The following is a 55,818-nucleotide window of genomic DNA, read 5'->3' on the forward strand; positions in this document are numbered from 1 at the left end:
CCCCGGAGGCGGGTGGCTCCTCGGCCGATCCCGCATCGACAACGCTAGCGAGCCCCAGGCGACGCGACCCAGCCCCTCTTCGGGGGCCTGCCAGGCTGCTCGTCATCTCTCCCGGACTTCCGACCCTCGCATCGCCCGTCCCCCGTGCCCCGCTGCGGGACCGCGCTCGCGTCCCGAGGGCGATGCCGGTCCTGGGGCGGATCCCGACCGACGACGATGCCACCGTGCGAGGCTGGTCGGGTCAGGACCACCGAGAGGACCCCCATGACCAACGACCCGCTGCACCGCCTGCCGGATGCCGCCCCCTTCCACCTCACCAGCCCCGGCTTCGCCGACGGGGCGCCTCTGCCGCTCGCCGCGCGCGGCGCCTCGCAGGGCGGCGCGGACCGCTCCCCCGCCCTCGCCTGGACGGGCGCGGCGTCCGAGACGCGGAGCTACGTCGTCACGTGCTACGACCCCGACGCCCCCACCGGCAGCGGCTACTGGCACTGGGCCGTCAAGGACATCCCCGCGTCGACGACGTCGCTCCCCGAGGGCGCGGGCGACCCGGACGCGGGCCTCCTGCCCGAGGGGGCGATCACCATCCACAACGAGTCGCGCGAGAAGCGGTTCGCGGGGGCGACTCCTCCCGAGGGCCACGGCACGCACCGCTACTTCTTCACCGTGACGGCCCTGGACGTGGAGTCGCTGGACGTGCCCGAGGGCGCGACCCCCGCGGTCCTCGGCTTCCTGATGCTCCCGCACGTCGTCGGCCGGGCCCAGCTCGTGGGCACCGCCATCACCGTCGCGGACTGAGCGGACGAGGCGGACGTGACCGGGGACGCCGAGGGCGCGGGTTCGGGCGACGACGCCCGTCCCGTCCGGCCCCGCACGCGCGTGCTGATCGCGCTCGCGGCGGTGCTCGTCGTGGTCGCCGCGATCGTCGCCGCCGTCGCGATCGCGTGGAGCGGTGGAGGACCGGGCTCGCCCGTCCCCGCCACGGTCGCGCCGAGCACGTCACCGGGCGAGGGCACGGATCCGGGCGGGGGCACGACCGTGCCGACCGCGGATCCCCCGGGCGCCCCGACCCCGGATCCGGCGCTGGCCCCCAGCCCGCCCGGGAGCACGAGCCCGGAACCGGAGCCATCCTTCTCGGTCGGCCCGGCGCCCTCCGTGCCCTACCCGGGCGACCCGAACGACGGCAAGTGAGCATCTCGGCCGCCACCGCCCGATCGGCGGCGACCGGAGACGACGGATGCCCGCCCCACCGAGGTGGGACGGGCATCCGCTTCGTTCAGCGTGCGTCGGGGACTAGCCCTCCGCCGGCTCGTCGGTGCCGTGGCTGGCGGCGTCGCGGCCCTCCTGATCGGCGGCCTCCTCCAGCACGGGAGCGAGCGACAGCTTGCCGCGGTCGTCGATCTTGGTGATCTCCACCAGGATCTTCTGGCCGACGCCGAGCACGTCCTCGACGTTCTCGACGCGCTTGCCGCCGGCGAGCTTGCGGACCTCGCTGATGTGCAGCAGGCCGTCCTTGCCGGGGAGCAGCGAGACGAACGCGCCGAACGTCGCGATCTTGACGACGGTGCCGAGGAAGGACTCGCCGACCTCGGGGTTCGTCGGGTTCGCGATGGCGTTGACCTGCGCACGCGCGGCCTCCGCCGACGGGCCGTCGACGGCGCCGATGTAGACGGTGCCGTCCTCCTCGATGGAGATGTCGGCGCCGGTCTCGTCCTGGATGGCGTTGATCGTCTTGCCCTTCGGGCCGATCAGCTCGCCGATCTTGTCGACGGGGATGTTGACCGAGATCACGCGGGGCGCGGTCGGGGCCATCTCGTCGGGGGCGTCGATGGCCTGGTTCAGCACGCCGAGGATGGCCGTGCGGGCCTCCTTCGCCTGCTTGAGTGCGCCGTCGAGGACCGACGTGGGGATGCCGTCGAGCTTCGTGTCCAGCTGGATGGCCGTGACGAACTCCGACGTGCCCGCGACCTTGAAGTCCATGTCGCCGAGCGCGTCCTCGGCACCGAGGATGTCGGTGAGGGCCGCGTAGCGGACCTGGCCGTCGACGGTGTCGGAGACGAGGCCCATGGCGATGCCGGCGACGGGGGCGCGCAGCGGCACTCCCGCGTTCAGCAGCGACAGGGTCGAGGCGCAGACGGAGCCCATCGACGTGGAGCCGTTGGACCCGAGGGCCTCGGACACCTGGCGGATCGCGTAGGGGAAGTCCTCGCGGCTCGGCAGGACGGGGACGAGGGCGCGCTCGGCGAGGAAGCCGTGCCCGATCTCGCGGCGCTTCGGCGACCCGACGCGACCGGTCTCACCGGTGGAGTAGGGCGGGAAGTTGTAGTGGTGCAGGTAGCGCTTCTTCGTGATGGGCGACAGCGAGTCGATCTGCTGCTCCATCTTCAGCATGTTCAGCGTGGTGACGCCCAGGATCTGGGTCTCGCCGCGCTGGAAGATGGCCGAGCCGTGGACGCGCGGGATGACCTGCACCTCGGCGTCGAGCGGACGGATGTCGGCGAGGCCGCGGCCGTCCATGCGGATGCCGTCGCGGAGGATCCGGCCGCGGACGACCGTCTTCGTGACGGACTTGTACGCCGCGGAGAACTCGGTGAGCGCCGACTGGGGCAGCTCGCCGGCCTCGACCTTGGCGGCCACGGCCTCCTTGGTGCGGGTCTTGAGGGCGTCGTCGGCGTCCTGGCGCTCGATCTTGTCGGCGATCTGGTACACGCCGCCGAGGTCGGAGAGCGCGAGCTCGCTGACCGCGTCGTAGGTCTCCTGCGCGTACGGCAGGAAGACGGGGTAGTCGACCGTGGGCTTCGCGGCCTGCTGCGCGAGCGAGGCCTGCGCGGCGACGAGCTGCTGGATGAACGGCTTCGCGGCCTCGAGGCCCTGCGCGACGACGGCCTCGTCGGGCTTCGTGGCGCCTGCCTGGATGAGGTCCCAGGAGCCCTCGGTGGCCTCGGCCTCGACCATCATGATCGCGACGTCCTCGTTGCCCTCGGAGTCGGTGACGACGCGGCCGGCGACGGTGATGTCGAAGACGGCCTCCTTGAGCTGCGAGTGCTTCGGGAAGGCGACCCACTGGTCGCCGATGAGCGCGAGGCGCACACCCGCGATGGGGCCGGAGAACGGGATGCCCGAGAGCATGCTCGAGGCGCTCGCCGCGTTGATGGCGAGGCTGTCGTAGAACTCGTCCGGCGCGATGCTGAGGACGGTGATGACGACCTGGACCTCGTTGCGGAGGCCCGTGATGAACGACGGGCGCAGCGGCCGGTCGATGAGGCGGCAGACGAGGATCGCCTCGGTGGAGGGGCGGCCCTCGCGGCGGAAGAACGAGCCGGGGATCTTGCCCGCGGCGTAGCTGCGCTCCTCGACGTCGATGGTCAGGGGGAAGAAGTCGAAGTTGTCCTTCGGGTGCTTGCCCACCGAGGTGGCGGACAGCAGCATGGTGTCCTCGTCGAGGTACGCGGCGACCGCGCCCTGCGCCTGCTGCGCGAGGCGGCCGGCCTCGAACCGGACCGTGCGCGTTCCGTACTTGCCGTTGTCGAGGACTGCCTCGGCGAACTTGATCTCTGGACCTTCCATTGAGGTCTCTCTCCTTCGTGTTGCGCCTCTCGGCGACGCCCGTCGGGCGCTCGTCCTGCATCCCGTGTGGATGCGGACCTCCTACGACAGAGGAGGAGCGGGCGAGGCGACACGTCGGAGTCCGCCTGATGCGGGTCCCGGGTGCACGTGCGCGGCTGGTTCCGCTCGTCGGCCGGTGGCCGACGGCGGCGGGCGCATGTCTGGCCATCAGTGGGAATGCTCCGAGCGACTCGGAATACCACCACCAACGACCAGCTCCTGCCGGCCAGCTCCATCTGTCGTGATCGCATCGTGACGCTGGGCGCCCGCTGGATCACTGCGGCCATGGTAGCACCCGGCCCCTCGCCGGCCCCGGAGGACGGGGGCGCCCGGGTGTCGGGGGGATGACGCACCTCTTAACGGGAACGAGCCGCCACCCCGGAGGGTGACGGCTCGGCCGGTTCGCACGTGTGCGATCAGCGACGCGTGGTGCGTGTCAGCGGCGGATGCCCAGGCGCGCGATCAGGGCGCGGTAGCGCTCGATGTCGACGTTGGACAGGTAGCCGAGGAGACGACGACGCTGGCCGACCAGGAGGAGCAGGCCACGACGCGTGTGGTGGTCGTGCTTGTGCTCCTTGAGGTGCTCGGTGAGGCCCGTGATCCGCTTGGTGAGGAGCGCGATCTGCACCTCGGGGGATCCGGTGTCACCGGGGTGGGTCGCGTACTCGTCGATGATCGCCTTCTTGACGTCTGCTTCCAGAGCCATGTGATGATCCCCTCTCGTGTTCGTTGCGCGGCGCCCGTCACAGGATGTGCGAGCTCTCTTGATCCGCGGCCGTTCAGACGGCAACCGCACGAGCATACCAGAGGGCGGGGAGCCGATCCGCGGCCGGGCGGCCCGCGACGGGGCGGCGTCGGCGATCTCGGCTAGCGTGGAAATCCACCCTACAGAGACGACGCAGCGACACGTGAGCATCCCGCCCGAGACCTCCCCCATCCCGATCCCCGACGAACGGCAGGTCCGCGGCAGCCACTTCGTCGACCTGACGCCGCTGAGGGAGAGCCCCGCCTTCGCACGGCTCTGGGCGGGCAACGCGATCGCCGGCATCGGCAGCCAGATGACCATCGTCGCGATCGGGCTGCACGTGTACGAGCTCACGGGATCCACGGGCGCCGTCGCGCTCGTGGGCGTGCTGTCGCTCGTGCCGATGATCCTCGCGGGCCTCTACGGCGGCATGCTCGCCGACGCGTTCGACCGACGGAAGGTCGCGCTCATCGCGTCGTGCGCCGCGTGGGGCTCGACCATCGCGCTGGCGGCGCTCGCGTGGACGCACGCGGAGACGGTGTGGTCGCTGTACGCGCTGAGCATCCTCAACGCGGTCGCGGCGACGGTGATCGGCACGAGCCGGCAGGCGATCCTCCCCCGCATCCTCCCGCCGCACCTCCTGCCCGCGGCCAGCGCGCTGGGCGGGATCAGCCTCGGCGTGATGGTGACGGTGGGCCCGGCGCTCGCGGGCGTGCTCGTCGCGTCGGTCGGGTTCCAGTGGACCTACACGGTCGACGCCGTGCTCTTCCTGGCGGCGTTCACGGGCGTGCTCGCGCTGCCGCGGATCGCGCCGGAGGGCGAGGTGCAGCGGCCGGGGCTGGCGTCCATCAGGTACGGGCTCGGGTTCCTCAAGACCGCGCCGAACATCCGGATGTCGTTCATCGTCGACATCATCGCGATGACCCTCGGCCAGCCCCGGGTGCTCTTCCCCGCGGTGGGGGCCGTGGTGCTCGGCGGCGGGCCGGTGACCGTCGGGATCCTCACGGCGGCCGGCGCCGTCGGCAGCCTCGTGAGCAGCGTGCTGAGCGGATCCGTCGGGCGCGTCACGCGGCACGGGCGGGCGATCCGCCTGGCGATCGTCGCGTACGGGCTCTCGACGGCCGGGTTCGGGCTGGTGCTGCTGTTCGCGTCGCGGCCGGGGGTGCTGCACGGCATCGGATCGCGGATCGAGGACGCGAGCGTGCCGGGCATCGTCGCCGCCTCGGTGCTGCTCGCCTGCACGGGCGCGGCCGACAACATCTCCTCGATCTTCCGCAACACCATGCTGCAGACCGCCGTGCCGGACAACATGCGCGGGCGGCTGCAGGGCATCTTCATCGTCGTCGTCACGGGCGGGCCGCGGCTCGGCGACGCGTACGTCGGCATCGTCACCGCGTTCGCGGCGCTGTGGGTGCCGTCGCTGGTGGGCGGGCTGCTGATCGCGGTGGTGGTGTGGATCCTCATCCGCGCGCTGCCGTCCTTCGAGCTCTACGACTCCCGGAACCCCACCCCGTGACGCGGCGGAGGAGGCGGCGGACGCCGGTGCTCGTGACCCTGGCGGCGCTCGTGATCGTGATCGTCGCGGGTCTCGTGCAGTGGCACGGGGATCCGGGGACGGGCGCCGGGAACGCGGAGGACGCCGGGAGAGCCGAGGACGCCGGGCGTGGATCCGGGACCGGGCCCGGCGCGGAGCCGGCCGCGCCCGGATCCGCGCGGCTCGCCCTCGAGGGGCTCGAGGTGCGGACGGAGGAGCGGGTCGCCGGCTACGACCGCGAGTCGTTCGCCTGGCGCACGGACGTGGACCGCAACGGCTGCGACACCCGCAACGACGTTCTGCGACGCGACCTCGCCGAGACCATGATCCGCGGCGGGACACGCGGGTGCGTCGTGCAGTCCGGCGTGCTGACCGACCCGTACTCGGGCGAGCGCATCCCCTTCGACCGGTCGCGGGACCCCGAGGCGGTGCAGATCGACCACGTCGTGTCGCTGTCCGACGCGTGGTCCTCCGGCGCGTGGCGCTGGGACCCCGCCTACCGGGCGGCGTTCGCGAACGACCCGCTGGAGCTCGTCGCCGCGTCCGCCGCGGAGAACTCGGCGAAGTCGGACGCGACCGTCGACGAGTGGCTGCCCGAGCATCCGGACGACGCGTGCGCCCTCGTGGTGCGGCAGGTGTCGATCAAGGTGCGCACGGAGCTCAGCGTGACGCGCGCGGAGCACGACGCGATGGCGCGCGTGCTCGACGGCTGCGGGGACCTGCCGCTGCTGTCGTCCGACGACGTGCCGTGGCCGCCGCCCGTGCGATGACGCCGGGTGGTGCGGCCGGGTGGTGACACCGGGCGGTGACGCCGGATCTGCATCGTGGGCGAACCGATCGTCCGCTCGCTCCGAAGAGACCGCAATGCGCCGGACCCCAGAGACGCGATGCACCACGGGTCCGGATGTCATGGGGAGAGCGGTCGCACGGACGGCGCATGGAGAGGGGTCTCGGCGCCGGGACCACGACCGCAGGGCCGGCCCGTCATCGGGTCGGCCCATCTCCATGCCGGGGTGCTGTGCGCCGAGGCGACGAGCGACGGTCAGCCGGTGTCAGGATCCCCGTCATGGCCGTCTTCCCGCCCCGGACGCCGGAACGCGACAGGGTCGGGCCCGTCGTCTTCTCGCAGCTCCGGACCTCCTTCCTCCTCGCCGACAGGGGGACCGTGCAGATCACCGGCGAGATCGCGGACATCAGCACGAGCCGTACGCGCTTCGACCTCGTGGACACCTCGGGGGCCCTCGACGCCAGGACCCGTTCCATCCCCGTGATCTGCCGGCCGGAGACCGTCCGGGGGCTGCTCGTCGGCGATGTCGTCGAGCTCCGAGGCGCGTTCGACCTCCTCGAGCAGGACTGCCTGCTGGTGCTGCGACCGATGCGGGTGACCAAGAAGGAGCGCAGGGGCCGGCTGCCTGCCGCCGAGCAGCGGGCCGGCATCGCCCGTGATCCGCGGACGTGCGCCGCAGCGCGGGACCGGCTGCGACGCCGCACCGCCCCGCCGCCCCGGCTGCCGGTCCGCGCGGGGGCGCCGGGTTCCCTTCGAGTGACGTTCATCGGTCCGCTCGGCGATGTCGCGCAGGCGGACATCACGGCGGGCCTCCGGCTCGACAGGCTGGAGCCCCGATGGCGTGGCATCCCGTTCCACGACAGCCAGGCGATCGCGGACGTGATCAGGTCGGTGTCCCCGGAGGACACCGACCTGATCGTCGTGTACCGAGGCGGCGGCAGATGGCGGGACGGGGTCGCCCTCAACGACGTGCGGGTCGTCAATGCCGTCGCCGAGGCGGCCGTCCCCGTCGTCACGGCCATCGGCCCCACCGCGACGGAGGCAGCGGTCGCGTGGGTGGCCGACGGCGCCTTCCGGACGCCGACCGACGTGCGGAAGGCCCTCAACGCGCATCAGCACGTGGGCAACCCCGATCCCGACCACGTGCGCCGACCGCGACACGGCGCGCGAGGCAGGGGCTCCTCGACGACGGTGGCGTCCGCGTGCGCCGCGGAGGGTCCGTCCGACCCGGAGTCGTCGTCCGCGCATCCGGACGCGCACGTGGTGGCCGCCCGGGCGGAGGCGGCCTCCGCTCGACGGGCGCTGGTCGAGGCCGAGCGGACCTTCGCCCTCCACCGCATCCGGGTCCGGGCCGTGGTCCTCGGCTCCACCGCCGCGATGGCGACGATCCTCGCGACGGTCAGCCTCCGCGCGTGGATGGCCGGCGCGCCCTGGTACGCGGTCGTCGGCAGCGGCCTCGGCCTCCTGATCGCCGGGTCGGCAGGGTCGGTGTTCCTCTTCCGCGGACGCTCACGTGCGCTGCGTCCTCCTCGACGCGTCCGCGTGGGCACGCCCCAGGTGGGCGAGGACGCCTGGTTGTCCGCGATGCGCCACGCCTCCGCTCCCCGGCGGTACCGCCGCCTCCACGGAACCGCGGACGGAGGATGACGGTCAGGAGAGAAGGCCGAGCACGCCCATCCACGCCGTGCCGACGACGCCCCAGATGACGATGAGCACCACGGCCATCACGAAGCCGACGCGGAACCACTCCCTGGTCGTGACGTAGCCGGATCCGAACACCACGCCCGACGGCCCCGACGCGTAGTGCGAGATGCCGCCGAACAGGTTGCCGATGAAGCCGAGCACGAGGGCCGCGAACAGCGGCGGCGTGCCGGTCGCGACCGCGGCGCCGAGGAACACCGCGTACATCGCGACGATGTGGGCCGTGTTCGACGCGAACAGGTAGTGCGAGAAGAAGTAGACGAGCGCGAGCACCGCGAACGCCCACGGCCAGGGCAGGCCGCCGACGGATCCGGAGACGGCGCCGCCCACGAGGTCGATGACGCCGAGCGCGTCGAGCTGGTCGGCCATGCCGACGAGCACCGCGAAGAAGATGAGCGTCGACCACGCGGACGCGTTGGCCGCGAGGTGCGACCACTTGAGCACGCCCGTGACGAGCAGCACGGCGATGCCGCCGAAGGCCGCGGCGGTCGCGGGGATGCCGAGGAGGGATCCGCCGCACCACAGCACGAGCAGCAGCACGAAGGTCGCGGCCATGATGCGCTCGTGGCCCGACAGCGGCCCGAGCCCGCGCAGCTCCTCGCGGGCGTGCGCCGGCGCCTCGGGCGTGCGGGTGAGGGTCGGCGGGTACACGCGCGACATGGCCCACGGCACGACGATGAGGCTGAGGAGACCGGGCACGAGCGCCGCGAGCGCCCAGCCGCCCCAGGTGACCTCGATGCCGAGGTCGGCGGCGGCCTTCTGCGCGACCGGGTTGCCCGCCATGGCCGTGACGAACATGGCCGACGTGACCGTGTTGACCTGCACGCTCGTGAGGGCGAGGTAGGAGCCGAGGCGCCGGCGCGACGCGTCGGAGTCGGGGGTGGATCCCTGCACGCGGCTGAGCGACGCGACGATCGGGTACACGACCCCGCCCGCCCGCGCGGTGTTCGACGGGGTCGCGGGCGCGAGCACGAGGTCGGTGAGCGCCATGCCGTACGCGAGCCCGAGGCTGGATCCGCCGAGCCGCGATACGAAGGCCAGCGCGATGCGGCGCCCGAGGCCCGTGACGAGGAAGCCGTCGGCGATGAAGAACGACGCGACGATGAGCCAGATGGTGGGGTTCGCGAAGCCGACGAGCGCCTCGCCGTCGGTGGTCATGGTGCCCGTGAGCATCGCGACCGCGAGGCCGACCAGCGCGACGGGCGCGGTGGGCAGCGGCTGGAGGATGAGCGCGAGGACCGTGCCGACGAAGATCCCGGCCATGTGCATGCCGCGCGGGTCGACGCCCGCGGGCGGCGGCACGAGCGCGATGCCGACCGTGACCGCGACGATGACGAGGACCTGGATCAGCCGGGTGCGGCGCGCGGCGCGGGCGGCGGCGTGCGCCTCGGCGGCCGGGTCCGCGTCCTCCGCGACCGAGGCCACGCCGTCGGGCGCGGGATCCGCGTCGTCGCGCCCCGCTCCCCCGGGCGCCGGATCCGTCCCGGTTCCGGGGGCGGACGAGGGGCCGGGGGCTGCGGGAGGAGGGGTCATGACCGGCCCATCTTCCGCGCGTGCGGGGCCCGATGCCACTTGTCTTCATAGTGTTCACGCGCGCGCCGCCCGCCGGCCGGAGAGGCGACGGGCGGCGTCCGCGGGTCAGGCGGGTCAGGCGGGTCAGGCGGCGAAGCCCGTGGAGGTGACGACGTGCAGGCGCTGCGTGGGCCGGGTCATCGCGACGTACAGGCCGGCCGCGCCGCGCGACGTGTGCGCGAGGATCTCGTCCGGCTCGGCGATGACGACCACGTCGAACTCGAGGCCCTTCGCCTCCTGCGATCCGAGCACCGCGATGGGCCGGCCGAGGCCGCCCACGCCGATGCCGACCGCGGATCCGAAGCGCTCGGCGAGCGCGCGGTGCAGCTCCTCGACGCGGTCGTCGCGCGCGATGACCGCGAGCGTGCCCGCCTCGTCGCCCTCGCGCTCCTCGTCGACCACGTCGACGACCGCGGCCACGACCTCGTCGGCCTGGACCTCCACCGTGTCGATGGGGTGCTCGCCCTCGCGCACGGCGCGCGAGCGGGTGACCGGGAGGCCGTGCGCGAGGGCCATGCGCTCGGCGGCCTCGGCGATCCGCGCGGGCGTGCGGTAGTTGACGGTGAGCTCCTCGAGGCGCCACTCGCGGCCGAGCACCGGGCCGAGCGCGTCCTGCCAGCTGGTGACGCCCACGGCGGAGCTCGCCTGCGCGACGTCGCCGACGATCGTGAACGAGCGCAGCGGGCAGCGGCGGAGGAGCACGCGCCACTGCATGGGGCTGAGCTCCTGCGCCTCGTCGACCACGATGTGCCCGTAGGTCCAGGTGCGGTCGGACGCGGCGCGCTCGGCGGTGGTGCGGCGCGCGGCCTGCTCGGCGAAGCCCTCCGCGAGGCGCTCGGCCGTGACCATGCCGCCGACCCCCATGTTCTCGATGGCCTGCTCGGCGTTCTCGATGTCGCGGAGCCGCTGCTGCTCCCGCTCGCGGGCGCTCGCGTCGGCCTGCGCGCTGAACTCGCCGAGGAGCTCGGCGGCCTCGTCGAGCAGCGGCACGTCGGCCACGGTGAAGGGCGCGTCGCGGTCGCGGCGGAGGAGCGCGCGCTTCTCGGCGCTCCATCGGGGGGTGAGCGAGGCGAGCCAGTTCGGGCGCGCGTAGAGGTCCTGGACCAGCTTCTCGGGGGTGAGCGGCATCCACGCGGTGTTGAGCGCGACCTTCACGTCGTACGAGGTGCGGAGGTCCTCGCGGAGCATGGCGAGGTCGCTGTCGTCGAGGGCGCTGCCGTTGCGGCGCATCTGCGACGCGAGGACCTGCGCGAGGGAGCCGAGGGCCGCCTTGTTGAAGACGACGCGGGCCTCGTTGTGCGGCTTCCGGCTGTCCTGCGCGCGGCGCAGCGCGTTCGCCACGAGCGACGGCTCGAGCACGATGCGCTCGCCGTTCACGTCCAGCGTGACGGCCTCGGTGGGGACGACCTGGCGCGAGCGCACGGCGCGCTGCAGCAGGCCGGCCATCTCGGATCCGCCCTTCACGGCCGCGACCTCGGGCGCGTCCTCCGCGGCGGCGTCGATACCCGGGTAGAGCTGCCCGACGCTCGCGAGCACGACGCCCGTCTCCCCGAGGGACGGCAGGACCGCCTCTATGTACTGGAGGAACGAGCGGCTCGGCCCCACGACCAGCACGCCCGAGGACGCGAGGCGGTCGCGGTGCGAGTAGAGGAGGTACGCCGCGCGGTGCAGGGCGACGGCGGTCTTCCCCGTCCCCGGCCCGCCCTGCACGACGAGCACGCCGCGGAGGTCGGAGCGGATGATGCGGTCCTGCTCGGCCTGGATGGTGGCGACGATGTCGTTCATCCGGCCGGTGCGTCCCGCGGCGAGCGCGGCGAGCAGCGCGCCCTCGCCCTGGAGGCTGGTGCGGCCCTCGTCGAGCAACGTCGGGTCGAACACCTCGTCCTCGACGTGCACCACCTCGCGGCCGTGCGTCGTGAGGTGGCGGCGGGCCCGGGCGCCGAGCGGGGTGGCGGCGGTGGCCTGGTAGAAGGCGCTCGCCTGGGGCACGCGCCAGTCGAGGAGGAGCGGCTGCAGGTCGTCGTCGCGGAGGCCGATGCGGCCGATGTACCGGTAGACCGGATCGCCGGCCCCCGTCGTGGGCGCCGGCGCGCCGTCGCGCGGCTCGTCCTCCGGCAGGTGCCCCGCCTCGAACTCGAGCCGGCCGAACACGAGGCGCTCGTCGACCTCACGGAGCGCCTGCAGGCGGTCCTCGTAGATGCGCGCGAACGCGTCGCGCTCGGAGCGGTTCTGGTGCGTGCCGCCGGTGGGGCTGTCGCGCACCATGACCAGCTGATCCCGGGTCTCCGCGCGCACCGCGTCGAGTCGTCCGTAGAGGCGGCCGACGTACGCCCGCTCGCGATCCAGCTCCGTACCGGTCACCTGCACACACCCCTCGGGAATCCGGCGTCAATCCTACCGAGACGAGGGGGTCGTCCCGGACCGCGGGTGCCCCCGACGGGAGCGGCGGACGACGGCCGGCGGAGGGGTCAGCGGCGCGTGCCGACCAGGCTCTGCGGGCCCGTCGGGCTCGGCCGCGCGCGCCGCCGGAGGGCGCGACGGCGGGCGTTCTCGGAGCGAGCCGTGAGGATCAGGGCCACCACCACGCCGATGAGGGCGCCGAGCCCGTTGTGCACGACGTCGCGGACGTCGGAGACCCGCGTCGGGAGGAACGCCTGCGCGGTCTCGATGAGCGCCGAGAGGCCCACCCCGAGCGCGATCGCGAGCCACCAGCGCGGACGGCCGAGCAGCAGCACGAGGAACATGCCCACCGGCACGAACATCACGACGTTCGCGGCGCCCTCCACGACGGAGTAGGTGATCCACGAGGTGCCGTCGTGCCGGTGCAGGGCCCGCAGCCCCCGGAAGAGGAAGCCGTCGATGCGGCGGTCGTAGGGCTCCGGCGACAGCGTGATCCACGCGACGAGCCCGAGGTACAGGCCCGTGGCGGTGCCGAGGAGGGGGTGGCGGAGGAGCATCCGTCCATCATCCGGGCATTCCCCTGGGTGCCGGATCCGCCGCAGGTGCCGGTTCCATGACGTCGTGTGGCGATCTCCCCCTCCTCGGGGATGAGGCCGTGGCACCCTGTGCGTGCAGCGCACCCGCGAAGCCTCGCGTCCCGTCCGCATCCGCGACCGGGACACGCCTGCGATCCTCACCCGCTCGCCGCGGACGGTCGTGCAGGCCGTCCGACGGCACGAGAGACCCGCGGAGGTCCCCATGCTCGACAGCACCGATCGGATCCTGACGTCGCACGCCGGCAGCCTGCCGCGCACGGACGCGCTCATCGCCGCCAACGCCGCCCGCGCCGCGGCGCGGAAGGCCGCCGTGCCGCCATCGGACGCGGACGGCGCCGGGCCGGACGCCGGGCCGGACGCCCCGCCCGCCGACGGCCTCGACGAGGTCCTCGCCGACGCGGTCGACGGCCTCGTCTCCCGCCAGCGCGAGGTCGGGATCGCCCTCCCCGGCGACGGCGAGTACGGCAAGGCCATGTCGAGCGCGATCGACTACGGCGCCTGGTGGTCGTACTCGTTCCAGCGGCTCAGCGGCCTGGAGCTCGTGCCCGGCGGCCCGTTCTCCTCCGAGCCCGTGCGCAGCTCACCCGGCGACGTGCGGTTGACGACGTTCCCCGACCGCCGCGACTGGACGATCTTCGCGGACGCCTACGGGGACCCGTCGAGCGGCATCACGGTGGGCGACGCGCCCCTCGACTTCCCGAGCGCCACCGGCCCGGTCGCCTACACGGGCCACGCGGCGATCCAGGCGGACATCGCGCACCTGCGCCACGCGCTCGACGAGAACGGGTACGAGCAGGGGTTCATCACGTCCCTCTCCCCCGGCAGCGCGTCGCGCATCGGGAACCAGCACTACGCGACCGAGGAGGAGTTCATCTGGGCGTGCGCGGACGCGATGCGCGAGGAGTACGTCGCGATCATCGACGCGGGGCTCGTGCTGCAGATCGACGACCCGTCCATCGCGGAGAACTGGGACCAGATCAACCCGGAGCCGAGCGTGGAGGACTACCTGGCGTTCACGCGCATCCGCGTGGAGGCGCTCAACCACGCGCTGCGGGGGCTTCCGCAGGAGCGGATCCGCTTCCACCTGTGTTGGGGCTCGTGGCACGGGCCGCACACGACGGACATCGAGTTCCGGCACATCGTGCGGACGATGCTCGACATCGACGCGGGCGCGTACTCGTTCGAGGGCGCGAACGCGCGGCACGAGCACGAGTGGCGCGTGTGGGAGGACGTGGAGCTGCCGGACGGCAAGGTCATCGTGCCGGGCGTGGTGGGGCACGCGACCAACGTGGTCGAGCACCCGGAGCTCGTGGCCGACCGGATCGAGCGCTACGCGCGGCTCGTGGGGCGGGAGCGCGTGATCGCGTCGACCGACTGCGGGCTCGGCGGGCGGATCCACCCGCAGATCGCGTGGGCGAAGCTGGAGAGCCTGGCGCAGGGGGCGGAGATCGCGACCCGGCGGCTCTGGCGCTGAGCGCCGCGGGACGACGGGAGGCCGGACGCGTGGTGCGCCCGACCCTCCGTCGTCGCGTGTCGCGTGTCACGTGGCGCGCGACTCGTGGGGCGCGACTCGTGGCGTCGCGTCAGAGCGTGAGGATGGCGTGCACGTCGTGGCCGACCAACCGCTCCCTGCCGCCGAGGCCGTCGAGCTCGAGCACCACGCCGATGCCGGCGACCTCGTAGCCGGCGCGCTCCAGCAGGCGGGCGGCGGCCTGGAGCGTGCCGCCCGTCGCGAGGACGTCGTCGAGGAGCAGCACGCGGGATCCCGGCATGAGCTGGCCCGGGTGCAGCTCGATGGCCGCCTCGCCGTACTCCAGGTCGTAGGACTCGCGCAGCACCTCGCCGGGGAGCTTGCCGGCCTTGCGCACCGCCAGGGTGCCGACGCCGGAGGCGTAGGCGGCGGCCGCGGCGAGCAGGAAGCCGCGCGCCTCGACGCCCGCGACCGCATCGACGGGGCCGCCGACGGCCACGAGGTCGTCGACCACGGCGCGGAGGGCGGTGCCGTCGGCGAGCACGGGAGTGAGGTCGCGGAAGAGGATCCCCGACTGGGGGAAGTCCGGGACGGTGAGCAGCAGGGACGCGACGAGGTCGGAGACGGGGGTGTCAGGCACCCGACAACGGTAGTCGGTGGCGGGGCAGCGGCCGTCCGCCAGGTGGATGTGGTGGGCTGGGCGCGCCCCGACCGCCCGCACCCGCATCGACCCGAGGAGCCCATGGACCCCGTCGAGATCCTGCGCGACCTCGTCGCGCGCGCGACCGCCGTCGAGGCGCCGCTCGAGGCGGGACCGGCGCTCGTCGCCGTCGCGCTCGCCGCGGCGCTCGTCCTCGTGCCGCCGGCCTGGCGGATCACGCGGCACGCCGTGACGATCGTGCACGAGGGCGGCCACGGGCTCGCGGCGACGCTGAGCGGGAGGCGGCTCGCCGGGATCCGGCTGCACTCCGACACCTCTGGCCTCACCGTGAGCGTCGGCCGACCGCGCGGGCCGGGCATGGTCGTGACGCTGCTCGCGGGGTACCCGGCGCCCGCGCTCGCGGGCCTCGGCGCCGCCTGGCTCGCCGGCCAGGGGCGCTCCGCCGCCGTGCTCTGGCTGTGGCTCGTGCTGCTGGCGCTCGTCGTGATCCAGGTGCGCAACTGGTTCGGCCTGTGGTCGTGCCTGGTGGCGGGCGTGGTGGTCGGGGTGATCGCCGGGGTCGCGCCGGTCGTCGTGCAGGGCGTCGCGGCGCACGCGCTCGCGTCGTTCCTGCTGCTCGGCGCGCTCCGGGCGACCCTCGAGCTGCAGCGCGCCCGCTCCCGGCGGGGTGGCGACGCGTCCGACGCCGACCAGCTCGGGCGGCTGACGCACCTGCCCGGGATCCTGTGGGTCGGCGTGCTCCTCGTCGTCGCGGCCGCCTGCCTCGTCGGCGGGGTGCTGCTGCTCGGGATCCCGGCGCTCCTCGGCGCCTGACGCGATCCGCCCGCCCCGCACGCGACGCGGCCGCCGCGCCCCGGGGACGCGGCGGCCGCGGGAGGACGGGACCTACATCTCCTCGTGCGTGTCCGGGTCGCCGTCCCAGAGGCGCGACTGCGGGCCGGATCCGATGAGACGCACCTCCTCCTCGCTCAGCTCGAAGCCGAAGACGTCGAGGTTGGTGCGCTGGCGCTCGGGGTCCGTGGACCGCGGGATGGGCAGGGCGCCGGACTGGATGTGCCAGCGGAGCACCGCCTGCGCGGGCGTCACGCCGTGCGCTTCGGCGGCGGCGACCACGTGCGGGTCCCGCATGAGCTGCTCGCGCGTGCCGAACGGCGACCAGCTCTCGGTCACGATGCCGCGGCGCGCGTGCTCGGCGCGGAGGTCGGCCTGGGTGAAGGTCGGGTGCAGCTCGACCTGGTTGACGACCGGCAGCACGCCCGTCTCGTCCTCGAGGCGCTGCAGGTGCGCGGGCGTGAAGTTCGAGACGCCGATGGAGCGGACGAGGCCGCGCTCCTTCAGCTCGACGAACGCGCGCCAGCTGTCGACGTACCTGTCCACGCTGGGGTTCGGCCAGTGGATGAGGTACAGGTCCACGTGGTCGACGCCGAGCGTCGCGCGCGACTGTTCGAAGGACGCGAGCGTCTCCTCGTAGCCGTGGTGGCGGCCGGGCAGCTTGGTGGTGAGGAAGAGCTCCTCCCGCGGGACGCCCGAGCGGCGCATCCCCTCGCCTACCGCGGCCTCGTTGCCGTAGTTGAGGGCCGTGTCGAGCAGGCGGTAGCCGGCGCCGATCGCGCCGGAGACGAGGTCGGCACCCGCGTCGTCGTTGAGCCCGTACGTGCCGAGGCCGATGGCGGGGATGCGGTTCCCGTCGGACAGTTCCAGTGTGGGGATCGTGGTCATCCCCTCACGCTACGCCCGGGTCAGGCGCGGTCGACGGGGGCGGATCCGGCACCGGCCGCGGCGTCGTCGGCGGACGCGTCGTCCGCCTCGTCCTGTTCCCCGGCCTCACGGGCATCGGCCTCGGGATCGCGCCCGAAGACGGTGCCGAGGGCCCACGCGATCATGCCGCAGACGGTGAGGATGTCGGCCACGTTGAAGACGGCGAACCACTCGACGGCGATGAAGTCGACGACGTGCCCCGACAGCGGCCCGTCCTCGGCGCGCGTGATCCGGTCGAACAGGTTGCCGAGCGCGCCGGCGAGCACCGCGGAGAGCAGCAGCACCTGGAGCGTCGAGGCGCGGTGGCGGATCTGCCAGCCGACCCAGACGGCGAGGCCGAGCGCGAGCCCGATGATGCCGACGGTGAGCAGCGGCCCCACCTCGGCGCCCATGCCGAAGGAGACGCCGGGGTTGTAGACGAGGGCGAACCGCACCGTCGGGACGAGCTCGATCTGCCGGCCGCCGCCGAGGGAGTCCACGGCCCAGCGCTTGCTGATCTGGTCGAGCACGAAGCCCACGACCACGACGACCGCCGCGAGCGCCACGACGACGGGGCGGGAGATGCGCGGACGGCGTGCGGCGGGGGGTGCGGTGGTCACGCGACGAGCCTAGGCGGTGGTCGCGGCCGGATCCTCCGGGCTGCCGTCCGCGTCGGCGACGGGCGCGGCGGCGGCGCGGTCGCGGATCCGCGTGGCCGCCTCCCGCGGGAACGTGCTGCGGACGAGGTGGCGCGTGCCGTCGGCCGACTCGATCGACACGGCGGGGCCGGCGTCCAGCAGGACCGCGGCTCCCCCGCCCGGGAGGGCGCGGACGCCGATGCCGCGGACGGACCGCGGCCGGAGGTGGTCGACGACCGTGCAGTCCGCGATGGCCGCGTACGGGATCCGGATGCGCTTCACCGGCACCAGCGCGACCTCGACCTCGTCGGGATCCAGCGTGATGCGGATGCGGAACGACCCGACCACCGCGCCCGCCGCCAGCAGCACGAGACCCGCGACGATCCCGAGGACGCCTCCGCCGGTGGCGACGACGACCACGAGACCCAGCGCCGCGACCGCGAGCCCGACGACGCGGATCGCGCGCGGGGCGGGTGTGGTCTGGCGGAAGCGCGCGTCGGGCGAGGGCGTGGTCACGCCCTCACCCTAGGTGCGCGGCGGTTCGCCCGGGTCGGGCAGACCGGTCCGGCCGACGGGTCAGGCGTGCTGCTCGTCGTGCTCGCCCTCGGCGATCTCCTCGATCAGCTTCGCGTTGAAGGCGGGCAGGTCGTCGGGGTTGCGGCTCGTGACGAAGCCGCTGTCGACCACGACCTCCTCGTCGACCCACTCGGCGCCCGCGTTGCGCATGTCGGTGGCGAGGGTCGGGTACGAGGTCATGCGGCGGCCGTCGACCACGCCGGCCTCGATGAGGATCCACGGCGCGTGGCAGATGGACGCGACGGGCTTGCCCGCCGTGAAGAAGGCCTTGGCGAACGCGACCGAGTCGGCGTCGACGCGGAGGTCGTCCGCGTTCACGACGCCGCCGGGCAGCACGAGGCCGTCGTACTCGGACGCGTCGGCGTCCTTCACCTGGACGTCCACGTCGAACGTGTCCGCCTTGTCGATGTGGTTCAGGCCCTGCACGGTGTCCGACTTCGGGGACACCAGCACGGGCGTGCCGCCGGCCTCCTGCACGGCCTTCCACGGCTCCGTCAACTCGACCTGCTCGAAGCCGTCCGTCAGCAGGAAGGCCACCTTGCGGCCCTGGATGCTCTCTCCGGTCATGTGCGTTCCTCCTCGTGAGAGTGGTGCCGCCCGGTCGGACGGCGCGTTCGACGCTACGCTCGCGCGCCGCCGGCGACCGCGGTGCGGAAGACGTTCACAGGGCGTCCAGAGACGGCGGTGTCGATCGCGAAGACGCCGCCCGAGAGCGGGTGCTCCTCGAGCTGCTCCTCCGTGAGGTTCTCCCGTGCGGTGCCGATCACGAGGGTGCGGAGGTCGGGGCCGGCGAAGGCCACGGACGTGACGTTCGGCGCCGGGATCTGGATCTCCAGGTCCTTCGTGCCGTCGGGCGCCCAGCGGACGACCTTGCCCGCGCCGTAGATCCCGTTCCACGCGTAGCCGTCGACGTCAAGGGTGAGGCCGTCGCTCATCTCGCCGTGGATCCAGCGCTCCGGCTCCCCCAGCTCGCCGTCGGCGGAGTAGGGCGCGCGGTAGACCGTCTTCTCGGACGTGTCGGTGAGGATCATCGTGCGGCCACCGTCCGTCCACTCGAAGCCGTTGGTGATGGCGAAGCCGCCGAGGAGCGTGCGCAGGGTGCCGGAGCCGTCGATCGAGTAGATCGCCGCGTCGGGCTCGCCCTCGGTGACGTCCATGGATCCGATGACGAAGCGGCCGCGGGGATCGACCTTGCCCTCGTTCATCCGGATGCCGTCGTGCGCGTGCCGCACGTGCGCGAGCTCGCGCGTGATGCGGCCCTCCCGGTCGACGAGCACGATGCGGTCGCCGAGCCCCGCGACGTAGCCGCCGTCGTCGGCCGGCTGGAAGGACGCCAGCGGCGGCGGCAGCTCGAGGACCGTGTCGTCGGATCCGTCGACCGCGCCCGTCCACGGGCTCCGGTGCAGCGTGCCGGCCGTGATGTCGTTCCACATCACGTCGCCGGCGGGATCCCACCAGAGGCTCTCGACGAGGATCGCGCGGGCGTCGCGGAGGACGCGGAGGTCGGAGGTGAGGGCGCTCATGGATCCAGCCAAGCACCCGGGGGGCCGCTCGTCCGTCGAGCGAAGCGCCGGCCGCCCTCGCTGGACGCGCACTGTGAGCGCACTCACCGTTCGTGCGACACGGATCCGGCGGGCGTACCGTCGAAGGCAGGCCGGACGTCGCGCGAACGCGCGCCCGGCCCACGCGGGCCCGTCCCACCGGACGCCGCGCCGCACGGATCGGGAGACCCCCGACCCCACGAGAACGAGAACCGAGGAGTCGCACATGACCACGACCGTCGAACGCCCCACCAGCGCATCCGCGAAGGCCACCCAGCCCGAGGGCTCCAAGCCCACCAAGCGCCAGAACGCCGAGCGCGGCTTCAAGGCCAGCGAGCAGCTGCACGAGAACATGCAGAAGGTGCTCGTCGACCTGATCGAGCTGCACATCCAGGGCAAGCAGGCGCACTGGAACGTCGTGGGCAAGAACTTCCGCGACCTGCACCTCCAGCTCGACGAGATCATCGAGTCGGCGCGCGAGTTCAGCGACGACCTGGCCGAGCGGATGCGCGCCCTGCACGCCACGCCCGACGGCCGCAGCGACACCGTCGCCGAGACCACGACGCTCCCCGAGTACCCGCAGGGCGAGGTGGACACCGCCGAGACCGTCGACCTCGTGACCCAGCGCCTCGAGGCCGCCGTGCACACCATGCGCGAGGTCCACGACGACGTCGACGAGGAGGACCCGACCACCGCGGACCTGCTCCACGGCTTCATCACCGCGCTCGAGCAGTACGCGTGGATGGTCTCCGCCGAGAACCGCCGCGTCGGATCCGCCGCCGAGTAGCGCGAGCAGCACGCACATCACGATCCGAGGGCCGCGCCACCAGGTGCGGCCCTCGTCATGTCCGCACGCATCACGATGACGCCCCTCCCGAGGGGCAGTGAGGAGACCGAGATGGATCTCGGCATCACAGGGAAGACCGCGCTCGTCACGGGCGCCGACTCGGGGATCGGGTGGGAGACCGCCCGCATCCTCCTCGCGGAGGGCGCCACCGTCGTCCTCAGCGACCAGGACCAGGGCGCGCTCGACGAGGCCGCTGCGAAGCTCGACGGCGGCGACCGCGTGCACGCGTTCGCGGCCGACGTGACGAGCGTCGCCTCGCTCGACGCGCTGCACGAGAAGGTGCAGGAGGCCGTCGGCGACATCGACATCCTCGTGCAGTCCGCGGGCATCACCGGCGCGCAGGGGCTCTTCCACGAGATCGACGACGCGGGCTGGACGAACACCATCGAGGTGGATCTCCTCGGACCCGTACGCCTCGTGAAGCGGTTCCTCCCGTCGCTCCGGAAGGGCGGCTGGGGCCGGATCGTGTTCCTCGCCTCCGAGGACGCCGTGCAGCCGTACGACGACGAGCTCCCCTACTGCGCCGCCAAGGCCGGGATCCTCGCGCTGTCGAAGGGCCTGTCGCGCAGCTACGCGAAGGAGGGCCTGCTCGTGAACGCGGTGTCGCCCGCCTTCATCCACACGCCCATGACCGACGCGATGATGGAGAAGCGCGCCGACCAGCTGGGCACCTCGACGGAGGACGCGATCGAGTCGTTCCTCGACGAGGAGCGCCCCTACATGGAGCTGAAGCGCCGCGGCGAGCCCGCCGAGGTCGCGAACGTCGTCGCGTTCCTCTGCTCCGACCTCGCGTCGTTCGTGAACGGATCCAACTACCGCGTCGACTCCGGATCGGTGGCGACGATCTGATGGCCGGCCTGTCGAAGGGCGACCGCGTCACCTGGAACACGCCCCAGGGCGAGACGCACGGGAAGGTCGTCGAGGAGAAGACGAAGGACTTCCAGCACGACGGCCAGCACTTCACGGCATCGGGCGACGAGCCCGCGTACATCGTGGAGAGCGACAAGTCCGGCACGACCGCGGCCCACAAGGGATCCGCGCTGACGAAGAGGAAGTAGGCGCGGCCTCCCCCGCGGGTACCGGCGACCGGTACCCGCGAGGGGCGACCCGGCCGGATCCCCGCGCCTAGGCTGTGGCCGATGGACACCGGGACCGCCGACGCGACGCGCGCACGCACGCCGCGCGCACCCCGGCACCGCGACGGCGTGGAGCTGTTCGTGGACGTGGTCGTCGGCCTCGTGCTCGCGGGCATCGCCGTGAACCCGCCGGTGGACGTCCAGGAGGCGGGTCTCCACGTCGCCGTCCTCATGCTCCTGGCGGTCGTCGTGCGCTCCGTGTACCCCGGCGCGGCGCTCGCGCTGGCCTGGGTCATGGCGCTGGCGCAGTGGCACGTGGGTGAGCGCCCCGGCTTCGCGGACCTCGCCCTCCTCCTCGTGCTGTACTCGACCGCTCGGCGCGGGTCGCGTGCGACGGCCGTGCTGGGCGCCGCCTCCGCCGTCGTCGGGGGTGCCATGGCCACGGTGTACCTGCTGCACACGGGCGCCCGCTACTCGCTCCTCATCAGCCCGGGCGGCCTCGGCGCCATGATCTTCGTCGCGGCCCCGGTCCTGATGCTGCTGCTCGCGTGGCTGACGGGTCTCGTGATCCGTGTGGTCCGCGCCCGCAGTTCGGAGTCGCGCCTCCGCGTGCAGGCCGAGGACACCGCCGTGAAGGCCGTCGACCTCGCGCAGGCCGAGACGCTGCGGGCGAGCATGGCGCGCGACGTGCACGACATCGTCGGGCACTCGCTCGCGGTGATCATCGCGCAGGCCGACTCGGTGCAGTTCCTCGACGACGAGGAGCGGATCCGCGGCGTCTCCGCCACCATCGCCGACACCGCGCGGCGCTCGCTCGCGGAGGTGCGCGAGGTGCTGAGCGGCACGAGCACGGCCGACGGCGACGACGGGCCCGAGGACCTCGACGCGGTCGTCGCGCAGGTGCGGGCCGCCGGCGTCGACCTCGTACACGAGGTGCGCGGGCAGCGCCGGGCCGTGGATCCGGCGCGCCAGGTCGTCCTGCGCCGCGTCGCGCAGGAGATGACCACCAACGCGATGCGGCACGGCGCCGCCGGCGGCCGCATCCGCCTCCGCGAGACGTGGCGCGCGGCCGACGTGGTGCTCGAGGTCGAGAACCCCGTCGTCCCGCCGGGTGCCGTGCCCGACCGCGCCGGCCCGCTCGGCCTCGAGTCGCTGCGGCTCGGCACCGGCGTCGAGGGCATGCGCGCCCGCCTCGCCGCCGTCGGCGGCGACCTCGAGGCCGAGGCGGTCGACTACCTGTTCACCGCCCGCGCGCGCATCCCCCTGCCATCCGCCCATTCCATGCCCGTGCCGGGAGGCCGCCCGTGATCCGCATCGTGCTCGTCGACGACCAGCAGCTGTTCCGCGGCGGCGTGCGCGTCGCCCTCGACGCCCAGCCCGACCTCGAGGTCGTCGGCGAGGCCGGCGACGGACGGGAGGGCCTCGCGGTGATCGACGAGCTGCGACCCGACGTCGTGCTGCTCGACATGCGGATGCCCGTGATGGACGGCCTCGAGACCGTGCGCGCGCTCTTCGGCGGCTCGCGCGCCGAGCCGCCGCGGGTCATCGTGCTGACCACGTTCGCGCTCGACCGCGCGTCCGCCACCGCGATCCGCGGCGGCGCGAGCGGCTTCCTCCTCAAGGACGCGACGCCCGCCTTCCTCGCGGCGGCCATCCGCGCCGTGCACGCGGGCAGCGCCGTGCTGGCGCCCGACGAGCTCACGCAGCTGTTCACGTCCGACGCCGCCGCCGCGCCCGCTCCCCCGGCGCCGCCCGCGTTCCGGTCGCTGAGCGCGCGCGAGAAGAACGTCTTCGGGCACGTGGCGCGCGGCCTCTCGAACGCGGAGGTCGCCGCGCTCGAGTTCGTGAGCGAGTCGACCGTGAAGACGCACGTGAGCAGCATCCTCGCGAAGCTGGCGCTCCGGGATCGCGTGCAGCTCGTCGTGTACGCGCACGACCACCGGCTCGTGGAGCGCTCGGGGGCGTAGCGGATCAGCCGCCGAGCGCGCCGCCGCAGCGGTGGACCTCGGTCGCGAGGGCGTCGATCTCGGCGCGCGCGGTCTCCGCCGGGACCGACGGATCCACGTCCTCCGCCCAGATCGTGAAGTCGACCTCGGTGCCGTCCTCGGCGTCCGCGATGCCGGTGAGACCGTGCATCCGCTCGAGCGTGCCGGTCTTGCCGCGGATGCGCCCGGCCGCCGCGTCGGCCTCGCCCGTGAACCGGCCGCCCTCCGCGAGGGTGCCGGTGCGGCCGGCGACGGCGAGACCGGCGTCGACGATCGCGAGGTCGTCGACGTGCTGCGCGATCCGCACCATGAGCCGCGTGAGGAGGAGCGCGGGAACCCGGTTCCCGTCGGACAGGCCGGAGCCGTCGATGAGCACGACGCCGTCCATCGGCAGGTCGAGCGCGGCGAGGGCGGTGGGCGTGCCGCTCCGGATGTCCGTCGCGGCGCTCCCGGCGCCCGTCTCGATCGCGACGAGCCGCGCCAGGGTCTCGGCGAGCGTGTCGTCGGAGTGGGTGAGCATGTGGCCCACGAGGTCGCGCACGGGCACGGACTCGACGGTGCCGAGCACGGCGGCTCCGGCGGGCGCGGTCACGAGCGGGCCGTCGGTCGCGACGCCGTCGCCGTTGCCGTCGCCGAGCAGCTCCGCGAACGCGTCCGCCGCGCGCGCGACGGCCGCGTCACCCCGGCGCGAGTAGGGCTCGGCCGGGTCGTCGCGGTCACCGTCGACCATGAGCGCGGTGATGTTCGACATGGATCCGCCGCGCCGGGCCTCCAGCGGCCACTCCGGCAGCCAGGCGGGACCGGTGAAGAGGCTGCTGTCGACCTGGAGGCGGCGGACGGGCACGCCGGCGGTGTCGGGGTCGGCGCGCCGGGCGTCGAGCACCTGCCGCGCCAGGTCGTCGAGGTGCGGGGCGCCCGGGTAGACGCCGTCGGTGCCCGACGGCAGACGGCTGAGCGTGGGGTCGCCGCCGCCCACGAGGACGACCGTGTCGGCGCGCGCGCCCTGCACGACGCGCGTGGCGATGCGCCGGTCCGGGCCGAGCGCCTCGACGGCCGCCGCCGCCGTGAGGACCTTCATGGTGCTGGCGGTGGGGGCGGGCACGTCGCCGCGCACGTCCGCCAGGGTCGCACCCGCGCCGCGGTCGACCTCCGCCGCGGAGAGGTGCAGCGTGCCGGTGGACCAGCCGCCGGTCAGCGCCTCGACCGTGCAGCCGGCGGGATCCGCGGAGGCGCCGCCGACCGGCGACGGGATGATCCCCGTGGCGACGCCGGCGCCCACGACGGCGGTCGCGACCACGGCCGCGAGGAGCGCCCGCCGTCGCCGGGCGACGCGCGAGCTGGGGCGCGGCGACCGTCGCACGGGCGCGGGCTGGGATCCGGTCATGTCCCCAGGGTAGGAAATGCGGAGGCTGCCCGCCTCCGCCGCGCGGACGATTCGCGTGGGCGGACACGCGGCATCAGCGCAGCAGCCCGCCCTGCCGCCCCGACTCCGCCCAGGCGAGCGCACGCGTGACGACGCGCTCGCTCACGTCGAGCACGCGCGCGATCTCGGCGGTGTCGCGGCCCTTGGAGCGCTCCTCGACGGCGATCATAAGCTTCCGCCGCGTGATGCCCTTGGGCAGCGATGGCGGGGCGGGTGCCGTCGGCGCGGGTGCCGCGGCGGGCTCGGCCGGTCGGCGGCGGTGCTTCTCCTCAGCCGCGGTCGCGTCCACGGTGGCCAACGCGAGCGTGACCGCGAAGAGGCCGCGCCCGGCGGCGGTGCCGGCCTCCAGCCCGTCGCGGATGGCGCGGAAGGCTATGCCGCGCGCCTCGAGCCCGTTGAGGATCCGCACGACGTCGGCTGATCCCGGCCCCAGCCGATCGAGGCTCACGACGAGCAGCTCGTCGTTCTCGCGGAGGTAGTCGAGGGCGTCCTGCAGGCTCGGACGCGCGGCCTTCGGGCCCGCGGCGACGTCGACGAAGATGCGCTCGCAGCCCGCGGCGTCGAGGGCGTCGACCTGGTCCTGGTACGACTCGTCGGCGCGCGCGACGCGCGCGTATCCCACCAGCGTGGTCATGCGCCGTCCCTCACGATGCTCTCCCCCTGCTCCTGCCTCCCCCTCAGCCGAGCGCGCGACGGGCGGACGCCTCTGAGGCGCCCGCCCGTCCGCTCACGCGCGGATCAGCTCGCGTCGTCGGACTGCGGCGAGGCCGTGTCCTTCTTCTCCTGCAGGCGCTCGATCTGCTCGCTCGCCTCCGCCTTGTTGAGGTCGGCGGGGATCTCCTCGCCGGCCTGCGTGGCGAGCGAGTCGAGGTAGCTGCGCTGCGCACCCGTCATCGGCTCGTCGCCCGTGACCCACGTGCTCGGGTCCTTCTCGGCACTCTGGGGCGGCGTGGGCGTGGAGGAGCCGAGCATCTCCTTGTCGCCGGTGGTGTCCTGGTTGGCATCGCTCATGGTCGTGTCTCCTCGTGGTCGTGATTCTGACGCTACTCGCGACCCCCGACGCTCGACCGGCCGGGCGGCAGACGATCGACACCGAGCGGCTAGCGCCCGCGACGGGCGGGGCGCGCCGAGGCCGACCAGCTCGATCCACCGGCGAGGCGGGCCGATCTCGCGCGCCTCACCGGGTGAGGCGCACCGTGTCCTGGAAGAGCTCGACGATGTTGTACATGAGGCGCACCGAGTTGATGGGGACCAGACGGACGCGCCCGACCGAGGTCGGCTCCGGGCGCAACCAGCCGACGTCCCCCGTGCGGATCTGCTCCGCCTTCTTCGCGAGCGCCGGCGAGACGACCGCGTAGCGCGTCCACTCCCCCGCCGCCCAGGCGCGTCTCGTGACCCAGCTCGCGTCTGCCGGCACCGCGGGCTCCTGCCCGGGCGCGGCATCGACGCGGCGCTGGATGAGGTCGGCGTCGTGCTCGTCGACCTCGTCCCCGTGGGCGAGCGACCAGGCGGGTCCCAGGCGCAGCCACGAGGTGAGGAGCCCGAGCGAGACGGACCGCGTGGTGCGGTGGAGGGACACGACCGTCGACCCGGCGTCGTCGATCCGCTGCGCCGCGACGAGCGCGTCGGCTCCCGCGTACCAGCTGTTGAAGGTCGTGTGGCGACCCCCGGTGTCTGCCGTGGCGCCGAAGAGCGTCTTCGCCTGGGACCGCACCGCGAGCAGCGACTCCCCCTCGGGCGTCATGCCGCCGGAGGCGGAGACCAGGCCGAGCTCGCGGAGCTCGACCATCTGCGCGGAGCCGCTGTCGACACGCGCGAACACCCCGCGGGTGCGGAGGGTCGCGAGCTGCTCCCAGGCGGCAGCGCTCATGGTCAGCTCGCTCGGGGGGAAGGGCTGGGATGCGCCGACGCCGGTGAGCAGCTCGAGCTGCACGCCGTGACCGATGCGTTCCATGGCCGCGAGGTCGAGCGGTGTCCCGGTCATGCGTGCACCCTCATCTCGGTCGAGCTGGCGATCATGTTGAACATCTCGTCGTACGCCAGGAGATCGACCACGTCGCAGCTCCCCGTGACCTCGATCGAGCGCGACCCGGTCGAGAACACGTACTGGGCGACCGCCACGCACACGCCGGACGCCTCGTAGAGGTAGTGCACGACGCGGCCCATGGCGTCGTCGCGGTTCCACTCCATGTCGGAGTAGACGTGCGACCAGCCGGAGTACGCGTGCGCCTGGGCGATGCAGCGGGCGCCGAGCTCGACGATCGTCTCGGTCGACTCCCGCACGAGGACCACGGCGTTCGCTCGGAAGGTGGCGTCCTTCCTCTGCGGTTCGGCGATGACGACCACGCGGTCGTCGCCCGTCTCGAGGATCTCCCACGTGGTGGGCATCCCCATCGTGATCAGTGGTGCTTCGACGGGTATCCAGTTCGTCGTCATGTGCGCTCTTCCCGTCTATTCGTCATCTCGGCATCAGTGGTCACGAGTCCGCCTTATCCATCGCAGATCCGGCGATGTCCCCTCCGATCTCGCCGCCGATGGCCCCGCCGAGGACGCCGCCGACGAACCCGCCGATCAAGCCCCCTCCGAGCGGGAATATCGCCTCCCCGACAGCGATGCCCACAGCCTGCCCGACGCCAGAGCCGATTTCTGCGCCCACGGCAGCGCCGGCGGTCTTCACAACAGCGTGTAGACCCGCACGGGCCACACGCGTCCCCTCATTCCAATCGGGATGCCGTGCCTCGTCTTTGCTCATCTCGTCCGCGAAGGTGGTCACGCCGGATACGACGGTCCCCGCTACCCCCAGCCTTCGACCCCAATCGCCAGCCGTGCTCTCAACGGCATGGTCAGGCCCCCCCGCCGAAGGGGTTCAACGCCTTCACCACGTCGCGACCCAATTGCTTCAGGTCGGGCGGCGAGACCTTGAACAGCGCCTGACCGGAGGCCTTCGCCTCCAGGATGGCTTGGAAGGTGGGCTTGATCTCCGTCGACACGTAGAGACCCTTCGTCACGATCCCCTGCCCGAAGACCACACGGGGATCGTCCATTACCATGCCGACCTGCTGAGCGGCGTTGGTCACCTGCGTCTCGGTATCCCGGCCCAGTTTGACCAGCGCGATGGCGCAGTCCACGTCCGCCTGCTCCACCGCTTCGTTGAATTGCGTCACGCGCGCATCGAGGTCGAATTGCTGCTGGAGCGGCTTCGAGCGATAGCTGTCGCTAGCCGGTGTCCCTGCGGACGCAGCGGGGACGGGGCCAGCCAGCAGCATGAGATCCAACAAGGCATGTTCCTCGACGAGAGCACTCCTTCGCCTCTCCAGGTCGGCGAGAGCCGAGGCGTAGTCATTCAGCGCCTTCTTCACAGCGGCTGCGTCCTGACCTATCGTCGACGAGAGAGTCGTGGGGCCGGACAGGGCGCTGAAAGCGTGATCGGAGTCGGGCGTCTCGAACACGTCGGCTACGGACAACCGAGACCAGGCCCCCTTCACCGTGTTCATGACGTCGTCCACCGCCGGACCGAGCTTGTCGAAGCCCGCGGCTGCTGACTCGATTGCGGCCGAGCTCGGCACAATTGCGATGTCGGGGCGGGTCACCGTCCTATCCCCTCTGCGGAGTGGGACGCCATCTCCTCGTCTCCCTGGACATACGCATCGAGGGCGAGCTTCGTCTGGTCGGCCGCCTGCTCGACGCCACTCCTGACCTTCTGGATCTGCGAGAGGAAGGGGTTGCGGGCGAGCCTCGCGAGCGCGGCCGCGGTCTTCGGCCCCGCGATCGCTGAGGCCGCGTCGATCGCCGCCTGAGCAGCCGTCGCCACATCATCCAGACCCGAGATGCCCATCTTGGCGTCGGCGATGGCTGACCCCGCGGCTGCGGGGTCGATGCGCCAGCCGTTGCCGCTCACTGGCGGCGTCATGCCGTCACCCCCTGCTGGCGCACGCCACCGGGCCGAAGGAGCGCACGCGCGACTGGTGGGAGCGTTGGGGCAGCTGATGGACGTTCACCAGGGGCCGGCCGCTCGGCGCCGCGCGGCGCGCGCGCTGGACTGCAGCGCAGGCGACGCGCCTGGCGACGGGAGCAGGGTTCGTGAACGTTCCGATGCGGACGGTGACATGCGATGGATCGAGCGTGGAGGACACGGGCAGATCCCCACAGGTGTTAGAAATCCGCGCGCCTATTCCCCGCAGGTGCGTCAGAGCCCGATGCTCATGTGTTCAGCGGCCGGATGCCCGGACGCAGCGATGAACCCGCGTGCGGTCTAGCCCCGAGATCCTCGCCAACTGGACCGCGCGACCGGAGCTTCCGGGCTGAGACTCATGAAGAGCGCGCCCAGCAGCGCGCTACCTGCGGAACAGGAGACCCCCGGGCCGGGAGAGGCTGTCGCCGACGAGAGGTGAGGAGCGGAGAGCGCGGCGACCAGGACAGGAGCGACGACGCGCAAAGCGTGCATCCGCGTCGAATTCCGATGTCCGAGCGCGAACACCATCCGCCGACCGAGCGCCGTCACACCCGAGTCACGAATGCGCGTCCTCGCCGGACTTGCATTCGCGAGCCTCACCGTTCGGTGGCGTCGGGCGGGAGGCCGCGTCCGCGGCGCCGTCCGACGGACCCACGTGACTGGCCGGGGCCTCGCGTACCGCCCCTCCGACGACCCCGCCCAGCCGCGACGCCGCCGCGAATCCCTTCTCCTCGCCGCCGCCGAGATCCTCACCGAGCGGGCCACTCAACGGCGGCGTGCCTTTCTCCGCCACGGAGGCGACGATCCTCTTCCGCGACGCTCCGGGGTCCAGCCCCATCTGGACCTTGTACCACCGCGGCAGGAACGGACGCGGCAACCAGGCCATCCCCACAAAGCTGAGGCCCGCGAACGCGAGACCCGCGTACAACACGGGATCAGAGACCGGCTGCGGCAGAACTCCTCCCACGCCGGTCACCAAAAACCCCACGCCCATCCAGCCGAACGCCACAGGCAATACCCGGTAGATCCGGAACCTCCCTGCCCACCCCCGCCAGACGCCGGAGAAGGCCAGAGCCCCGATTGCGGCGAAGATCCCGCCCACGACGAAGAAAATCACGAAGTCGGAGGGGTCACGGTGCCCATCAGCGACCACCGCGCCAGCCGCGGCGCTGGAGGACAAGGGATGCGCGACGAGCAAGACGAGTGACTTCACCCGCGAAGCCTTCCATCCCTTCGGGGTTCGTGCGTGCGACCGTGCACACCCTTCTCCGCGTCACCGCCGAGAACCTCCCCGAGCGGCCCCCGCGACGGAGGATGCCCCATCCTGGACCCGGAGATGGCGGCCTTCTTCCGCGTCGAGCCGCACTCCAATCCCATCTGGGCGATGTACCACCGCGGCAGGAACGGACGCGGCAACCACACCATGCCCAGCAGGCTCAGACCCGCGAACCCCAGAGCAGGGAACACCACGAAATCGGACAACGGCTCCGGCAAGCCCCCCCCCACACCGCTCAGATCGCCCGCGGCGGTCGGCGCGGCGGGAGGGCGGGTCAGCGCCGCCCGCCGCGCAGCAGCGCCTCCCGGTGGTCGGTGACCGCCCGCAGCAGCCGCCGCTCGTCGTCGAGGTGCCCCGCCTCGGAGCGGCCGGATGCCGCGGGCCGCTCGGAGAGCATCCGCTGCCGCGCGAAGGCGAGCCGCGTCGCGTCGCGCGTGAAGAGGCTCATGGCCCGGCCGGCGTCGCCGCCGCGGGTGCGCGCCCACAGCCGCGCGCGGCGCCGGCCCTGCCAGGTGCTCAGCATCTCGACCTCGGCGGGCGTGAACCAGCCGACGGCCGCGTACTCGCGGAGGCGGCGGCGGGTGAGGTGGATCTCGTACCGGCGCAGCAGGATCACGACCGCCACGAGGAAGGCGAAGATCGGCACCTGGAGAAGCACGTAGAAGGAGAGGAAGTCGCCCGTGATGGTGACGCCCGTGTTCCAGAGCGCGTGCAGCACGATGGCGCCGACCAGCCCGATCGCGCCGAAGCCGAGGGCGGCGCCCTGGCCGCGGCGGGCGCCGTAGCCGATGGCGATGCCGGTGATCATGGTGAAGGTCACGTGGGCGAACGGCGAGAACAGGCCGCGCATGACGAAGGTGCCCACGAGGGTGCCGGTCGTGCCGGAGACGAGCGGGCCGCCGAAGTACACGATGTTCTCCGTGAAGGCGAAGCCGGCCGCGATGGTGGCGCCGTAGACGACGCCGTCGACCGGCCCGTCGAAGTGGCGGCGGGCCACCCAGAAGATGAGGAGCAGGCCGACGGCCTTCGCCGACTCCTCCACGAGCGGCGCCTGCACCGACAGCTGCAGGAACTCCGTATAGCGCGTGGGCACGCCGATCGCCAGGCGCGCGTACTGCGCGACGAGGTCGAAGACGAGCGCGATGGCGACCGACGCGGCGGCGCCCCAGAGCAGCGCGAACAGGAGCGCGAGGCGCGGCTCGGGCTCCCAGCGGTCGACCCAGCGGATCGCGAGCAGCACGCCGGCGAGCGGGACGAGGGCGAGGAGGGCGCAGATCGCGACGGCCTGGATCCCGAGGCTCAGCACGAGGTAGGCGGCGACGACGAAGCCGACGAGCAGCAGCACGGCCACGCCCACGACGCCGAGCAGAGCCGACGCGGTGATGCGGCGCGGCCCATGCGGCGCGGGGAGCTCCATGTGGCGCGGCAGCGAGGAGGGCGACGGGCGGTGGACGGTCACGGGGACGGACGGGTCGGTCACGACGGCCCTCTCTTCGGCGGATCGGCGTCGCCAGCCTACCGACGGGATCGGCGGCCGCCCGGGGCCACGACGCCCGCGGACATGCGGCCGTCGCGGGCTCGCGGATCTCGCGATCAGGCCGCCTTGCCGGGGTTGAGGATCCCCTGCGGGTCGAACACCCGGCGGATCCCGGCGGCCAGCCCCATGACGTCGTCGCCCAGCTCGTCGGCGAGCCAGCGCCGCTTGAGGAGGCCCACGCCGTGCTCCCCCGTGAGCGTGCCGCCGAGGTCGACGGCCGCGCGGAAGAGGAGGTCGGCCGCGCGCCAGACGTCGTCCGGGATGCCGGTCGCGTCGCCGTCGGGCGTGGTCGGGTCCTCCGGGATGCAGAAGTTCGGGTGGAGGTTGCCGTCGCCGGCGTGCGCGACGGTGGGGATGGCGAGGCCGGTCTCCCGCTCGATCTCGCGGATCCGCGTGAGCATGTCGGCGAGGCGCGACCGCGGCACGGCCACGTCCTCGATGAGCACGCGTCCGCGGGCGGCGAGCGCCGGGTGGAACGCGCGGCGGATCGCGAGGAGGCGCTCGCCCTCGTCGGCGTCGTCGGTCACGTCGGCCGTGCCGCCGCCCGCGACGACGACCTCGACCACGCGCGCGGCCTCGTCGGCGGCGTCCGGGCCGTCGCAGCGGACGAGGAGGTGCGCGGATCCGCGGGAGGAGTGGTCGGTGCCGAGGAACGCGTCGATGGCCTCGAGCGCACCGGCGTCGATCAGCTCCATGGCGGCCGGGCGGATCCGGGCGGCCGTGATGGCGGATGACGCGGCCGCCGCCTGGGTCGCGTCGGGGAAGAAGGCGGCGACGGTCGACGGCGTCGCGGTCGGCAGGGGTCGGAGGCGCACGGTCGCGCGGACGATGACGCCGAGCGTGCCCTCCGAGCCGATCATCAGCGCCGTGAGGTCGTAGCCCGTGACGCCCTTCACGGTGCGGTGCCCGGTCTCGATGACGCGGCCGTCGGCGAGCACGACCGTGAGGGCGAGCACCGCCTCACGCGTCACGCCGTACTTGGCGCAGAGCAGGCCGCCGGCGTTGGTGGCGATGTTGCCGCCGATGGTGGAGATGGCCTTGCTCGCGGGATCCGGCGAGTACCAGAGGCCGAGCGGGGCCAGCCGGGCGTTGAGGTCGTCGTTGAGGACGCCGGGCTCCACGACGGCGAGCTCGTCGGCCTCGCTCACCTCGAGGATCCGGTCCATGCCCCGCACCGACAGCACGATCTCGCCCGCGGTGGCCGTCGCCCCGCCCGCGAGGCCCGTCCCTGCGCCGCGCGTGACGACGGACGTGCCGGTGGCGCTCGCGATGCGGAGGGTCGCGACGACGTGGTCCACCTCCGTCGCGCGGACGACGGCGATCGGATCCGCGGGGCTGCGGTAGCCCGACCGGTCGGAGCGCGCCTCCTCGAGGGACGCGGCGTCGGTGACGACGACGTCGCCGAGGGCGGCGACGAGCTCGGCGCGGACGGCGTCTGCGGGCGCCGACTCGGACGCAGGGGCGGTGCGGATCACGGCGTCGTCGATCATGCGATCCACCCTAGGTCGCGCGCCGGCCGCGGTCGGCGGCGTCGGGCAGGCTGGGCGCATGGACTCCCCCGGCGCCGCCGCGCCCGCCGCCGCCCGCGGACCGGTCGCGCCGGCGCACGTCGCCCGCACGACGATCGCCGTGCCCGCGCCCTTCGACGGTGGCGGCGTGATCCGCTTCCTCTCCTGGCACGCCGTCGCGGGCGCCGAGGAGGGCGACGACACGTCGTTCACGCAGTCGGCCCGGCTCGCGCACGGCTCGGGGACGGTGACGGTGCGGCTGCTCGACGCCGAGCCGCGCGACGACGCGACCGACGCGACCACCCGCCTGGACGTGACCACCCGCGTCGAGCATCCGGCCGACGCCGCCGAGCTCCTTGCCGGAACGCGCCGCCTCCTCGGCCTCGACGTGGACTCCGCACGCATCGACGCCGACCTCGCCCGCGACCCGGCGCTCGCCGCGGCCGTCCGCGCGACGCCCGGCCTCCGCATCCCCGGCACGCTGGATCCGCGCTCCACCCTGTTCCGCACCATCGTCGGCCAGCAGATCTCCGTCGCCAGCGCCCGCGCCACCCACGGCCGCATGACGGCGGACCTCGGCGAGGACCTGCCCGCGTCGGTGGCGCACGGATCCGTCACGCGCCTCATGCCGTCGGCCGCCCGCATCGCGCGCGACGGCGCGGAGCTCCTGCGCGGACCCGCGCGGCGCACGGCGACGCTGATCCGACTCGCCGAGGCCCTCGAGACGGGAGAGCTGGTGATCGCGCACGGCATGCCGCGCGCCGAGCTCCGGGCCGCCCTCGTCGCGTTCCATGGCGTGGGCCCCTGGACCGCCGACTACGTCGCGATGCGCGCGCTCGGCTCCCCCGACGTGCTCCTGTCGGGCGACCTCATCGTCCGCCGCGGCGCGGCCGCCCTCGGCCTGCCCGACGAGGCACGCGCCCTCGACGCGCGCGCGGCCGCGTGGTCGCCGTGGCGCTCCTACGCGACCCTGCACCTCTGGCGCGTCATGACCGACGGGATGCCGGCGGCGGGCTGATCGCCCGATCCGTCAGCGTGCGCGACGGCGGCCCGACGCCCCCAGCCCGCCGATGACGACGAGGAGCACGAGGGCCATCGCGATGACGCTCCCGATCGCGACGACGGATGCGCCGCCAGCCGCCAGACCTGCGGCGAGCGCTCCGAGCGACGCGACCAGCGCCCCCAGGAGCACGATGAGGATCGTTCGGGATGCGCTCTTCGCGTCGGACATGCGGCTCCTCGTGGCGTCGTCGCCGCGTGCGGGGCAGCGGTCGCCTCCACCGTATGCCCGGCAGTGCCCGGCCGCTCCCCGGTCGCTCCCCGGTCGCAGGGTCCCCCACCGCGTGCTGTGCCTAGGCGCTCTTCCTCTCGGCGGACTTCCTCGGGGCGGACTTCGCCGCCTGGGACTTCTTCGGAACGGACTTCGCCGCCTGGGACTTCTTCGCGGCGGGCTCCTTGGCGGCGGGCTCCTCGGCCGCGGACTTCTTCGCGGCGGCCTGCTTCCCGCTGGATCCCTTCGCCGCCGGTTCCTTCGCGGCGGTCCCCTTCCCCGACGCCTTCGCGGCGGTCCCCTTCCCCGACGCCTTCGCCCCCGCCTTGCGCGCCGGCGCCTTCCCCCCGCCGGATCCCCCACCCCGGCTCCGCTCGATGCTCCGCTTGAGCGCGTCCATGAGGTCGAGCACCTCGCCGCCCGCGTCCTCCTCGTCGGAGTCACCCTCCCCGAAGGTCGCGTCGGTGTCGAGGGAGTCGCCCTGCGCGAGCTTCGCGTCGATGAGCACGCGCAGCTGCTCCTGGTACTCGTCGCTGAACCTCGACGGGTCGAAGTCCTCCGCGAACCCCTCCACGAGCTGCGCCGACATCTTGAGCTCCCGCGGCGAGACCTTGGGCGCGGCGTCGAGCGACGGGAAGTCGGCCTCGCGCACCTCGTCGTCCCAGAGCAGCGTCTGCAGCATGAGCACGTCGCCGCGCACCCGCAGCGCCGCGAGCCGGGTGCGCTGGCGGAGGGTCACGTGCACGATCGCCGTGCGGTCCGTCTCCTGCAGCGTCCGGCGCAGGAGCGCGTACGACTTCGGACTCGACGAATCCGGCTCCAGGAAGTAGCTGCGGTCGAGCATCACCGGGTCCACCTGGTCGCTCGGCACGAACTCGACGACGTCGATCTCCCTGCTCTTCTCCTCGGGCAGCGCGGAGAGGTCCTCCTCCGTGATCACGACCGTGCGGTCGCCGTCGTCGAAGGCCTTGTCGATGTGGGCGTAGTCGACGACCTTGCCGCACACCTCGCAGCGGCGCTGGTAGCGGATCCGCCCGCCGTCGGCGTCGTGCACCTGGTGCAGCGGGACGTCGTGGTCCTGCGTCGCGCTGTAGACCTTCACGGGCACGTTGACGAGGCCGAAGGTGACGGCGCCCTTCCAGATGGCTCTCATGGGTCGAGTGAACACCCGCGGGGCCATGCTGGAGCGATGGCGGGCGCGAAGCAGCAGGTGGAGGTCGAGGGGCGGCGGATCACGCTGTCGAACCTCGACAAGGTGCTGTACCCCGCGACGGGCACGACCAAGGGCGACGTGATCGCGTACTACGCCGCCATCGCGCCGCACATGCTCCCGCACCTCCGCGACCGGCCCGTGACCCGCAAGCGCTGGGTCGACGGCGTCGGCACCGACGAGCACCCGGGGAAGATGTTCTTCCAGAAGGACCTCGACGCGCACACGCCCGAGTGGGTGCTGCGGCGGGCGATCCAGCACCGCGACCACCAGAACGACTACCCGCTGGCGAACGACGTGGCGACCCTCACCTGGCTCGGCCAGATCGCCGCGCTCGAGCTGCACGTGCCCCAGTGGCGGTTCGGCCGCACGGGCGACGAGCGACGGCCCGACCGCCTGGTGCTCGACCTCGACCCGGGTCCCGGCGCCGGCCTCCCCGAGTGCGTGGAGGTCGCGAAGGCGGCCCGCGCGATCCTCCGCGACATGGGCCTCGAGCCCCACCCGGTGACGAGCGGATCCAAGGGCATCCACCTCTACGCCGCGCTCGACGGCAGCCACGACGCCTCTCACGTCTCCGAGGTCGCGCACGAGCTCGCCCGCGCGCTCGAGGCCGACCACCCGGATCTCGTCGTCAGCGACATGAAGAAGGCGCTGCGGACCGGCAAGGTGCTCGTCGACTGGAGCCAGAACAACCCCGCCAAGACGACGATCGCGCCGTACTCGCTGCGGGGGCGCTCCCGGCCGACCGTCGCGGTGCCGCGCACCTGGCGGGAGCTCGCGTCGCCGGGCCTGCGGCACCTGGAGATGGACGAGGTGATCGCGCGGATGCGGAGGCGCCGGGATCCGCTCGCCCCCGTCGAGGAGGGCCACCGCGAGAGCCTGGAGCCGACGCCCGAGCGGCTCGCGTCCTTCGCGCGGAAGGAGCCCGACGCCGCCGACGACCGGCTCGCGACGTACCGCGCCAAGCGCGATGCCACCAAGACGAGCGAGCCTGTCCCCGCCGACGCGCCCGCCCCGTCCGAGGGCCGCTCCTTCGTGATCCAGGAGCACCACGCCCGCGCGCTGCACTGGGACTTCCGGCTGGAGCACGACGGCGTGCTGGTGAGCTGGGCCCTCCCCAAGGGCGTGCCCACGGAGCACGGCACGAACCACCTGGCGGTGCAGACCGAGGACCACCCCGTCGAGTACGGGTCCTTCGAGGGCACCATCCCCGCGGGCGAGTACGGCGGCGGCGAGGTGACCATCTGGGACGCGGGCACCTACGAGCTGGAGAAGTGGCGCGACGGCGAGGAGGTCATCGCGACGCTGCACGGCCGGGGCGCGGGCACCGGCATCGACGGGCCGCGGCGGTACGCGCTCATCCACACGGGCAGGCACGGCAAGGCCGACGCGAACTGGCTGATCCACCTGATGGAGCCCGCCGGCGCGCCCGCGAAGGCGCCCGGGAAGCAGGCACGGGCCGCGGGGCTCGAGAAGGCGGCGGGCCGCACGCGCGTCGGCGCGCGACGGAAGGGGGGCACCGCGTCCGCCCCCGCGCCCATGCTCGCGACCGCGGCGACCGGCGCCGGTCTCGACCCCGACGAGGAGTGGGCCGTCGAGATGAAGTGGGACGGCTACCGCGCGATCGCCGTCGTCGCGGACGGCCGCGCCACGATCACGAGCCGCAACGGCGTCGACCTCACGGCCGCCTTCCCCGAGCTCGCCGAGCTGCCCGACGCGCTCGACGTCGACGACGCGGTGCTCGACGGCGAGATCGTCGTGCTGGGCGAGGGCGGCCGCCCCGACTTCGGCCTCCTGCAGACGCGCCTCGGCCTCACGGGAGAGAAGGAGGTCGCCCGCGCCCGGAAGGCCGCGCCCGTGCACCTCATGCTGTTCGACGCGCTCGCGATCGGCGACCGCGTGCTCGTGGAGGAGCCGTACCGCGAGCGCCGCGCCGCCCTCCTCGACGCCATGCGGTCGCCGGGCCGCGGCCGGATCCAGGTCCCGCCCGCGTTCGACGGCGACCTCGACGGAGCGCTCGCCACCAGCCGCGAGCTCGGCCTCGAGGGCGTCGTCGCCAAGCGCGTCGACGCGCCCTACGAGTCGGGCCGTCGCTCCAGCGCCTGGGTGAAGGTCAAGCACCACCGGGCGCAGGAGGTCGTGGTCGGCGGCTGGCGGCCCGGATCCGGCAGCCGCGCGTCCGGCATCGGCTCGCTGCTCGTCGGCGTCCCCGGCCCCGACGGCCTGGCGTACGCGGGCCGCGTGGGCACGGGGTTCACCGAGCGGGACCTCGCCGACGCCCTCCGCCGCTTCCGCCCGCTCGCCCGGAAGACGAGCCCGTTCGCCGACGTGCCGGCCGCCGATGCCCGCGACGCGCACTGGATCACGCCGCGCCTCGTCGGCGAGGTCGAGTTCGCCGAGTGGACCTCCACCGGCCGCCTCCGCCAGGCGTCGTGGCGCGGCTGGCGGCACGACAAGTCGCCCGACGAGGTCGTCCGCGAGGACTGATCCGCGCACGGGCGGGCGCGTGCACGCGGGGTGGACGGTCCATGCACGTTATGACCGCAACCGCGCCCGTCCGCGCGCGCCCGATACGCTCGGGGTCATGAAGTTCGCCCACCTGCTCGCCGACGACGGCGTGACCCCCCGACTGGCCGCGATCGTCTCGGAGGGCCAGGCGCTCTTCCTCGATGAGGTGCTCGACGACTCGCCCCGCGACCTCCAGGACCTCATCGAGCGCGGCGACGACGAGATGGCCCGCGTGCGCGCCACCGTCGAGCGCGCCGTCGCGAGCCGCACCAGCACCACGCCGGTCGACGGCCTCACGCACGCGTCCGCCGTGCTCCGCCCGCCGGCCGTCTACGCCGTGGGCCTCAACTACTCCGCGCACGCCGAGGAGCTCAACATCACGAGCGCCTCCGCCCCCACCGTCTTCGCGCTCTGGCCGAACTCGCTCGCGGGCCACGAGGGCACCACCAGCTGGCCGCGCTCGCTCAGCGAGGAGGTCGACTACGAGGTCGAGCTCGGCGTCGTCATCGGCCGCGCCGCCCGCGACGTGTCCGAGGCCGACGCGCTCGACCACGTCTTCGGCTACACGGTCGTCAACGACATCACGGCCCGCAACCTCCAGTTCTCGGAGCAGCAGTGGAGCCGCTGCAAGAGCTTCGACGGCTTCTCCCCCACGGGTCCCGTCGTCGTCACGCGCGACGAGGTGCCGGATCCGCAGGACCTCCGCATCACGACGGTCCTCGACGGCGAGACGGTGCAGGACGGCAACACCCGCGGCATGGTCCGCACGGTCGCGCGTCTCGTCTCCTACCTCTCCACCTCGTCCACACTCCAGCCGGGCACGCTCATCTCCACGGGCACCACGAGCGGCGCCGGCTACTCTCGTGACCCGCAGATCTTCCTGAAGGACGGCAGCACGGTCACCGTCTCCGTCGAGGGCGTGGGCACGCTCACGACGCACACGCGCATCCTCTGACGCGACCCGGGCGGCCGGCGGATCCGCGCGTACGCTCGATCGCATGACCGACCGCGCGCAGGACCCCATCCACGACCACTCCATCCCGGAGGACGCCGACATCTCCGCGCCCGACGCGGCGGATCCCGAGACGGACGAACTGCACGACGCCACGGGCCGCCGGGACGACGCGGACGCGTAGCCCTCCCGGCCGACGCACGCCCGCCGCGTCTAGGCTCGACGCATGATCAACCGTCTCCTCTTCCTCGCCGGCATCGGCACCGGCTACGTCCTGGGCGCACGCGCCGGGCGCACGCGCTACGAGCGCATCGCCCGCACCTCGCGGTCCGTGTGGTCGAGCGAGCCCGTGCAGCGCGGCGTCCGCCAGGCCCAGACCGTGCTCGATGAGAAGGGGCCGGTCGTCGTCGAGCGCACGGTGGAGACCGCGCGCGAGGTCGCGGACTTCGTCGGTCACGCCGTGCAGGGCGCCGCGGTCGCCGTCGGCCGCACCGCGCACACCGTGGGCGAGCGGATCGGCGCCACCACGCAGGACATCGCGGGCCGCGTCGGCAGCACCACCCAGGACATCGCGGGCCGCGTCGGCAGCACTACCCAGGACATCGCGGGCCGCGTCGGCGACACGGCCAAGGACCTCGGCACCCGCACCGCCGGCCAGACCAAGCACGTCGTCGACCGCGTCGGCCAGCAGGCCACGGAGGTCGGCCACCGCGTCGCGGAGACCGCCGAGGACGTGCGCGACCGCGTCGTCGGGGGCGCCGAGGAGGCGCGGACGCGCGTCCAGGCGACGGCGGACGACCTGCGCGAGCGTGGCGAGGAGGCCGGCCGCCGTGCCGTCTTCACGGCCGCCGAGGCGCGCGACGAGGCGCTCGCGTCGTTCGACGACGAGGACGAGACGGGTCCCGTCGTGATCCCCGCCACCGGCGCCGCCCTCGCGGGCGAGCAGGACGCGTCGGCCGACGGCGCCGAGGACGAGGCCGACGAGGACCTCGACACGCTCGGCCCGGACGACCTGGGCGAGCCCGCCGACGCCGACGAGGAGCAGCCCACCGGGGGCGCTCCTGCCCCCGTGCCCGCGCCCGCGAAGCCGAAGGCGTCCGCGTCGGCGAAGAAGACCGCGCCGAAGCCGAAGGCGTCCCCGAAGCCGTCGGACGCCCCGCACGTCCCCACCCCGGCCGACATCGCCGGATCCGTGCACCGCGAGGAGCCCGCGCACCCCGCCCCCGCGGACGACGCGACCGGCACCACCGCGGCCCGCACCACGTCCGAACCGGACGCGTAGCGCCCGCCCCGCCGACCGACCCCGCGAGCGCGGCGGACGGGTACGTCGAGGCGTGGGCGACGGGTCAGTCGCGGCGTGCGCGACGGGTCAGGACGCCGGCGGGATGATGCCCACCGCGGGTGCCGCGCCCGCCTCGACCTCGGCGAGGAACAGGTCCGCCGCCTCCCTGTCGACCGGCGACTCCCCACCGCAGTACGCGCAGCTCACGACGCGGCGGATGAGGAACGGGAACACCGGGATGAAGAAGAGGGTGAACCACCGCGCGCGCCGCACCAGCCGCTGCGCCGCCTCGTGCCTGCACAGCAGGCACACGAAGAAGAGCTGGCCGAGGATGCGCACCATGCCCCGCGTCCCGAAGATGATCATGATCGATTCCCGTCCTGTCCCGGCGCCGCGGAGAGCGGATCGCCGGTCCAGAGTAGGGGCGCCCCGCGGCGGTGCGGGCCGGTCGCCGGCTGTGGTATGCGAGCCGACGCCGGGCTCGGCTCAGTTCAGGGCTCCGCCCTCCTCGGCCGCATGGGCCGCGAGCATCTCCGGCGTGATCACGGACATCGCCGCCGTCACGGGCTCGAGCCCGGAGAGCCGGTCGGGCGCGAGGATCTTCTCCACCTGGCTCCGCGTCATCAGCCCCGCCTCCACCACGAGGTCCGGGATCGAGGCGCTCGTCATGAGCGCCGTCTTGGCGAGGCTGGAGGAGGCCGCGTAGCCGATGTACGGCGTCAGCGCCGTGACGACGCCCACCGACGACTCCACCTGCGCGGCGAGCCGCTCGGTGTTGGCCGTGATCCCGTCGATGCAGTTCACCCGCAGCGTCTTCGCCGCGTTCCGCAGCCAGCTCAGCGACTGGAGCAGCGAGTGCGCGATGACCGGCTCGAACGCGTTGAGCTGCAGCTGCCCGCCCTCGGCCGCCATGGTCACCGTCACGTCGGCGCCCGCGATGGAGAACGCGACCTGGTTGACGACCTCGGGGATCACCGGGTTGACCTTGCCGGGCATGATGCTGGATCCCGCCTGCCGCGGCGGCAGGTTGATCTCGCCCAGCCCCGCCTGCGGCCCCGACGACAGCAGCCGCAGGTCGTTGCAGATCTTGGACAGCTTGATGGCGCCGCGCTTGAGCGTGGAGGACAGGGTCATGAAGACGCCCGCGTCGCTCGTCGCCTCGATGAGGTCGCTCGCGGTGACGAGCGTGTAGCCCGTGATGGCGCTGAGGTGCCCGCGCACGGCGGCCGCGTAGTTCGGGTCCGCGGTGATGCCCGTGCCGATCGCCGTCGCCCCGAGGTTGATCTCCGAGAGCAGCGGCACCAGCTCGCCGAGCCGCGCGTGGTCCTCGCCGAGCGTGGTGGCGAAGCCGTGGAACTCCTGGCCGAGCGTCATGGGCACGGCGTCCTGCAGCTGCGTGCGCCCCACCTTCAGCACCTGCGAGAACTGGGCGCCCTTGGCGAGGAACGACCGTCGCAGCAGGTCGAGCTCGTCGAGCGTCTGCAGCAGCGAGTGGATGAGCGCGACCTTGAGCGCGGTCGGGTACGTGTCGTTCGTCGACTGGCTGCGGTTCACGTCGTCGAGCGGGTGCATGTGCTGGTAGTCGCCGAGCGCGTGGCCCGCCTTCTCGAGGGCGCGGTTCGCGATGACCTCGTTGGTGTTCATGTTGGTGCTCGTGCCGGCGCCGCCCTGGATCACGCCGACCACGAACTGGTCGTGCAGGTGCCCCGCGATGATCTCGGAGCAGACCTCGTCGATCTGCTTGGCCTTCCGCGCGTCGAGCACGCCGATCTGCACGTTGGCGCGGGCCGCCGCCTGCTTCACCTGCGCGAGCGCGATGACGAACTCCGGGTAGACGCTCAACGGCCTGAGGCTGATGGGGAAGTTCTCGAGGGCCCGGGCCGTGTGGATGCCCCAGTAGGCGTCCGCGGGGACCTCGAGGCTCCCCAGGCTGTCGGTCTCGATGCGGACGGGGTGGCCGTCCGGGTGCGGGATGCGGTCGTCGTTCGGGCTCACTGGTGTCATGGGAGGCTCCATCGTCTCGTCGCTCGTGGCAGGAGGATCCCCCGACCCTACTAGCGGCGCGCGGCCCGCCCGAGGGCGCCCGGGCACGCGGATAGGCTCGGCGGATGCGCCGCTTCCTCGGGATCGACCTCGCCTGGGCGGAGGGCACCGCGACCCGCCAAGCGCGCGAGACGGGGCTCGCCTGCATCGACGCCTCCGGCCGGGTGCTCGACCTCGCCACCGCGCGCGGCATCGACGAGGTGGTCGCCTGGGTCGCCCGATGGGACGGACCCGGCGCGGTCGCCGCGGTCGACGGCCCGCTCGTCGTCGCCAACGCCACGGGCAGCCGCCTCGCCGAGAAGGAGGTCGCGTCGCGCTACGGCCGGTTCGGCATCTCGGCGTACCCGTCGAACAGGGGCCTGCCCGCCCAGGGCGCGGTCGCGCTCCGGCGGCGGCTGGAGGACGCGGGCTGGGAGTACGACGACGGCTCCCCCGCCGATCGCGACGTCGACGCCCGCACGATGCTCGAGTGCTACCCGTACACGACGCTCGTCGGCGCCCCCGAGCTCGGCTTCGACGGGATGAAGCCGCGGTACAAGCGCCTCGCGCCGCTGCTCGCCACCGCCGAGCGCCGGCCCGCCCGCGCCGCCGAGTTCCGCGTCGTGCTCGACCGCGTCGCGGGGCTGGCGCAGGCGGATCCGCCCCTCGACGTGACGACGCACCCCGGCTCCGCGGCGCTCGTCGCTGACGGCCCGGCGCTCGTCGAGCGGCAGCACAAGCACCTCGAGGACCTGCTCGACGGGCTGATCTGCGCGTGGACCGCCGCGTACTGGGCACGGTACGGCACGACCCGCTCGCAGGTGCTCGGCGCGACCGACCCGGTGGTCGACGAGCTCGGGCGGCGCGGCACCATCATCGCGCCGGCACGGCCGCACCAGCGGGCGCCGCACGATCCGCTGCACGCGCCCGCGGTCTGAGCCGGACGGTGAGCCCGTCGGCTGAGCCCGTCGGCTGGGCCCGACGGGCCGCCGGACAGCCGGTGCGGATCAGCCCCGGCGCCGCCCGAAGCGCAGCTGGAGCACGAGGAGGAGGTTCTTCACGAGCGTGTCGCTCGGGATCTTCGACTCGCCCTCGGTGCGGTCCATGAACACGATGGCCACCTCGGTCGGCTGCGTCGCCTCGCGGAGCGCGCGCTGCTTCATCTCGATCTGGAAGCCGTAGCCCGTGGTCGTGATGGTGGACGGCCGGATCCGCCGCAGCAGCCCGGTCTCGTAGAGGTTGAAGCCGCCCGTGTAGTCGGTGATGCGGGAGCCGAGGAACAGTCGCGTGTAGAGGTTGCCGCCCACGCTGAGGAAGCGGCGCTTGAGGTCCCAGTCGGGCGTCGCGCCGCCGCGGATGTAGCGCGAGGCGACCACGAGGTCGGCGCCGCCGCGGACGCGGCGCAGCATCTCGGTGATGTAGGCCGGGTCGTGCGAGAGGTCGGCGTCCATCTGGAGGATGTGGGTGGGCGGCTCGTCGGATCCGAGCAGGAGCTCGAACGCCCAGATGTACGCGGCGCCGAGGCCGGCCTTCTCCGCGCGGGTCTCGACGCGCACCGAGAACGTGTCGGTCTCGACGCTCGCCGCGAGGTCGCGGACGAGGGCGGCGGTGCCGTCCGGCGAGGAGTCGTCGACGATCATGGCGGTGATCGCGAAGTCGCGGTTCTCCGCCGCCATGGCCGCGAGCCGGGGCAGCAGCTCCCCGACGTTGCGCGCCTCCTCGTAGGTGGGGATGACGATCGTGAGACTGCTCAAGCTGGTGGTTCCGTCTCCGAGTCGAGGGGTCGACCCGTTCTCGGGCCCCGACGAGTCTAGCCAGCCACCGCGCATCCGCCCGCGAGCCCCTGCGCGCGCCCGTTATGCGCTTGTTACACTCATCACGGCTCGGCGCCCTGACGCCGTGAGCGTCCGCCGAACCGAACGGCGACGACGCCGGATGCCGGGAGGACGCGCGTGACCAAGCTCCTCGCCGACCGCCGCGTCCGCTTCCTCATCGCCGGGCTCCTCAACACGGGGCTCGACTTCGTGCTGCTCAACTGCCTCATCCTCTTCGCCGGCATGCCCGTCCTCGCGGCGAACCTCGTGTCGGTCACGGTCGGCATCACCATCTCCTACTTCCTCAACCACTTCTTCGTGTTCCGCCACGGCGAGCCCGTCACGCTGGGGCGGTTCCTGCGGTTCCTCGCCATCACGGGGTTCAGCTCGCTGCTGCTGCAGAGCGGCGTCATCTGGCTGTTCGAGCAGGGCTTCGACACGACCTTCGGCCGGTCGCTCCTCACGTTCGGGACGATCGCGGAGATGGAGTTCCTCGAGGTCAACGTGGCCAAGGCCACGGCCGTGCTCATCGGCCTGGTGTGGAACTTCACGCTGTACCGGCTCGTCGTCTTCAAGACGTCGGCGACGGACGGCCACGACGCCGCCGGCCCCGCGGGCGCACCCGCCGTCGGCGGCACCCCTGCGGTCCGCGCCGGCGCCTCCGCCGACTGAGCCGCCTCCCGGCTAGAGCAGCTTCCCGACCTCGGTCACGAGCTGCTGAACGCCGAGCACCACGAACAGGAGCGCGGAGACGCCCATCACCGTGTTGCTGAGCGGACGGTTCCGCCACGCGCGCGGCGTCCGCTCGGTGTTGAGGAGCACGAGCAGGGTGATCGCGAGGAACGGCATGAACAGCGCGCCCAGCACGCCGTACGCGATGATCAACCCGATCGGCTGGTCGAGGAACAGCAGGCCGATGGGCGGGATCGTGAGCCACACGATGAACCCCCGGTAGTAGCTGCCGCCGAGGCGACGGCGCGGGTCCTCGACGTCGAGGCCGCGGACGTTCCCGAGGAAGTCCGCGAACATGAGCGAGACGCCGTTCCACACGCCGAGGATCGACGAGAACGACGTGGCGAAGAACCCGAGCAGGAAGAACCACGTCATGAAGGCGCCGTACCGCTCCCCCAGCACGTCGGCGAGCTGCACGAGCCCGCCCTCGCCGTCGGCCAGCGCGATGTCGGCCGAGTGGAGCAGCTCCGCGCCCACCACGAGCATGGAGAGCACGAAGACGCCGCTCATCACGTAGGCGACGGAGTTGTCGATGCGCATGACCTTCATCCAGCCGGGCGCGACCCAGCCCTTCTCGCGCAGCCAGTAGCCGTAGGCGGCGAGGGTGATGGTGCCGCCGACGCCGCCCGCGATGCTGAGCGCGACGACGAGGCCGCCCTCGGGGATCGTGGGGACGAGGCCGGTGAGGAGCGCCGGCACGTTCGGCACGGTCACGACGGCGGCGCCCACGACGGTGACGAACATCAGGCCGACGAAGACGGCGATGATCTTCTCGAACGCCGAGTACCGCCCGAACCAGACGACGACGGCGCCGACGAGGCCGCAGCCGATCGCGAAGACCTTGAGGTCGACGCCCGGGAAGAGCGCCGCGAGCGGGAGGGCCGAGGAGCTCATCGCGGCGGCGCCGTAGACGAGGCCCCAGATGAGGATGTACGGCCCGAAGTACCACGTGGTCCAGCAGCCGACGCTGCGCCAGCCCTCGAAGATGGTGCGGCCCGTCGCGAGCGAGTACCGGCCCGCGCCCTCCACGAGGAAGATCTTGATGATGACGCCGAGGACGGCGGCCCACAGCAGCGCGTAGCCGAAGCGGGAGCCGGCCACGAGGGTCGCGACGAGGTCGCCCGCGCCGATGCCCGTGGCGGCCACCACGAGGCCCGGGCCGATGATGCGCCAGCGCTTCGCCGACTCCTGGGGTTCGCGGACGTCGCCGCGCGTGTCGAGGTCGGTCATGAGCGGGCTCCCGTGCGTCGTCGAAAGGGGGTCCCGTCCCACCTTACGCACGGCTGGGCGCGTCGCGACGGCCGGGGCCGTCGCGACGCCCGCGGATCAGACGCCGAGCAGCTGCTCGATCGGCCCGCGCGCGAAGAACACCAGGAACCCGGCGGAGACGACCCAGAGGAGCGGCGACACCTCGCGCGCGCGACCGGAGAACGACCGCACGAGCACCCAGGAGAGGAAGCCGACGCCGATCCCGTTGGCGATCGAGTACGTGAGCGGCATGACCAGCACCGTGAGGAACACGGGCAGCGCCACGGAGAAGTCGGTCCAGGAGATGTCGCGGATCTGCGACGCCATGAGCGTGCCCACGATCACCAGCGCCGCGGCCGCGACCTCGAGCGGCACCACCTGCGTGAGCGGCGTGAAGAACATCGCGAGGAGGAACAGCACGCCCGTGACCATCGACGCGAGACCCGTGCGGGCGCCCTCGCCGATGCCCGAGGCCGACTCGATGAAGACCGTGTTCGACGAGCTCGACGTGGCGCCGCCGGCGACCGCGCCGAAGCCCTCGACGACCAGCGCGCCCTTGAGGCGGGGGAAGTCGCCGCGCTCGTCGGAGAGGTCGGCCGCCTTGGCGAGGCCCGTCATGGTGCCCATGGCGTCGAAGAAGTTCGTGAAGACCAGCGTGAAGACGAGCATGAGGCTCGAGATGATCCCGATGCGGCCGAAGGCGCCGAAGTCGAACGCGCCGACGAGGCCGAGGTCCGGCAGCGACACCGGGGCGCCCGGCAGCACGGGCGCGTTGAGGTTCCAGCCCGTGGCACCCGAGGTGTTCGACGGGCCGATGTGGAAGACCTGCTCCACCACGATGGCGATCAGCGTGGTCGCGACGATGCCGATGAGGAGCGCGCCCGGCACCCGGCGGGCCATGAGCACGCCCATGATCACGAGGCCGACGATGAACACGACCGTGGGCAGCGACGCGATGGAGCCGTCGATCCCGAGCGCGAGCGGCGAGGCCGGCACGCCCGTGCCGCGCACGAAGCCGGAGTCGACGAAGCCGATGAACGCGATGAACAGGCCGATGCCCACGGTGATGGCGGTCTTGAGCTCGCGCGGGACGGCCCGGAAGATCATCGTGCGGAGGCCCGTGGTGGCGAGCAGCACGATCACGAGGCCGTTGATGACGACCAGCCCCATCGCCTCCGACCAGGTGACCTGGCCGACCACGCTGACCGCGAGGAACGAGTTGATGCCGAGTCCCGCGGCGAACGCGAACGGCAGGCGCGCGACGAGTCCGAAGAGGATGGTCATGACGCCCGCGGTGAGGGCCGTCGCGGCGCCCACCTGCGTGGCGCGGAGCCAGTTCCCCTCGACGTCGAGCGTGGCCGCGTCCGCGCTGAAGCCGCCGAGGATCAGCGGGTTGAGCACCACGATGTACGCCATCGTCACGAAGGTGAGGACGCCGCCGCGCACCTCGCGGGCGTAGGTCGAGCCCCGCTTCGTGATCTCGAAGAACCGGTCGAGCGCACCGCGCGCTCCGGAGGTGTCGGGGGCGGGGGACGACGTGCGCGCTTCGGTCATGGCTTCTTCCGCGAGGGGTCGGGTCGGGCGACGGGGAGAGGAGAGGAGCCGACGACCTTGTCGGACGGGATCGAGCCTAGGGGCGGGCGCGCGGACGGGACCAGCCCGGATGCGCGCCGCCGGTCAGGAGTGCAGGGCCGGGATGATGAGGTACACGCCGTAGAGCACGGCCAGGCCGCTCAGCGCGAAGCAGACGTAGCCGCCCACGGTCGCGGCCTGCGGGCGGATGCCGGTGACCGACACCTTGTCGCCCTCGTCGTCGTACTCGGTGCCGACGGCGAGCAGCCGCACGCCGAGGGAGAAGAGGCACACCACCGCGACGGCGCCCACGAGGGCCGCCACGGCGACGACGAGGAACGCGCTCCAGTCGATCATGCGGCCTCCCTGGCCTTCCGGGCGGCCTTGGTGGCCTTGCGACCGCGCACGGCGAAGCCCGCCGCGTCGACCTCGACGATGGCGTTGCGGGCGTGCACCGCGTTCCGACGCGAACGCCAGAAGATCCAGACGATGACCGCGACGCCGACGACCGCGTCGATGACGAACCCGACCGTGCCGGTGCTCGCGACGAACGCGGCGACCGCGCCCACGATGGCGGCCGACGGCAGCGTGAGCAGCCAGCCGAGCGCGATCTTCCCCACGGTGTTCCAGCGCACGGACGCGCCGCGGCGGCCGAGGCCCGAGCCGATGACGGATCCGGAGGCGACCTGCGTGGTCGAGAGCGCGAAGCCGAGGTGGCTCGACGCGAGGATGGTGGCCGCGGTCGACGCCTCGGCGCTGAAGCCCTGCGCGGGCTTGACCTCGGTGAGGCCGGATCCCATCGTGCGGATGATGCGCCAGCCGCCCATGTAGGTGCCGAGCGCGATGGCGACCGCGCACACCGCGATGACCCAGAACTCGGGGCCGGAGCCCGCCGCCTGGAAGCCGCCCGCGATGAGCGTGAGCGTGATGATGCCCATGGTCTTCTGCGCGTCGTTGGTGCCGTGCGCGAGGGCCACGAGCGAGGACGTGAAGATCTGGCCGTAGCGGAAGCCGCCGCGCTCGTTCGGGCCGCTCGAGCGGCGCGTGATCGAGTAGGCGAGCTTCGTGGTCGTGTACGCGATGAGGCCCGCGATGGCCGGGGCGAGGAGCGCCGGGAGGATGACCTTCGACATCACGACGCCGAAGTCGACCGACCCGAGGCCCGCCCCCACGACGGCCGCGCCGATGAGGCCCCCGAACAGCGCGTGGCTGGAGCTCGACGGGAGGCCGCGGAGCCAGGTGACGAGGTTCCAGACGATGGCGCCCATGAGGCCCGCGAAGATCATCGTCGGCGTGATCTGCACGCCGCCGTCGCCCTCGCGGATGATGCCGCCCGAGACGGTCTTCGCCACCTCGGTGCTGAGGAACGCGCCCACGAGGTTGAGCACCGCGGCGATCGCGACCGCCACGCGGGGCTTCAGCGCGCCGGTGGCGATGGGGGTGGCCATCGCGTTGGCCGTGTCGTGGAAGCCGTTGGTGAAGTCGAAGAACAGCGCCAGGACGATGACCAGGACGACGATGAGGGTGAGATCCACTACCGGATCCCTCGAGCGGATGTCACAGTCCTCGATCCTAACGGCTTGCACACGGGCGGCCGGGACGGGCGACCGCGCGATGACGGTCGGGTGAACGTCCGGGGCCGGGCGCCGGTCAGATGTGCGGCACGAAGTCGCGCCACGCGACCCGGCGGTCGGCGTGCGGGTCGTGCTCCACGCGGTCGACGACGTCGAACACGTAGGTCGCCCGGCGGCGCGGGCCGCTGTCGCGGATGCCGCCCGGGCGGATGCGGGCGCGCACGCCGACGCCCCGGCGCGACGGGCCGCGCTCCCCCGCCGCCCCGGTGCCCGCGGTGACGTCGTCGGCCTCGGCGAGGTCGCGCGCGACGTCCTCGTCGTCGCCGACGTACGCGGGCCACGACTCGTCGACCGTGCCGTCCTGCGCGAAGCGGAGCCAGGCGAGGCGCATGCGCTCGCCCGCCGCGACGAACGCGCGCCGGCCGCCCAGGAGGGTCATGCCGCGGCCGAGCAGGGAGTCCATCCGGTCGAAGAGGGCGAACAGCTCCAGGCCGTGGGTCGCGTCGAGGCCCATCAGGCGCACGAGTCGCGGCGCGACGTCGAAGCGGTAGAAGTGCACGGGCGCGTGGCGGGCGTGGCGCTCGGCGACCTTGATCGACGGGAACCAGAACGCGTAGTCGCCGCCGAAGTCGAGCGCGGCCCGGCGCTTCGGGAGGCCGGGGTACAGCGCGGCGAGCTCGTCGCGGTGCTCCTCGTCGGTCTTCGCGAACACGGCCTCGATGCGCGACGGCGTGGTCGCGAGGATGTCGAGCCGTCCGGTGAACAGCGAGCCCTCGCGCTCGTTGGTGCCGATGATGAGCGGCACGCGCGCGGCCCGGCCGTGCTTGAACGCGTCGAGCGGGCGCTCGGGCAGCACGTCGCCGTCGATGACCGGGCTGAACGTGATCGTGCCGGGCTCCTGGTCGGGCGTGCGGACCATGAGCTCGTTCGCGGCGGTCGCCAGCGTGGACGAGCTCGCGGTGGTGAGGAGACGGACGGCCTCCGCGTCGTCGGGCGCGCGACCGGCGCGATCGGCGAGGATCCCCACGAACTGCTCCGCCCACCGCGCGGTCTGCTCGGCGGGGTAGACGGCGTTCGTGGGCGAGCTCTGCGCGATGGCGCGGGCGAAGAGGCCGTGCGCCGACGGCGTCGCCATGAGCGTCGTGACGGCGTTGCCGCCCGCGCTCTCGCCGAAGACCGTGACGTTCGCGGGATCGCCGCCGAACGCGCGGATGTTGTCGCGCACCCACTCGAGCGCGCGCACCTGGTCGCGGAGGCCGAGGTTCGACTCGATGGGCCGCTCGGGCGTCGAGTAGCGGCTGAAGTCGAGGTAGCCGAGGGCGCCGAGCCGGTAGTTGAAGCTGACGTAGACGATGCCGCCCTGGCGCACGAGGCCCTCGCCCTGCACGGGGACCTCGCGCGAGGATCCGACGACGTAGGCGCCGCCGTGGATGAAGACCATGACGGGCCGCAGCTGCGACTCCCGGTTGACGCGCGCGGCGTCGGGGCTCAGGCCGGACGGCGCGATGACGTTGATCGTGAGGCAGTCCTCGCCCATCGGCGTGCCCTGCGGCGCGCCCATGAACGCGCCCGCGCTGACCTGCGGCGCCACCCGGCCGAAGTGCTGCGCGAAGCGCGCGCCCTCCCAGCCGACGACGGGCTGCGGGGCCCGGAAGCGGAGGTCGCCGCGGGGCGGCGCCGCGTACGGGATGCCGCGCCAGGCCTCGACGCCGCGCTGGCGCACGCCGCGCACGGTGCCGCCGGTGACCGCGACGTCCAGCTCCGACGGGTCGTACGCCGGCATCGGCGGATCGGCGTCGGGGGTCACCCGACGAGCTTACGTGCCCGCCTCAGGCTCCCGGGACGGGCGTCGCGAGCAGCCGCTCGATCGCCCGCTGCGCCCGCCAGAGCGCCGACTCCGTGCGGAGGCGCTCCGCCTCGTGCAGCACGCCGAGCGCGAAGGAGCCCTCGCCGCGGGCGGCGAGGCGGCGGGCCTCGTCGCGGAGCACGCGCTGCATGGCGAGGCCGTCGCGGTGCTCGCCGAGCTCGTCGTGGACCTCCTCGGCGGCCGCGGCGAGGCGCATGGTCTTCCGGCCGAGGATCGGCGCGGTGCGGCCGCTGACCTCCTCCGCCGCGTAGCGCAGGCGCTTCGCGGCCTTGCGGACCTCGTGCAGCGCCTCCACGCGCGCGGCCTCGCCGGGCGCCTCCTGGGCGACGGCGGCGCGGCGGCCGACCCGCTCGGCGTCCCGGCGGAGGGCGGCGTGCAGGGCGGGACCGGCGGGCGCGCTCGCGTCGTGCGTGAGCGGCGGATCCGCCACGAGCCGGTCGAGGTCATCGAGCAGCGCGACGTAGCGCGCGGACGAGAGCGCCCGGATCACGCGCTCGCGGGCCCGGCGGTACCGCTCGTCGAGGACGTCGTGCAGGGCGTCGCCCACGTGGTCCGGCACCGTGTCGGCGTCGTGCTCGACCACGGACCAGACGACGCGGTCGCGCAGCACCTCCATGTCGCGGGCATCGCCGAGCACGACGCCGAGCGCCGTGAGCTCGGCGCGCAGGGGCGCGGTGGCGGCGGGGTCGATCACGTCCTGGTGGGTGCGCAGGGCGCTGCGGAGGCGACGGACGGCGACGCGCATCCGGTGCACGGAGTCGGGCTCGTCGGCGCGCACGTGCGGGTCGGCGGCGACGAGGTCGCGGACGCCGCGGGCGAGGATGGCGCGGGCGACGTCGGACGCCGGGCTCTCCTTCGTGAGGGTGGCGGGATCCGGCAGCGCGGGTCCCGCGGGCGCCTGCCGGCCGAGCGCGTCGGCGCCGAGGGCGCGGGCGAGCTTGGAGGCGCTGTCCGAGGGGCGGGCGCCCGCGTCGAGGACGTGCCGCTCGATCCGATCGAGGAGCGCCGTGCGTTGCTTCCGCTTGGCGGGAGCGTCCGGCAGAAGCTCCACCTCCCACTCGTGCCAGGCCCGCACCGTGCCGCCGCGGACGTCGGATCCGGTGACCCGGTCGTCCGCGAACTCCGCGACCGCGCGGCCGCCGTCGTCGTGCAGCGTGACGGTGGTGCGCACGGTCTCGAGGCGCGCGAGCGGCGTGAGCTCCCGGCCGCGCACGTGGACGGCCACCTGGTCGAGCACGGGGCCGGGGATCGCGCCGTCGTCGTCGTCGCCCTCCGCGAGAGGCCAGCCGAGCTCGGTGCGGCCCTCTCCCCCGTCGGCCGGCAGCTTCACGTGCCAGCCGGCGTCGTGCCCGCCCTCGCGGCGGCGGAGGATCATGCGGCGGTCGGCGAGCGCGTGGTCGGCGGTGTCGAGGTAGACCGCCACGAGGGTGACCGGATCCGCGGCCCGGGCCTCGGCGACCCCCTCGATCCCCGTGAAGTCCGGGACGGGGACGCCGTCCGGCATGTCGTACTTGCGCTCGATCTCGACGGACTCCGTGTGCACCATCCCCCCTGTGTAGCGCACCCGCGTGGACGCGACCAGCCGCCGGGCGTCCCGGGAGCGGCGGAGTCCGGGCCGTGGGTCAGACTGGCAGGCATGCCCGTCCGCCCGACCTCCGCCGCCACGCGCGCCGCCGACATCGCGCGCGGACGCGTCGCCGCGCTCGGGGTCGCCGGGCGCACGGGGCCCGACGCCGCGGCAGCCGTGCGCCCCGACGGCGACGCCGACGAGCGCGCCCTGCACCGCCGCCAGCGGATCGGCCGCGAGCTCGGCTGGTACGCCTGCCGTCGGGCGGTCTACGGCGTCATGAAGCACCGCGGCATCGACATGGCCGCGAGCCTCACCTTCTACTCCACGCTCTCGCTCGTCCCCGCCGCGGTCGCCGTGCTCAGCCTCATCGGGCTCGTGGGCGACACGCGCGCCGGGGTCGAGGGCGTGCTCGGCGTGCTCACCGCCGTGCTGGGCGGCTCCGCGGTCGACGTGATCCGCGACCCCGTCGAGCAGCTCGCCGACGGCCCCAGCTCCGGCATCGCATTCACGGTCGGCTTCCTCGGCGCGCTCTGGACCTCGGCCGCCTACGTGACGGCGTTCGGCCGCGCGATGAACCGCGTGCAGGAGACGGAGGAGGGGCGTCCGCTCGTCAAGTACCGGGCGCTGATGCTCGCGGTGACGATCGTGCTGCTCGTCGTCAGCGTCGTGATGGTCGGCATGCTGCTGCTCACCGACGAGGGCGCCCGGGCGCTCGGGCAGCACCTCGGCCTCGGCGACACGACGCTCGTGGTGTGGGCCGTGGTGAAGTGGCCGCTGCTCGTGGTGCTGCTCACGGGGATCATCGGGGTGCTGTACGCGGCCACGCCGAACCTGCGCCGCCGGCGGGTGGACCTGCTCACCTGGGGCAGCCTCGTGGCCATCGTCGCGTGGGGCCTGGGCACCGCCGGGTTCGTCGCGTACGTGACGCACGTCGCGACCTACGAGTCGACCTACGGGGTGCTCGGCGCGGTGATCGTGCTGCTGCTGTGGCTCTACATCGGGAACCTGTCGCTCGTGCTGGGCGGCGAGCTCGACGTGGAGATCATCCGCGCCCGGCAGCTGCAGGCGGGGATCCCCGCGGAGCACGCGCTGCGCCTGGCGGTGCGGGACACGACCCGGACCGAGCGCCTCGCCCGCCGCCGCGCGCTCCTCGAGGACGAGGGGCGGCGGCTGCGGGAGGCGCGCAACCCGGCGGATGCGCCCGCGGACGACGACGGGGAGCGCCGGGCGGACACGCCGCCGACGCTCCCCGAGGACGACACGAGGGAGGTGCGGGTCAGGAGGCGCTGGTCCGCACGACCATCTTCCCGACGTTCTCGCCGCGCATGAGGCCGGTGAAGGCCTCGAACGCGCGGTCGATGCCGTCGATCACGGTCTCGTCGGCCGTGATGCGGCCCTCGGACAGCCACGGGCCCATCTTCGCCGCGAACTCGGGCGCGAGGTCCTGGTGGTTGCCGAGGGTGAAGCCGCGGAGCGTGAGGCCGCGCGTGACGATGCGGCCAGTGTTGCGGATCGCGATCTCCTCGCCCGTGGAGTTGTAGGTCGAGATCGACCCGCAGTTGGCGACGCGGCCGCCGTCCTTGAGCGCGCCCAGCGCGGCGGAGAGGTGGTCGCCGCCGACGTTGTCGAAGTAGAGGTCGATGCCGTCGGGCGCCGCCGCCGCGAGCTTCGCGTCGAGGTCGCCGCCGTGGTAGTCGAACGCGGCGTCGAAGCCGAGCTGCGACGTGAGGCGCTCGACCTTCTCCGGCGTCCCGGCGCTGCCGACGACGCGCGAGGCGCCCAGCAGGCGGGCGATCTGGCCGACCATCGAGCCGACGGCGCCGGCCGCGCCCGAGACGAAGACGACGTCGCCCTCCTGGATGGACGCGATGCGCGTGAGGCCGACGTACGCGGTGAGGCCCGTGAGGCCGAGCACGCCGAGGTGCGCGGAGGACGCCACGCCCGGGACCTCGGGGACGGGGCGGAAGCCGCCGGCCTGGCCCTGGGCGACGTCGCGCCAGCCGAGCATGTGGCTGACGAGCGTGCCGACGGCGAGGTCGTCGGAGCGGGACTCGACGACGCGGCCGACCGCGGATCCGGTCATGGTCTCGTCGAGCTGGAACGGCGGCACGTAGGACGGCACGTCGTTCATGCGGCCGCGCATGTAGGGGTCGACGGAGATGTACTCGTTCTCGACGCGGACCTCGCCGTCCTGCAGGTCGGGGAGGTCGACCTCGACGCGGCGGACGTCGTCGGGGGTGGGCTCGCCGGTGGGGCGCTTCGCCAGCTGCCACTGGATGCTGCGTGCAGTCATGGGTCTCCTTGCGTTCTCGGGGTGCGGGCGGTCGGACGGCCGGCCCGCGGCGCTCGTGGCGCGGCCCCACCCAACCACCGCCGTCTGGGTGCGGCACCCAGCGAGCCGTGGCCTCGTGACGTGACGGCCGGGCGCGTCGCCGCGTCCGGCCGTCCTTCGTTCTGTCCCGCCCGAGTCCTCGCCCGGGTCGCGCTACGCGGCAGTCGTCGCCGCGCGCTCCTCGACGTGCGCGGCGAGCACGTCCCGCACGCCCGTCCACGTGTGGGCGCCGAACCGCTCGCGGTCGACGTGGCGCAGCTCCGCCTCGCCGCTGTACATGCTCACGAGGTACTGCATCCCCTGCCAGGCGGGGAACGCCTCCTGCTCGTCGCGGCCGAGGCGGCGCATCGCCTTGCTCGCGGTGGCGAGGACGCCCGTGGATCCCGCCCACTGCAGCGCGAACGGCGTGCCGGTGACCTCGGTCATGATGCGCGCGAGGTCGCGCGCCGTGACCCGGTCGCCCGCGACCTCGACCGCGCGGGGCGCGTCGTCGTCGAGGGCGACGAGCGCGACCACGCGCGCCGTGTCGTCCTTGGTCGTGAAGTCGAGCACCTGGTCGGCGGACGACCAGTAGAGGACGCGGCGCCGGTCGAACAGCACGATGGGCGCCTGGCCGGTGAGCATGTCGGCGAAGGCGCCGATGAACACCGAGGTCGCGCGCACGGGCGCCGCGTCGAGGTCGGCCGAGAACTCGCGCCG

55 protein-coding genes (1 of these 55 cut by a window edge) are annotated in these 55,818 nt (G+C 73.4%); 21 read left to right on the forward strand and 34 right to left on the reverse strand.

Annotated elements, in window-relative coordinates; translation table 11 throughout:
• The first annotated feature begins 264 nt into the window (after positions 1–264).
• Positions 265–795 (forward strand): YbhB/YbcL family Raf kinase inhibitor-like protein, encoded by a 531-nt coding sequence (locus tag AWH51_RS02495; protein WP_063070553.1) that lies wholly within the window; start codon positions 265–267, stop codon positions 793–795.
• A 15-nt stretch (positions 796–810) separates the two neighbouring features.
• On the forward strand, positions 811–1,188 hold the full coding sequence (locus AWH51_RS02500; RefSeq protein WP_063070554.1) for a hypothetical protein: 378 nt from the start codon (positions 811–813) through the stop codon (positions 1,186–1,188).
• Between the two features lie 102 nt (positions 1,189–1,290).
• Here the strand turns inward: AWH51_RS02500 and AWH51_RS02505 are convergent, their stop codons facing one another.
• Positions 1,291–3,564, reverse strand: a complete 2,274-nt coding sequence (locus tag AWH51_RS02505) for a polyribonucleotide nucleotidyltransferase (RefSeq protein ID WP_063070555.1) — start codon at positions 3,562–3,564, stop codon at positions 1,291–1,293.
• A 475-nt stretch (positions 3,565–4,039) separates the two neighbouring features.
• Positions 4,040–4,309, reverse strand: a complete 270-nt coding sequence (rpsO, locus tag AWH51_RS02510) for a 30S ribosomal protein S15 (protein WP_012038735.1) — start codon at positions 4,307–4,309, stop codon at positions 4,040–4,042.
• A 202-nt stretch (positions 4,310–4,511) separates the two neighbouring features.
• Between rpsO and AWH51_RS02515 the strand changes: the two genes are divergently transcribed.
• The 3 genes from AWH51_RS02515 to AWH51_RS02525 all read left to right on the forward strand — a co-directional run bounded on the left by AWH51_RS02515 (position 4,512) and on the right by AWH51_RS02525 (position 8,316).
• On the forward strand, positions 4,512–5,864 hold the full coding sequence (locus AWH51_RS02515; RefSeq protein WP_175345452.1) for an MFS transporter: 1,353 nt from the start codon (positions 4,512–4,514) through the stop codon (positions 5,862–5,864).
• A gap of 26 nt (positions 5,865–5,890) precedes the next feature.
• Positions 5,891–6,652, forward strand: coding sequence for an HNH endonuclease family protein (locus AWH51_RS02520; RefSeq protein WP_063070556.1), 762 nt, complete (start codon positions 5,891–5,893; stop codon positions 6,650–6,652).
• 296 nt (positions 6,653–6,948) lie between these two features.
• Positions 6,949–8,316 (forward strand): exodeoxyribonuclease VII large subunit, encoded by a 1,368-nt coding sequence (locus AWH51_RS02525; RefSeq protein ID WP_063070557.1) that lies wholly within the window; start codon positions 6,949–6,951, stop codon positions 8,314–8,316.
• A 3-nt stretch (positions 8,317–8,319) separates the two neighbouring features.
• Here the strand turns inward: AWH51_RS02525 and AWH51_RS02530 are convergent, their stop codons facing one another.
• The 3 genes from AWH51_RS02530 to AWH51_RS02540 all read right to left on the reverse strand — a co-directional run bounded on the left by AWH51_RS02530 (position 8,320) and on the right by AWH51_RS02540 (position 12,899).
• Entirely contained in the window at positions 8,320–9,903 is a 1,584-nt protein-coding gene (locus tag AWH51_RS02530) for a DASS family sodium-coupled anion symporter (RefSeq protein WP_254654445.1), read from the reverse strand.
• Positions 9,904–10,026: 123 nt separating this feature from the next.
• The gene (locus AWH51_RS02535) at positions 10,027–12,303 is read right to left on the reverse strand and encodes a HelD family protein (RefSeq protein WP_175345453.1); all 2,277 of its coding nucleotides are present in this window, start codon (positions 12,301–12,303) and stop codon (positions 10,027–10,029) included.
• Positions 12,304–12,410: 107 nt separating this feature from the next.
• The gene (locus AWH51_RS02540; RefSeq protein ID WP_063070560.1) at positions 12,411–12,899 is read right to left on the reverse strand and encodes a VanZ family protein; all 489 of its coding nucleotides are present in this window, start codon (positions 12,897–12,899) and stop codon (positions 12,411–12,413) included.
• A 241-nt stretch (positions 12,900–13,140) separates the two neighbouring features.
• Here AWH51_RS02540 and AWH51_RS02545 point away from each other — a divergent pair, with 241 nt between their 5' ends.
• Positions 13,141–14,412, forward strand: coding sequence for a cobalamin-independent methionine synthase II family protein (locus AWH51_RS02545; RefSeq protein ID WP_063070698.1), 1,272 nt, complete (start codon positions 13,141–13,143; stop codon positions 14,410–14,412).
• 109 nt (positions 14,413–14,521) lie between these two features.
• Here AWH51_RS02545 and AWH51_RS02550 read toward each other — a convergent pair whose 3' ends face one another.
• Positions 14,522–15,049: an adenine phosphoribosyltransferase gene (locus AWH51_RS02550; RefSeq protein ID WP_063070561.1), complete on the reverse strand. Its 528-nt coding sequence runs from the start codon at positions 15,047–15,049 to the stop codon at positions 14,522–14,524.
• A gap of 102 nt (positions 15,050–15,151) precedes the next feature.
• Here AWH51_RS02550 and AWH51_RS02555 point away from each other — a divergent pair, with 102 nt between their 5' ends.
• Positions 15,152–15,883 (forward strand): M50 family metallopeptidase, encoded by a 732-nt coding sequence (locus AWH51_RS02555; RefSeq protein ID WP_063070562.1) that lies wholly within the window; start codon positions 15,152–15,154, stop codon positions 15,881–15,883.
• 72 nt (positions 15,884–15,955) lie between these two features.
• Here AWH51_RS02555 and AWH51_RS02560 read toward each other — a convergent pair whose 3' ends face one another.
• From AWH51_RS02560 to AWH51_RS02580, 5 genes are read right to left on the reverse strand one after another with little or no spacing between them, the layout of a single operon-like run.
• Complete coding sequence (locus AWH51_RS02560) at positions 15,956–16,789, reverse strand: aldo/keto reductase (RefSeq protein ID WP_063070563.1); 834 nt, start codon at positions 16,787–16,789, stop codon at positions 15,956–15,958.
• Between the two features lie 20 nt (positions 16,790–16,809).
• Complete coding sequence (locus tag AWH51_RS02565) at positions 16,810–17,427, reverse strand: signal peptidase II (protein WP_063070564.1); 618 nt, start codon at positions 17,425–17,427, stop codon at positions 16,810–16,812.
• Positions 17,428–17,436: 9 nt separating this feature from the next.
• Positions 17,437–17,961 (reverse strand): hypothetical protein, encoded by a 525-nt coding sequence (locus AWH51_RS02570; protein WP_063070565.1) that lies wholly within the window; start codon positions 17,959–17,961, stop codon positions 17,437–17,439.
• Between the two features lie 60 nt (positions 17,962–18,021).
• A complete protein-coding gene (locus AWH51_RS02575) occupies positions 18,022–18,588 on the reverse strand; it encodes a type 1 glutamine amidotransferase domain-containing protein (protein ID WP_063070566.1) in 567 nt (188 codons plus the stop codon).
• Positions 18,589–18,641: 53 nt separating this feature from the next.
• Positions 18,642–19,544, reverse strand: coding sequence for an SMP-30/gluconolactonase/LRE family protein (locus AWH51_RS02580; protein WP_063070567.1), 903 nt, complete (start codon positions 19,542–19,544; stop codon positions 18,642–18,644).
• Between the two features lie 244 nt (positions 19,545–19,788).
• On the opposite strand from AWH51_RS02580, the gene AWH51_RS02585 reads away from it, so the two are divergent.
• The 5 genes from AWH51_RS02585 to AWH51_RS02605 all read left to right on the forward strand — a co-directional run bounded on the left by AWH51_RS02585 (position 19,789) and on the right by AWH51_RS02605 (position 23,452).
• A complete protein-coding gene (locus AWH51_RS02585; RefSeq protein ID WP_063070568.1) occupies positions 19,789–20,349 on the forward strand; it encodes a Dps family protein in 561 nt (186 codons plus the stop codon).
• Positions 20,350–20,460: 111 nt separating this feature from the next.
• Positions 20,461–21,258, forward strand: coding sequence for an SDR family NAD(P)-dependent oxidoreductase (locus AWH51_RS02590; RefSeq protein WP_063070569.1), 798 nt, complete (start codon positions 20,461–20,463; stop codon positions 21,256–21,258).
• Positions 21,258–21,467, forward strand: coding sequence for a DUF2945 domain-containing protein (locus AWH51_RS02595; protein ID WP_063070570.1), 210 nt, complete (start codon positions 21,258–21,260; stop codon positions 21,465–21,467). Before AWH51_RS02590 ends, AWH51_RS02595 begins: the two co-directional genes overlap by 1 nt.
• Positions 21,468–21,548: 81 nt before the next feature.
• Positions 21,549–22,793 carry a sensor histidine kinase gene (locus AWH51_RS02600; RefSeq protein WP_063070571.1) on the forward strand — a complete coding sequence of 415 codons (1,245 nt, stop codon included), beginning with the start codon at positions 21,549–21,551 and terminating at the stop codon, positions 22,791–22,793.
• Complete coding sequence (locus tag AWH51_RS02605; protein WP_063070572.1) at positions 22,790–23,452, forward strand: response regulator; 663 nt, start codon at positions 22,790–22,792, stop codon at positions 23,450–23,452. The genes AWH51_RS02600 and AWH51_RS02605 overlap by 4 nt, the downstream gene beginning before the upstream one ends.
• Positions 23,453–23,456: 4 nt before the next feature.
• On the opposite strand, the gene AWH51_RS02610 is transcribed toward AWH51_RS02605, so the two are convergent.
• From AWH51_RS02610 to AWH51_RS02630, 5 genes are all read right to left on the reverse strand, one after another.
• The gene (locus AWH51_RS02610; protein ID WP_063070573.1) at positions 23,457–24,854 is read right to left on the reverse strand and encodes a D-alanyl-D-alanine carboxypeptidase/D-alanyl-D-alanine-endopeptidase; all 1,398 of its coding nucleotides are present in this window, start codon (positions 24,852–24,854) and stop codon (positions 23,457–23,459) included.
• Positions 24,855–24,927: 73 nt separating this feature from the next.
• A complete protein-coding gene (locus tag AWH51_RS02615) occupies positions 24,928–25,527 on the reverse strand; it encodes a recombinase family protein (RefSeq protein ID WP_063070574.1) in 600 nt (199 codons plus the stop codon).
• 104 nt (positions 25,528–25,631) lie between these two features.
• On the reverse strand, positions 25,632–25,904 hold the full coding sequence (locus AWH51_RS02620; RefSeq protein WP_063070575.1) for a DUF3072 domain-containing protein: 273 nt from the start codon (positions 25,902–25,904) through the stop codon (positions 25,632–25,634).
• Between the two features lie 166 nt (positions 25,905–26,070).
• Entirely contained in the window at positions 26,071–26,877 is an 807-nt protein-coding gene (locus AWH51_RS02625; RefSeq protein ID WP_063070576.1) for a hypothetical protein, read from the reverse strand.
• Positions 26,874–27,281, reverse strand: a complete 408-nt coding sequence (locus tag AWH51_RS02630; protein ID WP_063070577.1) for a hypothetical protein — start codon at positions 27,279–27,281, stop codon at positions 26,874–26,876. Before AWH51_RS02630 ends, AWH51_RS02625 begins: the two co-directional genes overlap by 4 nt.
• On the opposite strand from AWH51_RS02630, the gene AWH51_RS16115 reads away from it, so the two are divergent.
• Positions 27,271–27,582 carry a hypothetical protein gene (locus AWH51_RS16115; protein WP_136954251.1) on the forward strand — a complete coding sequence of 104 codons (312 nt, stop codon included), beginning with the start codon at positions 27,271–27,273 and terminating at the stop codon, positions 27,580–27,582. The two genes, AWH51_RS02630 and AWH51_RS16115, sit on opposite strands and share 11 nt — an antisense overlap.
• Before the next feature lie 154 nt (positions 27,583–27,736).
• On the opposite strand, the gene AWH51_RS02640 is transcribed toward AWH51_RS16115, so the two are convergent.
• The 5 genes from AWH51_RS02640 to AWH51_RS02665 form a co-directional block, all read right to left on the reverse strand.
• Positions 27,737–28,483, reverse strand: a complete 747-nt coding sequence (locus tag AWH51_RS02640; RefSeq protein ID WP_063070579.1) for a hypothetical protein — start codon at positions 28,481–28,483, stop codon at positions 27,737–27,739.
• Entirely contained in the window at positions 28,480–28,803 is a 324-nt protein-coding gene (locus tag AWH51_RS02645) for a DUF6507 family protein (protein WP_131798096.1), read from the reverse strand. The genes AWH51_RS02640 and AWH51_RS02645 overlap by 4 nt, the downstream gene beginning before the upstream one ends.
• A 598-nt stretch (positions 28,804–29,401) precedes the next feature.
• Positions 29,402–30,058 (reverse strand): hypothetical protein, encoded by a 657-nt coding sequence (locus AWH51_RS02650; protein ID WP_063070581.1) that lies wholly within the window; start codon positions 30,056–30,058, stop codon positions 29,402–29,404.
• 337 nt (positions 30,059–30,395) lie between these two features.
• Complete coding sequence (locus AWH51_RS02660; RefSeq protein ID WP_063070583.1) at positions 30,396–31,601, reverse strand: PrsW family intramembrane metalloprotease; 1,206 nt, start codon at positions 31,599–31,601, stop codon at positions 30,396–30,398.
• A gap of 113 nt (positions 31,602–31,714) precedes the next feature.
• The gene (locus AWH51_RS02665; RefSeq protein ID WP_063070584.1) at positions 31,715–33,148 is read right to left on the reverse strand and encodes an FAD-binding oxidoreductase; all 1,434 of its coding nucleotides are present in this window, start codon (positions 33,146–33,148) and stop codon (positions 31,715–31,717) included.
• A 58-nt stretch (positions 33,149–33,206) separates the two neighbouring features.
• Here AWH51_RS02665 and AWH51_RS02670 point away from each other — a divergent pair, with 58 nt between their 5' ends.
• Positions 33,207–34,184 (forward strand): DNA-3-methyladenine glycosylase family protein, encoded by a 978-nt coding sequence (locus AWH51_RS02670; protein ID WP_063070585.1) that lies wholly within the window; start codon positions 33,207–33,209, stop codon positions 34,182–34,184.
• 12 nt (positions 34,185–34,196) lie between these two features.
• Here the strand turns inward: AWH51_RS02670 and AWH51_RS02675 are convergent, their stop codons facing one another.
• Together AWH51_RS02675 and AWH51_RS02680 are read right to left on the reverse strand one after the other, a co-directional pair.
• Positions 34,197–34,397, reverse strand: coding sequence for a hypothetical protein (locus AWH51_RS02675; RefSeq protein WP_063070586.1), 201 nt, complete (start codon positions 34,395–34,397; stop codon positions 34,197–34,199).
• A gap of 121 nt (positions 34,398–34,518) precedes the next feature.
• On the reverse strand, positions 34,519–35,589 hold the full coding sequence (locus AWH51_RS02680; protein ID WP_063070587.1) for a Ku protein: 1,071 nt from the start codon (positions 35,587–35,589) through the stop codon (positions 34,519–34,521).
• A 36-nt stretch (positions 35,590–35,625) separates the two neighbouring features.
• Here AWH51_RS02680 and AWH51_RS02685 point away from each other — a divergent pair, with 36 nt between their 5' ends.
• The 4 genes from AWH51_RS02685 (at position 35,626) to AWH51_RS02695 (ending at position 40,388) form a co-directional block, all read left to right on the forward strand.
• Entirely contained in the window at positions 35,626–38,133 is a 2,508-nt protein-coding gene (locus AWH51_RS02685) for an ATP-dependent DNA ligase (protein ID WP_063070588.1), read from the forward strand.
• Between the two features lie 97 nt (positions 38,134–38,230).
• Positions 38,231–39,109 (forward strand): fumarylacetoacetate hydrolase family protein, encoded by an 879-nt coding sequence (locus AWH51_RS02690; protein WP_063070589.1) that lies wholly within the window; start codon positions 38,231–38,233, stop codon positions 39,107–39,109.
• Positions 39,110–39,152: 43 nt separating this feature from the next.
• Positions 39,153–39,290, forward strand: a complete 138-nt coding sequence (locus AWH51_RS16165) for a hypothetical protein (RefSeq protein WP_165771393.1) — start codon at positions 39,153–39,155, stop codon at positions 39,288–39,290.
• Between the two features lie 42 nt (positions 39,291–39,332).
• Positions 39,333–40,388 (forward strand): hypothetical protein, encoded by a 1,056-nt coding sequence (locus tag AWH51_RS02695; RefSeq protein ID WP_063070590.1) that lies wholly within the window; start codon positions 39,333–39,335, stop codon positions 40,386–40,388.
• A gap of 87 nt (positions 40,389–40,475) precedes the next feature.
• Here AWH51_RS02695 and AWH51_RS02700 read toward each other — a convergent pair whose 3' ends face one another.
• On the reverse strand, positions 40,476–40,754 hold the full coding sequence (locus AWH51_RS02700; RefSeq protein WP_063070591.1) for a zinc-ribbon domain-containing protein: 279 nt from the start codon (positions 40,752–40,754) through the stop codon (positions 40,476–40,478).
• 120 nt (positions 40,755–40,874) lie between these two features.
• Entirely contained in the window at positions 40,875–42,392 is a 1,518-nt protein-coding gene (locus AWH51_RS02705) for an aspartate ammonia-lyase (protein WP_063070592.1), read from the reverse strand.
• Positions 42,393–42,496: 104 nt separating this feature from the next.
• Here AWH51_RS02705 and AWH51_RS02710 point away from each other — a divergent pair, with 104 nt between their 5' ends.
• Complete coding sequence (locus tag AWH51_RS02710) at positions 42,497–43,348, forward strand: DUF429 domain-containing protein (protein ID WP_063070593.1); 852 nt, start codon at positions 42,497–42,499, stop codon at positions 43,346–43,348.
• Between the two features lie 69 nt (positions 43,349–43,417).
• On the opposite strand, the gene AWH51_RS02715 is transcribed toward AWH51_RS02710, so the two are convergent.
• Complete coding sequence (locus AWH51_RS02715; RefSeq protein WP_063070594.1) at positions 43,418–44,164, reverse strand: polyprenol monophosphomannose synthase; 747 nt, start codon at positions 44,162–44,164, stop codon at positions 43,418–43,420.
• A gap of 198 nt (positions 44,165–44,362) precedes the next feature.
• Here AWH51_RS02715 and AWH51_RS02720 point away from each other — a divergent pair, with 198 nt between their 5' ends.
• Entirely contained in the window at positions 44,363–44,896 is a 534-nt protein-coding gene (locus tag AWH51_RS02720; protein WP_063070595.1) for a GtrA family protein, read from the forward strand.
• 12 nt (positions 44,897–44,908) lie between these two features.
• Here AWH51_RS02720 and AWH51_RS02725 read toward each other — a convergent pair whose 3' ends face one another.
• The 6 genes from AWH51_RS02725 to AWH51_RS02750 form a co-directional block, all read right to left on the reverse strand.
• Positions 44,909–46,186, reverse strand: a complete 1,278-nt coding sequence (locus AWH51_RS02725) for an Nramp family divalent metal transporter (protein ID WP_063070596.1) — start codon at positions 46,184–46,186, stop codon at positions 44,909–44,911.
• Between the two features lie 96 nt (positions 46,187–46,282).
• Positions 46,283–47,758 (reverse strand): NCS2 family permease, encoded by a 1,476-nt coding sequence (locus AWH51_RS02730; protein WP_063070597.1) that lies wholly within the window; start codon positions 47,756–47,758, stop codon positions 46,283–46,285.
• A gap of 123 nt (positions 47,759–47,881) precedes the next feature.
• Positions 47,882–48,133 (reverse strand): hypothetical protein, encoded by a 252-nt coding sequence (locus AWH51_RS02735; protein ID WP_012298545.1) that lies wholly within the window; start codon positions 48,131–48,133, stop codon positions 47,882–47,884.
• Positions 48,130–49,311 (reverse strand): inorganic phosphate transporter, encoded by a 1,182-nt coding sequence (locus AWH51_RS02740; protein ID WP_063070598.1) that lies wholly within the window; start codon positions 49,309–49,311, stop codon positions 48,130–48,132. The genes AWH51_RS02735 and AWH51_RS02740 overlap by 4 nt, the downstream gene beginning before the upstream one ends.
• A gap of 115 nt (positions 49,312–49,426) precedes the next feature.
• Positions 49,427–51,157: a carboxylesterase/lipase family protein gene (locus AWH51_RS02745; RefSeq protein ID WP_254654446.1), complete on the reverse strand. Its 1,731-nt coding sequence runs from the start codon at positions 51,155–51,157 to the stop codon at positions 49,427–49,429.
• Positions 51,158–51,179: 22 nt separating this feature from the next.
• Positions 51,180–52,763: a CYTH and CHAD domain-containing protein gene (locus tag AWH51_RS02750; protein ID WP_063070599.1), complete on the reverse strand. Its 1,584-nt coding sequence runs from the start codon at positions 52,761–52,763 to the stop codon at positions 51,180–51,182.
• 90 nt (positions 52,764–52,853) lie between these two features.
• Here AWH51_RS02750 and AWH51_RS02755 point away from each other — a divergent pair, with 90 nt between their 5' ends.
• The gene (locus AWH51_RS02755) at positions 52,854–54,116 is read left to right on the forward strand and encodes a YihY/virulence factor BrkB family protein (protein ID WP_254654447.1); all 1,263 of its coding nucleotides are present in this window, start codon (positions 52,854–52,856) and stop codon (positions 54,114–54,116) included.
• Here the strand turns inward: AWH51_RS02755 and AWH51_RS02760 are convergent.
• The gene (locus AWH51_RS02760; protein ID WP_063070600.1) at positions 54,064–55,080 is read right to left on the reverse strand and encodes an NADP-dependent oxidoreductase; all 1,017 of its coding nucleotides are present in this window, start codon (positions 55,078–55,080) and stop codon (positions 54,064–54,066) included. The two genes, AWH51_RS02755 and AWH51_RS02760, sit on opposite strands and share 53 nt — an antisense overlap.
• Positions 55,081–55,272: 192 nt before the next feature.
• A protein-coding gene (locus AWH51_RS02765; protein ID WP_063070601.1) for an NmrA family NAD(P)-binding protein crosses the window boundary here: on the reverse strand, positions 55,273–55,818 show its 3' portion. Its footprint extends 399 nt past the window's final position; the window shows 546 of its 945 coding nt (coding positions 400–945); its start codon lies beyond the right edge, outside the window — the gene reads right to left on this strand; the stop codon is at positions 55,273–55,275.

The organism is Clavibacter tessellarius (assembly GCF_001618005.1).
GTDB lineage: Bacteria > Actinomycetota > Actinomycetes > Actinomycetales > Microbacteriaceae > Clavibacter > Clavibacter tessellarius_A.

Bases quoted from the DNA above. Each gene is read 5' to 3' on its own strand.
- AWH51_RS02730 (WP_063070597.1), bottom strand. From the start codon at position 47,758: ATGACCGAAGCGCGCACGTCGTCCCCCGCCCCCGACACCTCCGGAGCG.
- AWH51_RS02665 (WP_063070584.1), bottom strand. From the start codon at position 33,148: ATGATCGACGACGCCGTGATCCGCACCGCCCCTGCGTCCGAGTCGGCG.
- AWH51_RS02495 (WP_063070553.1), top strand. From the start codon at position 265: ATGACCAACGACCCGCTGCACCGCCTGCCGGATGCCGCCCCCTTCCAC.
- AWH51_RS02700 (WP_063070591.1), bottom strand. From the start codon at position 40,754: ATGATCATCTTCGGGACGCGGGGCATGGTGCGCATCCTCGGCCAGCTC.
- AWH51_RS02585 (WP_063070568.1), top strand. From the start codon at position 19,789: ATGACCACGACCGTCGAACGCCCCACCAGCGCATCCGCGAAGGCCACC.
- AWH51_RS16165 (WP_165771393.1), top strand. From the start codon at position 39,153: ATGACCGACCGCGCGCAGGACCCCATCCACGACCACTCCATCCCGGAG.
- AWH51_RS02615 (WP_063070574.1), bottom strand. From the start codon at position 25,527: ATGACCACGCTGGTGGGATACGCGCGCGTCGCGCGCGCCGACGAGTCG.
- AWH51_RS02545 (WP_063070698.1), top strand. From the start codon at position 13,141: ATGCTCGACAGCACCGATCGGATCCTGACGTCGCACGCCGGCAGCCTG.
- AWH51_RS02680 (WP_063070587.1), bottom strand. From the start codon at position 35,589: ATGAGAGCCATCTGGAAGGGCGCCGTCACCTTCGGCCTCGTCAACGTG.
- AWH51_RS02555 (WP_063070562.1), top strand. From the start codon at position 15,152: ATGGACCCCGTCGAGATCCTGCGCGACCTCGTCGCGCGCGCGACCGCC.
- AWH51_RS02755 (WP_254654447.1), top strand. From the start codon at position 52,854: ATGCCCGTCCGCCCGACCTCCGCCGCCACGCGCGCCGCCGACATCGCG.
- AWH51_RS02760 (WP_063070600.1), bottom strand. From the start codon at position 55,080: ATGACTGCACGCAGCATCCAGTGGCAGCTGGCGAAGCGCCCCACCGGC.
- AWH51_RS02590 (WP_063070569.1), top strand. From the start codon at position 20,461: ATGGATCTCGGCATCACAGGGAAGACCGCGCTCGTCACGGGCGCCGAC.
- AWH51_RS02750 (WP_063070599.1), bottom strand. From the start codon at position 52,763: ATGGTGCACACGGAGTCCGTCGAGATCGAGCGCAAGTACGACATGCCG.
- AWH51_RS02580 (WP_063070567.1), bottom strand. From the start codon at position 19,544: ATGAGCGCCCTCACCTCCGACCTCCGCGTCCTCCGCGACGCCCGCGCG.
- AWH51_RS02575 (WP_063070566.1), bottom strand. From the start codon at position 18,588: ATGACCGGAGAGAGCATCCAGGGCCGCAAGGTGGCCTTCCTGCTGACG.
- AWH51_RS02560 (WP_063070563.1), bottom strand. From the start codon at position 16,789: ATGACCACGATCCCCACACTGGAACTGTCCGACGGGAACCGCATCCCC.
- AWH51_RS02705 (WP_063070592.1), bottom strand. From the start codon at position 42,392: ATGACACCAGTGAGCCCGAACGACGACCGCATCCCGCACCCGGACGGC.
- AWH51_RS02735 (WP_012298545.1), bottom strand. From the start codon at position 48,133: ATGATCGACTGGAGCGCGTTCCTCGTCGTCGCCGTGGCGGCCCTCGTG.
- AWH51_RS02630 (WP_063070577.1), bottom strand. From the start codon at position 27,281: ATGCCCACCACGTGGGAGATCCTCGAGACGGGCGACGACCGCGTGGTC.
- AWH51_RS02695 (WP_063070590.1), top strand. From the start codon at position 39,333: ATGATCAACCGTCTCCTCTTCCTCGCCGGCATCGGCACCGGCTACGTC.
- AWH51_RS02725 (WP_063070596.1), bottom strand. From the start codon at position 46,186: ATGACCGACCTCGACACGCGCGGCGACGTCCGCGAACCCCAGGAGTCG.
- AWH51_RS02540 (WP_063070560.1), bottom strand. From the start codon at position 12,899: ATGCTCCTCCGCCACCCCCTCCTCGGCACCGCCACGGGCCTGTACCTC.
- AWH51_RS02620 (WP_063070575.1), bottom strand. From the start codon at position 25,904: ATGAGCGATGCCAACCAGGACACCACCGGCGACAAGGAGATGCTCGGC.
- AWH51_RS02530 (WP_254654445.1), bottom strand. From the start codon at position 9,903: ATGACCCCTCCTCCCGCAGCCCCCGGCCCCTCGTCCGCCCCCGGAACC.
- AWH51_RS02710 (WP_063070593.1), top strand. From the start codon at position 42,497: ATGCGCCGCTTCCTCGGGATCGACCTCGCCTGGGCGGAGGGCACCGCG.
- AWH51_RS02505 (WP_063070555.1), bottom strand. From the start codon at position 3,564: ATGGAAGGTCCAGAGATCAAGTTCGCCGAGGCAGTCCTCGACAACGGC.
- AWH51_RS02675 (WP_063070586.1), bottom strand. From the start codon at position 34,397: ATGTCCGACGCGAAGAGCGCATCCCGAACGATCCTCATCGTGCTCCTG.
- AWH51_RS02610 (WP_063070573.1), bottom strand. From the start codon at position 24,854: ATGACCGGATCCCAGCCCGCGCCCGTGCGACGGTCGCCGCGCCCCAGC.
- AWH51_RS02595 (WP_063070570.1), top strand. From the start codon at position 21,258: ATGGCCGGCCTGTCGAAGGGCGACCGCGTCACCTGGAACACGCCCCAG.
- rpsO (WP_012038735.1), bottom strand. From the start codon at position 4,309: ATGGCTCTGGAAGCAGACGTCAAGAAGGCGATCATCGACGAGTACGCG.
- AWH51_RS02645 (WP_131798096.1), bottom strand. From the start codon at position 28,803: ATGACGCCGCCAGTGAGCGGCAACGGCTGGCGCATCGACCCCGCAGCC.
- AWH51_RS02690 (WP_063070589.1), top strand. From the start codon at position 38,231: ATGAAGTTCGCCCACCTGCTCGCCGACGACGGCGTGACCCCCCGACTG.
- AWH51_RS02625 (WP_063070576.1), bottom strand. From the start codon at position 26,877: ATGACCGGGACACCGCTCGACCTCGCGGCCATGGAACGCATCGGTCAC.
- AWH51_RS02600 (WP_063070571.1), top strand. From the start codon at position 21,549: ATGGACACCGGGACCGCCGACGCGACGCGCGCACGCACGCCGCGCGCA.
- AWH51_RS02685 (WP_063070588.1), top strand. From the start codon at position 35,626: ATGGCGGGCGCGAAGCAGCAGGTGGAGGTCGAGGGGCGGCGGATCACG.
- AWH51_RS02670 (WP_063070585.1), top strand. From the start codon at position 33,207: ATGGACTCCCCCGGCGCCGCCGCGCCCGCCGCCGCCCGCGGACCGGTC.
- AWH51_RS02525 (WP_063070557.1), top strand. From the start codon at position 6,949: ATGGCCGTCTTCCCGCCCCGGACGCCGGAACGCGACAGGGTCGGGCCC.